At 70.8% G+C, this 57,671-nt stretch carries 43 protein-coding genes (1 of these 43 running past the window's edge); 27 read left to right on the top strand and 16 right to left on the bottom strand.

Annotated features, from left to right (window positions below):
- Positions 1 to 1,677 carry the 3' portion of a proline--tRNA ligase gene (locus tag IE178_RS33285; RefSeq protein WP_193514835.1) on the top strand. The gene continues 24 nt to the left of window position 1, outside the view, so the window shows 1,677 of its 1,701 coding nt (coding positions 25–1,701); its start codon lies off the left edge, out of view; the stop codon is at positions 1,675 to 1,677.
- A 600-nt stretch (positions 1,678 to 2,277) separates the two neighbouring features.
- Here the strand turns inward: IE178_RS33285 and IE178_RS33280 are convergent.
- The 3 genes from IE178_RS33280 to IE178_RS33270 are packed head-to-tail and all read right to left on the bottom strand — an operon-like array spanning position 2,278 to position 4,223.
- A complete protein-coding gene (locus IE178_RS33280) occupies positions 2,278 to 3,183 on the bottom strand; it encodes an aminoglycoside phosphotransferase family protein (protein WP_184764194.1) in 906 nt (301 codons plus the stop codon).
- A 51-nt stretch (positions 3,184 to 3,234) separates the two neighbouring features.
- Complete coding sequence (locus IE178_RS33275; RefSeq protein WP_184764195.1) at positions 3,235 to 3,699, bottom strand: ferritin-like domain-containing protein; 465 nt, start codon at positions 3,697 to 3,699, stop codon at positions 3,235 to 3,237.
- Entirely contained in the window at positions 3,696 to 4,223 is a 528-nt protein-coding gene (locus IE178_RS33270; protein WP_193514834.1) for a hypothetical protein, read from the bottom strand. The genes IE178_RS33275 and IE178_RS33270 overlap by 4 nt, the downstream gene beginning before the upstream one ends.
- A gap of 207 nt (positions 4,224 to 4,430) precedes the next feature.
- Here IE178_RS33270 and rimP point away from each other — a divergent pair, with 207 nt between their 5' ends.
- From rimP to IE178_RS33225, 9 genes are all read left to right on the top strand, one after another.
- A complete protein-coding gene (gene rimP / locus IE178_RS33265) occupies positions 4,431 to 4,952 on the top strand; it encodes a ribosome maturation factor RimP (protein WP_184764197.1) in 522 nt (173 codons plus the stop codon).
- A 2-nt stretch (positions 4,953 to 4,954) separates the two neighbouring features.
- Positions 4,955 to 6,025: a transcription termination factor NusA gene (gene nusA / locus IE178_RS33260; protein WP_193514833.1), complete on the top strand. Its 1,071-nt coding sequence runs from the start codon at positions 4,955 to 4,957 to the stop codon at positions 6,023 to 6,025.
- A gap of 177 nt (positions 6,026 to 6,202) precedes the next feature.
- The gene (locus IE178_RS33255) at positions 6,203 to 6,484 is read left to right on the top strand and encodes a YlxR family protein (protein ID WP_030216796.1); all 282 of its coding nucleotides are present in this window, start codon (positions 6,203 to 6,205) and stop codon (positions 6,482 to 6,484) included.
- 185 nt (positions 6,485 to 6,669) lie between these two features.
- Positions 6,670 to 9,750 (top strand): translation initiation factor IF-2, encoded by a 3,081-nt coding sequence (gene infB / locus IE178_RS33250; protein ID WP_193514832.1) that lies wholly within the window; start codon positions 6,670 to 6,672, stop codon positions 9,748 to 9,750.
- A gap of 193 nt (positions 9,751 to 9,943) precedes the next feature.
- Positions 9,944 to 10,237, top strand: a complete 294-nt coding sequence (locus IE178_RS33245) for a DUF503 domain-containing protein (RefSeq protein WP_073941243.1) — start codon at positions 9,944 to 9,946, stop codon at positions 10,235 to 10,237.
- A gap of 49 nt (positions 10,238 to 10,286) precedes the next feature.
- Positions 10,287 to 10,736, top strand: coding sequence for a 30S ribosome-binding factor RbfA (gene rbfA / locus IE178_RS33240; RefSeq protein WP_184764201.1), 450 nt, complete (start codon positions 10,287 to 10,289; stop codon positions 10,734 to 10,736).
- Positions 10,733 to 11,638 carry a tRNA pseudouridine(55) synthase TruB gene (gene truB / locus IE178_RS33235; protein ID WP_193514831.1) on the top strand — a complete coding sequence of 302 codons (906 nt, stop codon included), beginning with the start codon at positions 10,733 to 10,735 and terminating at the stop codon, positions 11,636 to 11,638. Before rbfA ends, truB begins: the two co-directional genes overlap by 4 nt.
- Before the next feature lie 255 nt (positions 11,639 to 11,893).
- On the top strand, positions 11,894 to 15,466 hold the full coding sequence (locus tag IE178_RS33230) for a trypsin-like peptidase domain-containing protein (protein WP_318280384.1): 3,573 nt from the start codon (positions 11,894 to 11,896) through the stop codon (positions 15,464 to 15,466).
- A 138-nt stretch (positions 15,467 to 15,604) separates the two neighbouring features.
- Entirely contained in the window at positions 15,605 to 16,558 is a 954-nt protein-coding gene (locus IE178_RS33225) for a bifunctional riboflavin kinase/FAD synthetase (protein ID WP_184764203.1), read from the top strand.
- Between the two features lie 474 nt (positions 16,559 to 17,032).
- On the opposite strand, the gene IE178_RS33220 is transcribed toward IE178_RS33225, so the two are convergent.
- The 3 genes from IE178_RS33220 to eccE all read right to left on the bottom strand — a co-directional run bounded on the left by IE178_RS33220 (position 17,033) and on the right by eccE (position 22,933).
- Entirely contained in the window at positions 17,033 to 20,428 is a 3,396-nt protein-coding gene (locus IE178_RS33220) for an SCO5717 family growth-regulating ATPase (protein WP_193514830.1), read from the bottom strand.
- A gap of 382 nt (positions 20,429 to 20,810) precedes the next feature.
- Positions 20,811 to 21,608, bottom strand: a complete 798-nt coding sequence (locus IE178_RS33215) for a hypothetical protein (protein ID WP_193514829.1) — start codon at positions 21,606 to 21,608, stop codon at positions 20,811 to 20,813.
- A complete protein-coding gene (gene eccE, locus IE178_RS33210) occupies positions 21,605 to 22,933 on the bottom strand; it encodes a type VII secretion protein EccE (protein ID WP_318280383.1) in 1,329 nt (442 codons plus the stop codon). The genes IE178_RS33215 and eccE overlap by 4 nt, the downstream gene beginning before the upstream one ends.
- 181 nt (positions 22,934 to 23,114) lie before the next feature.
- Between eccE and eccB the strand changes: the two genes are divergently transcribed.
- Both eccB and mycP (IE178_RS33200) read left to right on the top strand, forming a co-directional pair.
- Positions 23,115 to 24,641, top strand: a complete 1,527-nt coding sequence (gene eccB / locus IE178_RS33205) for a type VII secretion protein EccB (RefSeq protein WP_184764207.1) — start codon at positions 23,115 to 23,117, stop codon at positions 24,639 to 24,641.
- An 81-nt stretch (positions 24,642 to 24,722) separates the two neighbouring features.
- Complete coding sequence (gene mycP, locus IE178_RS33200; protein WP_193514828.1) at positions 24,723 to 25,973, top strand: type VII secretion-associated serine protease mycosin; 1,251 nt, start codon at positions 24,723 to 24,725, stop codon at positions 25,971 to 25,973.
- 58 nt (positions 25,974 to 26,031) lie between these two features.
- On the opposite strand, the gene IE178_RS33195 is transcribed toward mycP (IE178_RS33200), so the two are convergent.
- Entirely contained in the window at positions 26,032 to 26,343 is a 312-nt protein-coding gene (locus tag IE178_RS33195; RefSeq protein ID WP_184764209.1) for a DUF397 domain-containing protein, read from the bottom strand.
- 343 nt (positions 26,344 to 26,686) lie between these two features.
- Here IE178_RS33195 and IE178_RS33190 point away from each other — a divergent pair, with 343 nt between their 5' ends.
- The 6 genes from IE178_RS33190 to IE178_RS33165 all read left to right on the top strand — a co-directional run bounded on the left by IE178_RS33190 (position 26,687) and on the right by IE178_RS33165 (position 33,439).
- Positions 26,687 to 27,019: a WXG100 family type VII secretion target gene (locus tag IE178_RS33190; RefSeq protein ID WP_184764210.1), complete on the top strand. Its 333-nt coding sequence runs from the start codon at positions 26,687 to 26,689 to the stop codon at positions 27,017 to 27,019.
- A 39-nt stretch (positions 27,020 to 27,058) separates the two neighbouring features.
- Complete coding sequence (locus IE178_RS33185; RefSeq protein WP_142192814.1) at positions 27,059 to 27,370, top strand: WXG100 family type VII secretion target; 312 nt, start codon at positions 27,059 to 27,061, stop codon at positions 27,368 to 27,370.
- Positions 27,371 to 27,509: 139 nt separating this feature from the next.
- Positions 27,510 to 28,094 carry an SseB family protein gene (locus IE178_RS33180; RefSeq protein ID WP_193514827.1) on the top strand — a complete coding sequence of 195 codons (585 nt, stop codon included), beginning with the start codon at positions 27,510 to 27,512 and terminating at the stop codon, positions 28,092 to 28,094.
- Complete coding sequence (locus IE178_RS33175) at positions 28,091 to 28,579, top strand: hypothetical protein (RefSeq protein WP_193514826.1); 489 nt, start codon at positions 28,091 to 28,093, stop codon at positions 28,577 to 28,579. The genes IE178_RS33180 and IE178_RS33175 overlap by 4 nt, the downstream gene beginning before the upstream one ends.
- Before the next feature lie 23 nt (positions 28,580 to 28,602).
- Entirely contained in the window at positions 28,603 to 33,132 is a 4,530-nt protein-coding gene (locus IE178_RS33170; RefSeq protein ID WP_193514825.1) for a putative T7SS-secreted protein, read from the top strand.
- The gene (locus IE178_RS33165; RefSeq protein ID WP_193514824.1) at positions 33,122 to 33,439 is read left to right on the top strand and encodes a hypothetical protein; all 318 of its coding nucleotides are present in this window, start codon (positions 33,122 to 33,124) and stop codon (positions 33,437 to 33,439) included. Before IE178_RS33170 ends, IE178_RS33165 begins: the two co-directional genes overlap by 11 nt.
- An 817-nt stretch (positions 33,440 to 34,256) precedes the next feature.
- Here IE178_RS33165 and IE178_RS33160 read toward each other — a convergent pair.
- The 7 genes from IE178_RS33160 to eccCa form a co-directional block, all read right to left on the bottom strand.
- The gene (locus IE178_RS33160) at positions 34,257 to 34,910 is read right to left on the bottom strand and encodes a hypothetical protein (protein WP_193514823.1); all 654 of its coding nucleotides are present in this window, start codon (positions 34,908 to 34,910) and stop codon (positions 34,257 to 34,259) included.
- On the bottom strand, positions 34,910 to 37,165 hold the full coding sequence (locus IE178_RS33155; protein WP_193514822.1) for a hypothetical protein: 2,256 nt from the start codon (positions 37,163 to 37,165) through the stop codon (positions 34,910 to 34,912). Before IE178_RS33155 ends, IE178_RS33160 begins: the two co-directional genes overlap by 1 nt.
- A gap of 9 nt (positions 37,166 to 37,174) precedes the next feature.
- Positions 37,175 to 37,606 (bottom strand): hypothetical protein, encoded by a 432-nt coding sequence (locus IE178_RS33150; protein WP_193514821.1) that lies wholly within the window; start codon positions 37,604 to 37,606, stop codon positions 37,175 to 37,177.
- Between the two features lie 61 nt (positions 37,607 to 37,667).
- Positions 37,668 to 39,059, bottom strand: coding sequence for a type VII secretion-associated serine protease mycosin (gene mycP / locus IE178_RS33145; RefSeq protein WP_193514820.1), 1,392 nt, complete (start codon positions 39,057 to 39,059; stop codon positions 37,668 to 37,670).
- Between the two features lie 33 nt (positions 39,060 to 39,092).
- Entirely contained in the window at positions 39,093 to 40,589 is a 1,497-nt protein-coding gene (locus IE178_RS33140; protein WP_318280382.1) for a WXG100 family type VII secretion target, read from the bottom strand.
- A gap of 56 nt (positions 40,590 to 40,645) precedes the next feature.
- Entirely contained in the window at positions 40,646 to 41,155 is a 510-nt protein-coding gene (locus IE178_RS33135; protein ID WP_184764219.1) for a DUF2563 family protein, read from the bottom strand.
- A gap of 79 nt (positions 41,156 to 41,234) precedes the next feature.
- On the bottom strand, positions 41,235 to 45,200 hold the full coding sequence (gene eccCa, locus IE178_RS33130) for a type VII secretion protein EccCa (RefSeq protein ID WP_193514818.1): 3,966 nt from the start codon (positions 45,198 to 45,200) through the stop codon (positions 41,235 to 41,237).
- 165 nt (positions 45,201 to 45,365) lie between these two features.
- On the opposite strand from eccCa, the gene eccD reads away from it, so the two are divergent.
- The 6 genes from eccD (at position 45,366) to IE178_RS33100 (ending at position 52,528) form a co-directional block, all read left to right on the top strand.
- On the top strand, positions 45,366 to 46,835 hold the full coding sequence (gene eccD / locus IE178_RS33125; protein WP_193514817.1) for a type VII secretion integral membrane protein EccD: 1,470 nt from the start codon (positions 45,366 to 45,368) through the stop codon (positions 46,833 to 46,835).
- A 210-nt stretch (positions 46,836 to 47,045) separates the two neighbouring features.
- Positions 47,046 to 47,333, top strand: a complete 288-nt coding sequence (gene rpsO, locus IE178_RS33120) for a 30S ribosomal protein S15 (protein WP_004924725.1) — start codon at positions 47,046 to 47,048, stop codon at positions 47,331 to 47,333.
- A gap of 359 nt (positions 47,334 to 47,692) precedes the next feature.
- Positions 47,693 to 49,915: a polyribonucleotide nucleotidyltransferase gene (locus tag IE178_RS33115; protein ID WP_184764222.1), complete on the top strand. Its 2,223-nt coding sequence runs from the start codon at positions 47,693 to 47,695 to the stop codon at positions 49,913 to 49,915.
- Positions 49,912 to 51,291, top strand: coding sequence for a M16 family metallopeptidase (locus IE178_RS33110; RefSeq protein WP_193514816.1), 1,380 nt, complete (start codon positions 49,912 to 49,914; stop codon positions 51,289 to 51,291). The genes IE178_RS33115 and IE178_RS33110 overlap by 4 nt, the downstream gene beginning before the upstream one ends.
- Before the next feature lie 25 nt (positions 51,292 to 51,316).
- Positions 51,317 to 52,069, top strand: coding sequence for a 4-hydroxy-tetrahydrodipicolinate reductase (gene dapB, locus IE178_RS33105; RefSeq protein ID WP_184764224.1), 753 nt, complete (start codon positions 51,317 to 51,319; stop codon positions 52,067 to 52,069).
- Between the two features lie 15 nt (positions 52,070 to 52,084).
- Complete coding sequence (locus IE178_RS33100) at positions 52,085 to 52,528, top strand: tetratricopeptide repeat protein (protein ID WP_184764225.1); 444 nt, start codon at positions 52,085 to 52,087, stop codon at positions 52,526 to 52,528.
- 34 nt (positions 52,529 to 52,562) lie between these two features.
- Here the strand turns inward: IE178_RS33100 and IE178_RS33095 are convergent, their stop codons facing one another.
- Together IE178_RS33095 and IE178_RS33090 are read right to left on the bottom strand one after the other, a co-directional pair.
- Positions 52,563 to 53,120 carry an SCO5741 family PH domain-containing membrane protein gene (locus tag IE178_RS33095; protein WP_193514815.1) on the bottom strand — a complete coding sequence of 186 codons (558 nt, stop codon included), beginning with the start codon at positions 53,118 to 53,120 and terminating at the stop codon, positions 52,563 to 52,565.
- A 115-nt stretch (positions 53,121 to 53,235) separates the two neighbouring features.
- Entirely contained in the window at positions 53,236 to 53,475 is a 240-nt protein-coding gene (locus IE178_RS33090) for a hypothetical protein (RefSeq protein WP_184764227.1), read from the bottom strand.
- Positions 53,476 to 53,648: 173 nt separating this feature from the next.
- Here IE178_RS33090 and thyX point away from each other — a divergent pair, with 173 nt between their 5' ends.
- From thyX to IE178_RS33075, 3 genes are all read left to right on the top strand, one after another.
- Positions 53,649 to 54,401 (top strand): FAD-dependent thymidylate synthase, encoded by a 753-nt coding sequence (thyX, locus tag IE178_RS33085; RefSeq protein ID WP_318280381.1) that lies wholly within the window; start codon positions 53,649 to 53,651, stop codon positions 54,399 to 54,401.
- 212 nt (positions 54,402 to 54,613) lie between these two features.
- Positions 54,614 to 55,516: a 4-hydroxy-tetrahydrodipicolinate synthase gene (dapA, locus tag IE178_RS33080; RefSeq protein ID WP_184764228.1), complete on the top strand. Its 903-nt coding sequence runs from the start codon at positions 54,614 to 54,616 to the stop codon at positions 55,514 to 55,516.
- A gap of 151 nt (positions 55,517 to 55,667) precedes the next feature.
- Positions 55,668 to 57,353, top strand: a complete 1,686-nt coding sequence (locus IE178_RS33075; RefSeq protein ID WP_184764229.1) for a ribonuclease J — start codon at positions 55,668 to 55,670, stop codon at positions 57,351 to 57,353.
- Positions 57,354 to 57,671: the final 318 nt, after the last annotated feature.

The following is a 57,671-nucleotide window of genomic DNA, read 5'->3' as shown; positions in this document are numbered from 1 at the left end:
ATGTCCCAGTTGTTGGCGAAGACGCTGCGCGACGACCCGGCGGACGCCGAGGTCCTCAGCCACAAGCTCCTCGTCCGCGCCGGCTACGTGCGGCGCACCGCCGCCGGCATCTGGACCTGGCTGCCCCTCGGCAAGAAGGTCCTCAGCAACGTCGAGCGCATCGTCCGCGAGGAGATGGACGCCATCGGCGCCCAGGAGGTACTGCTCCCCGCGCTGCTGCCGCGTGAGCCCTACGAGGCCACCGGCCGCTGGGACGAGTACGGCCCCGAGCTGTTCCGCCTCCAGGACCGCAAGGGCGGCGACTACCTCCTCGGCCCCACCCATGAGGAGATCTTCACCCTGATGGTGAAGGACCAGGCGTCCTCCTACAAGGACCTGCCGGTCATCCTCTACCAGATCCAGAGCAAGTACCGCGACGAGGCCCGCCCCCGGGCCGGCGTCCTGCGTGGCCGCGAGTTCCTGATGAAGGACTCCTACTCCTTCGACCTGGAGGACGAGGGTCTCGCCCGGTCCTACGCCCTGCACCGCCAGGCCTACCGGAGGATCTTCGAGCGCCTCGGTCTCGACTACCGGATCTGTGCCGCGACCGCCGGCGCGATGGGCGGCTCCAAGTCCGAGGAGTTCCTCGCGCCCGCCGAGGCCGGCGAGGACACCTTCGCGGACTGCCCGAACTGCGACTTCGCCGCGAACACCGAGGCGGTCGCGTACCAGCTGAAGCCGGTCGACGCCTCCGGCGTCCCGGCCGCCGAGGACATCCCCACCCCGGACACCCCGACCATCGAGACCCTCGCCGCCCAGCTCGGCGTCCCGGCCTCGGCCACGCTGAAGAACCTGCTGGTCAAGGTCGACGGCGAGATCGTCGCCGTGGGCGTTCCCGGCGACCGCGAGGTCGACATGGGCAAGGTCGAGGCGCACTTCGCCCCGGCCACGGTCGAGATGGTCACCGAGGCGGACTTCGCCGCCCGCCCCGACCTGGTGCGCGGCTACGTCGGCCCGCAGGGCCTGGACAAGGTGAAGTACGTCGCCGACCCGCGCGTCGCGCCGGGCACCGCCTGGATCACGGGCGCCAACCAGGCCGACACACACGCCAGGAACATCGTCGCCGGGCGCGACTTCGAGGTCGACGAGTACGTGGACGTCGTGGTGGTGCAGGAGGGCGACCCGTGCCCCCGGTGCGGCACCGGTCTCAAGCTCGACCGCGCCATCGAGATCGGCCACATCTTCCAGCTGGGCCGCAAGTACGCCGACGCCCTCAAGCTCGACGTCCTCGGCCAGAACGGCAAGCCGGTCCGCGTCACCATGGGCTCCTACGGCATCGGCGTCTCCCGCGCGGTGGCGGCCCTGGCCGAGCAGACCGCCGACGACAAGGGCCTGTGCTGGCCCCAGGAGGTCGCCCCGGCCGACGTGCACGTGGTCGCCGCCGGCAAGGCCCTCCAGACCGAGCTGGCCCTCGACGTCTCCGAGAAGCTGTCCGCCGCCGGCGTCCGCGTCCTGGTCGACGACCGCCCCGGCGTCTCCCCGGGCGTGAAGTTCACCGACTCGGAACTGATCGGCGTCCCGCGCATCCTGGTCGCCGGCCGCCGCGCGGCCGAGGGCGTCGTGGAGCTCAAGGACCGCCGCACCGGCGAGCGCGAGGAACTGCCGGTCGAGGAAGCGATCGCCCGCCTGACGGCCTGACCTCCCACCCCGGACCCGTGCGGCGCCCCGGCGCCGCACGGGCCCGTCACAGCGGCCGGACCACGCACTGCCCCCGGCCGACGGCACGCCCTGCGGCACCCCGCACTGACCTCGCCGGCGCGCGCACGCTGCCGCACCACCGGAACGACGCCCGCGCGCGCCCGCACTCACGCGCGCGCCCGCTTTCGCGCCCAGCACTCACGCGCGCGCCCGGCACTCACGCGTGCGCCCGCACTCACGCGTGCGCCCGCACTCACGCGTGCGCCCGCACTCACGCGTGCGCCCGCACTCACGCGTGCGCCCGCACTCACGCGTGCGCCCGCACTCACGCGTGCGCCCGCCCGGGTCGCGGGGCGTGGGGCCCGCACGGACGAGGGTGCCGGGGCTGTCTGGTGTCGGTAGGGGGGGCCGGGGCCGGTGGTGGGTGTCCGGGGGAAGGCCCGGGTCGCGTCGCCATCGCCGCGGCACCGGGCGTCGGCGTTCGGGCGCTGCCCGGTTCCGGCGGGGGAGCGGCCGCCGGCAGGGGTCTGTGCGGTGGTTCCGACGGGCTGCGCGGCCACCACCACGGAGGCGGCCACCCGAGTCCGGGCGGCGCGGGCGTCAGAGCCAGCCCGCGAACTCCAGCAGGAGTTCCGCGTCCTGTTCGCGGCCCACACGGCGGGCGCGTACGCCCGACTCCACCGAGCGGAACAGGGTCCAGCCGGTCAGGCGTTCCCGGTCGACCTCCAGGGACTCCGCGAGGCGCTTCACCCGGCGGCGGGTCGTCGCGGCGCCTGAGGTCTGGGCGATGAGGTCCTCCACCCGGTCGCGGACCAGCCGGGCCAGGTCGAAGGCGCACTCGCCGACCACCGGATCCGGCCCCACCGCCAGCCACGGCATCCGCTCCCCGGCGAGCACCTTGCTCTGCCGGAACGTGCCGTGCAGCAGCTTGGGCTCCGGCGGCGCGGCCAACAGCTCCTCGCGCGCGGCCAGCGCCGCCTCCACCAGCGGAGCGACCTCCGGGTCGGCCGCCGCACCCGCTCGCATCGCCCGTGCCTGACGCCCGGTCCGCTCGGCCACCGTCTCGAAGCCGTGCCCCTCCGGCGGATCCACCCAGAGCCGGCGCAGCGTCCCCGCGGCCTCCAGCAACGCCTTCGCCTCCGGCAACGACCGTACCGACACGTCCGGATGCAGCCGCTCCAGCAGCAGCACGCCCTCGGTTCCCGGGGAGGCCGGCTCCAGCAGCTCGACCGTCCCCCGGCCGCCCCAGTGGGCCAGCGCGGCCCGCTCGCTCTCCGGGCGCGCCCGGCGCGGCGCCAGCTTCAGCACGGCGGGCGTGCCGTCGGCCCTACGGACCAGCACGACCAGGCTGCTGCGCCCGCCGGGCACCTGCACCCGCTCCACGGACAACTCGCGCTGTGCGACGGCCTCGTGCGCCACCTCCGGCAGCTCCGCCAGCCAGTCGTCACCCTCGGGCGCCGTCTCACCGAGCGCCCTCACCAGACGCTGCGGCGGTTCGAAAACCATGCGCGAGTCGTTCCCTTCCTGCTGTACGCGGTGCCTGCCGCCCCCGTCACGTCACGCCGTCGGCGCCGGCTTCCCCGGAGCCGTACCGGCCCGCTCGGCGAGCCCAGGGAAGGCTACGCTCTCGCCCTTCCAGCGCACCGACCGCACCGCCGCCTCCCGCATCGCCTCGGCGGCCCCCCGGCGCCGCTCGCCCGCGCTGTGCCGCACCAGGTCGGCGTACACCCCGGCCACCCGGTCCTCCAGCTCCGCCGCCAGCCGGACCGCTGCCGCGTCGTCCGGCACCGGGAACGGCAGGGCGTATCCCGCGGCGGCGGCGACGGGCTCGCCGCCCGCGTCCTCGACCGCGCGCACCAACGCGTCCCTGCGCGCCCGGTGCGCGTCGTACGCCGTCCGTGCCTCGGTGCGCCGGTCCTTGCCGATCCGCCCGCCGACGACCCCGTAGCCGTACACCGCCGCGTGCTCCGCCGCCAAGGCCGCCTGCAGGGCCCGCAACTGCCGGTCCTTCGCCTCGCTCACCGGCCCGCCTCCGTCAGCAGATACACATGCGCCGCGCCGGCCGCCGCCACCGAGGCCAGCAGACGGGCCAGTTCACCGGGCGCGTCCAGCAGCGCCTTCGCACGCCGGTCCGCGATCTCCCGCTCGGCGGCGGCCAGTTCGGCGAGGGCCTCCTTCTCCTTCGCGGGCACGGCGGCCGAGGGGGAGGCCGAGGGCGGGACCGGCCCGGAGGGGGTCGGCGACGCCGACGCCGTGTCCCCGAACGCCTGCGCGTGCCGAACGACCTCCGCGCGCAGCGGTCGCAGCCGCTCCGCCAGCTTCGGATGCGCGGCGACGACCGCGTCGTACCGCTCGGCCAGCGCCCTGCTGTCCCGGGCCGCACGCGCGCGTGCCCAGTCGGCGGCCGAGGGGCGGCTGCCACCGGTGGCGCCGGAGCTCCCGGACCCGGCGGAGCAACCCGCCACCAGCAAGGCCGCCGGAGCGACGGCGAGCAGACTCCTTCTGCGCAGCCCCGAACGGGCGCGCGGAGACGAGGGGAACGGCACGGCAGACGTCCTCGGGGGCTCGTACGAACGGGGCGACGAAGGGAAGGGGCCGCTGGCCCGTGATCACGGTACCCGGGCGCCCGCCCGACAGCGGTCATCGGCACCCTCCGTGACCGGGTGGACGGCAACACCCTCCGCGACCGGATACCCTTTGAGCAGACACGCGCCCCATCCCACAACAGCACACGCGGCCGAGGAGTCACCCGGATGAGCACCACCCAGAGCGAGAGGCTTCGAACACTTCTGGAACCGCTCGTCAGCTCCGAGGGCCTCGATCTCGAGGAGATCGCCGTGGACTCGGTCGGTCGCAAGCGTGTGCTGCGCGTCGTCGTCGACTCCGACACCGGTGCGGATCTGGACCGGATCGCCGATGTGAGCCGCGCGCTCTCGGCGAAGCTCGACGAGACAGACGCGATGGGCAGCGGGGAGTACACCCTCGAGGTGGGGACTCCGGGCGCGGAGCGCCTCCTCACCGAGCACCGCCACTACGTGCGCGCCACCGGCCGCCTGGTGCGGTTCCAGCTGGCCGAGGGCGGCGAACTGGTCGCCAGGATCATCGAGGCGGACGACGAAGGCCTCGACCTCGAGGTACCGGGTGTGAAGGGCCGCAAGGCCACCACGCGCAGACTCGCCTTCGACGACATCACCAGGGCGCGCGTCCAGGTCGAGTTCAACCGCAAGGACGACGCGTCCGACAAGAAGAACGACAAGAAGGAAGAGGAGGCGTAGCCGTGGACATTGACATGAGCGCCCTGCGGGGCTTGGTACGGGAGAAGGAGATCTCCTTCGACCTGCTGGTCGAGGCGATCGAGTCGGCCCTCCTCATCGCCTACCACCGCACCGAGGGAAGCCGTCGCCGCGCGCGCGTGGAGCTCGACCGGGAGACCGGACACGTGACCGTGTGGGCGAAGGAGGACCCCGAGGACCTCGAGGAGGGCCAGGAGCCCCGCGAGTTCGACGACACCCCGTCCGGCTTCGGCCGTATCGCCGCCACCACGGCCAAGCAGGTCATCCTGCAGCGCCTGCGCGACGCCGAGGACGACGCGACGCTCGGCGAGTACGCCGGCCGCGAGGGCGACATCGTCACCGGCGTGGTCCAGCAGGGCCGCGACCCGAAGAACGTACTGGTCGACATCGGCAGGCTGGAGGCCATCCTGCCGGTGCAGGAGCAGGTGCCCGGCGAGACCTACCCGCACGGCATGCGGCTGCGCAGCTACGTCGTCCGGGTGGCGAAGGGCGTGCGCGGTCCGTCCGTCACCCTGTCCCGCACGCACCCCAACCTGGTGAAGAAGCTGTTCGCCCTGGAGGTGCCGGAGATCGCCGACGGCTCCGTGGAGATCACCGCGATCGCCCGTGAGGCCGGTCACCGCACGAAGATCGCCGTGCGGTCCATGCGGTCCGGTCTGAACGCCAAGGGCGCCTGCATCGGCCCCATGGGCGGCCGGGTGCGCAACGTCATGGGCGAGCTGAACGGCGAGAAGATCGACATCGTCGACTGGTCCGACGACCCGGGCGAGATGGTGGCCAACGCGCTGTCGCCGGCGCGGGTCTCCAAGGTGGACATCGTCGACATGGCGGCCCGGTCCGCCCGGGTCACCGTGCCGGACTACCAGCTGTCCCTGGCGATCGGCAAGGAGGGGCAGAACGCCCGTCTCGCCGCCCGTCTGACCGGCTGGCGGATCGACATCCGGCCGGACACGGAACAGACCGGGGATCAGGCCGGGGACCGGACCAGGGATCAGGCACGGGACCGGGCGAGGGATCAGGCCGGGGACCGGGCCAGGGACCGGGCCAGGGACTAGGGCCGGTCTGACGATTCCCGCCTGCTTCGCGGGCGACGACCCGAATGGTCGGACAGGCCCTAGGCCGGGGAATAGATCCAAGCCGCAGGGCGCTGAGATCACGACAGCTTTGCTCGCGGCACGTGTTCGATTCTTGCCCCGTAAGGGTGAGGTCGCTCCGGGGAGGTAGACTGAGGAGTGTCTGGCCGGACACGAGCTGGCGTATGCCCCGAGCGCACATGCGTGGGGTGCCGGGAGCGAGCGGTCAAGAGCGAGCTGCTGCGGATCGTGGTGATCGAGGACGCGTGCGTCCCGGATCCTCGCGGTACGCTGCCCGGCCGGGGTGCGTATGTTCACCCCGTCCCGGTCTGTCTCGACCAGGCAGTGCGCCGCAGGGCGTTCCCGCGGGCGCTCCGCGTCCCGGGACCGCTCGACGTAAAGGCGTTGCGCCACTACGTCGAGCAGGCACAAGGTTGCTGAGCAGCGGCTTACCGCCGACTGGACAGGCAACACGTAAGAACATGCTGTACGGAACCCCCCGTGCGGTCTGGTACCTCGCGAGTCGAAAGCAGGTCGAGATTGCGATGAGCACTCGATGAGTACGCGATGAGTACGCCCATGAACTAGCGACGGTCCGGACGCAACCCGGACCTCAGAGGAGCGAAGTGGCTAAGGTCCGGGTCTACGAACTCGCCAAGGAGTTCGGTGTGGAGAGCAAGGTCGTCATGGCCAAGCTCCAGGAACTCGGTGAATTCGTCCGTTCGGCGTCTTCGACCATCGAAGCGCCCGTAGTACGCAAGCTGACTGACGCCTTCCAGCAGGGCGGGGGCAACGGCAAGTCCGCCGCGAAGCCCGGTGCGCCCCGGAAGGCCGCCCCCAGGCCCGCCGCGCCCTCTCCGGCGCAGGCGGCCCGTCCGGCTGCTCCGAAGCCGCCGGCCGCACCCAAGCCCGCCGCGGCCCAGCCGCCGGCGGCTCCGGCGGCTCCAACGGCTCCGGCGGCTCCAACGGCTCCGTCGGCTCCCTCGCCGGCGGCCTCCGGTCCGCGTCCGACGCCGGGCCCGCGCCCCGCGCCGCGTCCGGCTCCGGCCGCCCCGGAGTTCCAGGCCCCGCCCGCGGCGGCGGCCCCGGCTCCGTCCGGTCCCAAGCCCGCCTCGCGTCCCGGCGCCCCCAAGCCCGGCGGTCGTCCCGCCGGTCCGGGGCAGGGTCAGGGCGGCGGCCAGGGTCGTCCGGCCGGTCAGGGCCAGCGTCCCGGTGGCGGCGCCGCGCGTCCGGGTGCTCGCCCGGCCGGTCCCCGTCCCGGTAACAATCCCTTCACCTCCGGTGGCTCCACCGGTATGGCCCGTCCGCAGGCGCCGCGTCCGCAGGGCGCGCGTCCCGGCGGTCCCGGTGCCCCCGGCGCAGGTCCCCGTCCGCAGGCCCCCGGTGGCCAGGGCGGCGGCGGTCCGCGTCCGCAGGGTCCGGGCGGGCAGCGCCCGACCCCGGGCTCGATGCCGCGTCCGCAGGGCGGTCCCCGTCCCGGCGGCGGCGGCCCCGGCGGCCCGCGTCCGAACCCCGGCATGATGCCGCAGCGTCCCGCTGCCGGCCCGCGTCCCGGCCCCGGCGGCCGTGGTCCGGGTGGCCCGGGTCGTCCCGCCGGCGGTGCCGGTCGTCCCGGTGGCGGCGGCGGTTTCGCCGGCCGTCCGGGCGGCGGTGGCGGTGCCGGTCGTCCCGGTGGTGGCGGCGGCTTCGCCGGCCGTCCCGGCGGCGGTGGCGGCTTCGGTGGCGGCGGTGGCCGTCCCGGCTTCGGTGGCCGTCCCGGCGGTCCCGGTGGCCGCGGTGGCACGCAGGGCGCCTTCGGCCGTCCCGGCGGTCCCGCGCGTCGTGGCCGCAAGTCGAAGCGGCAGAGGCGCCAGGAGTACGAGGCCATGCAGGCCCCGTCGGTCGGCGGTGTGATGCTGCCTCGCGGCAACGGCGAAGCCATTCGCCTGTCGCGCGGTGCCTCGCTCACCGACTTCGCGGAGAAGATCAACGCCAACCCGGCGTCGCTCGTCGCGGTCATGATGAACCTCGGCGAGATGGTCACCGCGACCCAGTCCGTCTCCGACGAGACGCTCCAGCTCCTCGCGGGCGAGATGAACTACACCGTTCAGATCGTCAGCCCGGAGGAGGAGGACCGCGAGCTGCTCGAGTCCTTCGACCTGGAGTTCGGCGAGGACGAGGGCGACGAGGAGGACCTGGTGGTCCGCCCGCCGGTCGTCACCGTCATGGGTCACGTCGACCACGGTAAGACCCGACTGCTCGACGCCATCCGCAAGACGAACGTCATCGCGGGCGAGGCCGGCGGCATCACCCAGCACATCGGTGCCTACCAGGTCACGACCGAGGTCAACGAAGAGGATCGCAAGATCACCTTCATCGACACCCCGGGTCACGAGGCGTTCACCGCCATGCGTGCCCGTGGTGCGAAGTCGACCGACATCGCGATCCTGGTCGTCGCGGCCAACGACGGCGTCATGCCGCAGACGGTCGAGGCGCTCAACCACGCCAAGGCGGCCGACGTCCCGATCGTCGTCGCGGTCAACAAGATCGACGTCGAGGGCGCGGACCCGACCAAGGTGCGCGGTCAGCTGACCGAGTACGGCCTGGTGGCCGAGGAGTACGGCGGCGACACCATGTTCGTCGACATCTCCGCCAAGCAGGGTCTGCACATCGACAGCCTCCTCGAGGCCGTCATCCTCACCGCCGACGCCTCGCTCGACCTGCGGGCCAACCCCACGCAGGACGCGCAGGGCATCTCGATCGAGTCCCGGCTCGACCGCGGCCGCGGTGCCGTGGCGACCGTGCTCGTCCAGCGAGGCACGCTGCGGGTCGGCGACACGATGGTGGTGGGCGACGCCTACGGCCGCGTGCGCGCCATGCTCGACGACAACGGCAACAACGTCGCCGAGGCGGGCCCGTCGACGCCGGTCCAGGTCCTGGGCCTGACCAACGTCCCGGGTGCGGGCGACAACTTCATCGTCGTCGACGAGGACCGTACGGCCCGTCAGATCGCCGAGAAGCGCGCCGCCCGTGAGCGCAACGCCGCGTTCGCCAAGCGCACGCGCCGCGTCTCGCTCGAGGACCTGGACAAGGTGCTCAAGGCCGGCGAGGTCCAGCAGCTGAACCTGATCATCAAGGGTGACGCTTCCGGTTCGGTCGAGGCCCTCGAGTCCTCGCTGCTCCAGCTGGACGTCGGCGAAGAGGTCGACATCCGCGTCCTGCACCGCGGCGTCGGTGCGGTCACGGAGTCCGACATCGACCTGGCGATGGGCTCGGACGCCATCGTGATCGGCTTCAACGTGCGCGCCGCCGGGCGGGCACAGCAGATGGCCGAGCGCGAGGGCGTGGACGTCCGGTACTACTCGGTCATCTACCAGGCGATCGAGGAGATCGAGGCGGCCCTCAAGGGCATGCTCAAGCCGGAGTACGAGGAGGCCGAGCTCGGTACGGCGGAGATCCGCGAGGTCTTCAAGTCGTCCAAGCTGGGCAACATCGCGGGTGTGCTCATCCGCTCCGGCGAGGTCAGGCGGAACACCAAGGCCCGCCTCATCCGCGACGGCAAGGTGGTCGCGGAGAACCTCAACATCGAGGGTCTGCGTCGCTTCAAGGACGACGTCACCGAGATCCGCGAAGGCTTCGAGGGCGGTATCAACCTCGGAAACTTCAACGACATCAAGGTCGACGACGTCATCGCGACGTACGAGATGCGCGAGAAGCCGCGGGTGTAACACCCCACGGTGTGTGCCGGCCGGCGGGACCGCGGTCCCGCCGGCCGGCTCGTGTGTGCGGGGGGCGGCGGCGCCGTCCCCCGGGCGCAATATCCGTCGATCGGTCCGCCCCCTTCGTTGTACGGTTCTGATGTCCCCGCCCACGGATGGCGGGGCCATCGATCCCGGACCGGCGGGTGAACCGGTTGCACACATGTATGTGGGGACACTGTCCTTCGACCTCCTCCTCGGCGACGTACGGTCGCTGAAGGAGAAGCGCTCCGTCGTCCGCCCGATCGTCGCCGAGCTCCAGCGCAAGTACGCGGTGAGCGCGGCCGAGGTGGACCACATGGACCTCCATCGCAGGGCGGTCATCGGCCTGGCCATGGTGTCCGGCGACGCGGGGCACCTGACCGACGTGCTGGACCGGTGCGAGCGGCTGGTCGCCGGGCGCCCCGAGGTGGAGCTGCTGTCCGTCAGGCGGCGCTTCCACGGCGAAGACGACTGACGACCACAGCCCACAGATACGCAGACAGGAAAGAACGGGAGACGGACCAGTGGCCGACAACGCGCGGGCGAAAAGGCTGGCGGACCTCATCCGAGAGGTGGTGGCCCAGAAGCTGCAGCGCGGGATCAAGGACCCGCGGCTCGGCTCGCACGTCACCATCACGGACACCCGGGTGACGGGTGACCTCAGGGAGGCGACCGTCTTCTACACCGTGTACGGGGACGACGAGGAGCGCAAGGCCGCCACCGCCGGACTGGAGAGCGCCAAGGGCATCCTGCGCTCCGAGGTGGGCCGGGCGGCGGGCGTGAAATTCACGCCGACCCTGACCTTCGTCATGGACGCGCTGCCGGACACCGCGCGCACCATCGAGGACCTCCTCGACAAGGCGCGCCAGTCCGACGCGGCGGTGCGCGAGGCGTCCGCGGGCGCCACGTACGCAGGCGAGGCCGACCCGTACCGCAAGCCGGACGACGACGAGACGGACGACACCGCCGAATGACCCAGAAGCACACCACGCCCGACGGCCTTGTCATCGTCGACAAGCCGTCGGGCTTCACTTCGCACGACGTGGTCGCCAAGATGCGCGGCATCGCGCGCACCCGGCGCGTCGGCCACGCCGGCACCCTCGACCCGATGGCGACGGGCGTCCTCGTCCTCGGCGTCGAGAAGGCGACCAAGCTCCTCGGCCACCTCGCGCTGACCGAGAAGGAGTACCTGGGCACCGTCCGGCTCGGGCAGAACACGGTCACGGACGACGCCGAGGGGGAGATCACCTCCTCCACCGACGCCTCCCGGGTCACCCGTGAGGCGATCGACGCCGGCATCGCCGAACTGACCGGCGACATCATGCAGGTGCCGTCCAAGGTGAGCGCCATCAAGATCAACGGGGTGCGTTCCTACAAGCGCGCCCGCGACGGCGAGGACTTCGACATCCCCGCCCGGCCGGTCACCGTCTCCTCGTTCTCCGTGTACGACGTCCGGGAAGCCGTCGCCGAGGACGGCACCGCCGTGCTCGACCTGGTGGTCTCCGTCGTCTGCTCCTCCGGCACGTACATCCGCGCCCTCGCCCGGGACCTGGGCGTCGGCCTGGGCGTGGGCGGGCATCTGACCGCGCTGCGGCGCACCCGCGTCGGCCCGTACAAGCTGGACGCGGCGCGCACCCTCGACCAGCACCAGCAGGAGCTGGCCGTGATGCCGATCGCCGAGGCCGCCGCTGCCGCCTTCCCGCGCTGGGACGTCGACACCCGCCGGGCCCGGCTGCTCATCAACGGGGTACGGCTGGAGATGCCCGAGGAGTACGCGGGTTCCGGAGCCGTCGCCGTCTTCGACCCCGAGGGCCGGTTCCTGGCCCTCGTCGAGGAGCACCGGGGCAAGGCCAAGAGCCTCGCCGTCTTCGGCTGACGGGGGCGGCGGGGCCGCGGGCCCGTCCGTGGAGCGGCGTCACGGGGATGGACATGCCGCCGCTCCACGGTCCCCCTCGGTTCCCCCACCCCTAGGGTGTATCCATCCACCCCGCTCCGTTCACCCGTAAGTGCGGGCGCTCGGAGTGAACCGGGGGAGCGGAAGGGGGCGCGTTCGCCGAGCGATCTGTCCCGCTGATCATCCCGGCCCTACTGTCGCGGACAAGGGCACGGAGGTACGGCGGGAGGCTCGATAATGCCGTCAGGAAACGGATCCCGGGAGTCCCGGGACTTCTCCCCGGGCGACCGCGGGGCGACCGTGCGGGAACAGCCCGCCGACGCCGTGCTGGTCCGTATCCACGACCTCGCCGGCCGCCCGCGCGGCACCGGCTTCGTGGCCGACCACCACGGCACGGTCGTCACCAGTCACGAGGCCGTCGACGGTCTGCCCCGACTCGTGCTGCACGCCGCGGGGGGCCGCCACTGCGAGGTGAGCGCCGACGCGGTGACCCCGCTGCCCGCGCTCGACCTGGCCCTCGTCCGCAGCGAAGGGCTCGGTGTCGCACCGCTGCCGGTCACCGCGCGGGGACACATCGAGACCGGCACCTATGTGCGGATCGCCGCCGGAGGCTGGCGGGAGGCGCGCGTGCTGGGCACGAGCGCCGTGACCTACACCGCCACCGACCGCCCGCACCGCCTCGAAGGAGCCCTTGAGCTGGCGGTCGGCACCGCCGGCCGGGACGCCCTGCGCCTCGGCGGCGGAGCCGCCGGCGGCCCGGTGCTCGACGCCACCACCGGCACCGTGCTCGGCGTCCTGGGCACCGCCCTCCGCTCGGACGACCGCGACGTGGGCTTCGCCGTACCGCTGCTCCCGGGGGCCTGCGACGACGGCACCCTCGCCACCCTGCTCGCCGAGAACGCGGCCACGGTCCCGGCGTACGGCGCCGACCTCAACCCCGCCGGGCTCGTGGACCTCACGGCCACCTCGGTGGGACGAGACGGACCGCCCCGAGCCGGGGACCTCGTCGAACGGGCGGCCGTCCTCGCGGAGTTCGCCGCGTTCGAGCAGGGCGAGACCCCTGTACTGGGCCTCGTCGGGCCGCCCGGCTCCGGCCGCACGACGGAGCTCGCGGCGCTCGCCGCCCGCCGCCACCGTGCCGGCCTGCCCACGCTGTGGCTGCGCGGCGCCGATCTGCGCGCGGACGACGGCTCGGTCGCGGACGCCGCCCGCCGGGCACTGGACCGCGCCGCCGCTGTCGTCGCCGCCTCACTCGCCCCGTTCCCGGCCCCTCCACAAGCCCTCGGCGACCTGGGCCCGGAGCGCCTCGCCCGGCTCGCCCGCACGGCCGGCAGCCCTCTGCTGCTGCTCCTCGACGGACCCGAGGAGATGCCCCCCGGCCCGGCCCGCCGTCGTGCCGAATGGACCGCCGCGACCGCGCGGTGGCTGCGTGCGACGGGAGCGCGGCTGGTGGTGGCCTGCCGCGCGGAGTACTGGGAGGAGGCGGGGTTCCCGGAAGCGTCGCTGCACGCCGGCACATCCCGCCCCGACGGGCTTCCCGCGTGCGTGGCGCTCGGCGACCTCACCGCCGAGGAGGCCCGGGAGGCCCGCGCCCGCCATGGCATCCCCGAAGGTGCCGTGGCCGACGCCGACGCCCGGCACCCGCTGACCCTGCGGCTGCTCTCCGAGGTGCGGACCGCTCTCGCCGGCGCCCCTCCCGTAACCGCCGGCGCTTGCGCCACTGAGGTACCTCGCGCTAAAACGTCCGCCGCTCGGGAAACGAACGCCGACGCCTGCGCCACCTGCGAAACGGTCGCCACCCGCGCAGGCACCGCTCCCGACACCGACGCCGCCCCGGATCTCCCCGTCGACCGCGAGGACGTGTTCTCGGCCCACCTGGACCTGATGTGCCTGCGGGTCGCCGCCCGCCTCGCCGCCGAGAACGGCATCCGCGGCACCGCCGTACGCCGGCTGGCCGCCAAGGTCGCCGGGCAGGTGCACGAAGCCGCCCGGCGCAGCCTCGGGGCCGGGCAGGGCGAGCTGGACCCGGAGACGTTCGACGCGGTGTTCCCGCGGGGGCCCGCACCGGACCGGCTCGGCGGCGGCACCGGCTGGGCCTCGGCCGTCCTGGCCGAAGGCCTCCTCGTCCCGGCCGGGACCGGTTACCGGTTCACGCACGAAGAACTCGCCGACTGGCTCCAGGGCAGCCACCTCGACCTGGACGGTGCCCTGCGCGCCCTCGTCCACGACCACCACACCCCGGGGGCCCTCGACCCCGTACCGCACCACCGCGTCGGCCCCGTCGTCCAGGCACTGCTGCTCCTCGCCCGCCGGCACGGCGCCGGCCGCCTCGCCTCGCGGCTGGCGGACCTGGCGCACGCCCTGGACGCCGATCCCGATGCGTGGTGGGCCGCCCGTCTGCTCACCGAGACCCTCGCGCGCGTGCCGGACGCGACCCCGTACACCGATGTGCTGCGCCTGCTGAGCGACCGCATCGTGGCCTGGCGGGAGCAGCGGCGGGCCGTGCGGCCGGAGCTCGGGCCCGCCTTCTGGACCGCCCTCCGGCTGCCGCCGGAGACGCGGTGCGCGCTGCTGCGCCGCCTGGTCCACGCCGACGGCCCGCCGTGCGAGAGCGGGCCCCGCTTCCTCGACGCCGCCGCCCGCCTGCTCGCCGCCGACCCCGTCGCCGTACTGCCGTATCTGGTCCGCTGGTTCGAGGACGAGCGGCCGTTGCCCGCCACCCCGCACGCGACCGTGGCGACGGCCGCGCAGGCGCTGCTGCACACCCACCGGCACCAGGCCCTGGACGCGCTGACGGAGGCGCTCGCCGACAGCGCGCACCGGCGGGCCGACCAGCTGCTCACCGTGCTCACCGAGGAGGAGCCCGCGGCGATCTGCCGGGCCGCCGACCGGTGGGCGCGGGACGAACGCCCCGCGCGCCGGGCCGCGGCGCTCACCTACGGGCTGCGGGCCGCGCCGTACGTACGCGACGACGCCGACCGCACCCTGCTGAGATACGCGGCCCTCGGCGTACTCGTCCGCAGTGCCGACCGTGAACTGCACGGCGGCGCGCTCGCCCTCCTCGTCCGCGACCCGAACAGCAGGGACCGGCACCTCGCGCGGGCCCTGGAGCACTTCGCGGCGGGTGACCCGCACCTTCCGCCGAGCGCCCTGACCGACGCCCTCGAAACCCACCCGGAGCCCGTGCTCGACGCCTTCCGGACGAGGCTGGCACGGGCGGACGCGGGCGGGACGTTCCGCGCCCTCGCCGACGCCACCACCCCCGCCTTGGCCCGTCCGGTCGCCGCACTCCTGCGGGAGGCCGTGGAGCGGCGGCCGGAGCTGACCGGGCACGTGACCGCGTACACGGACCGGCGACTGGACCGGGGCCCCGCCGCCCGTGCCGTACTGCGGAGCCTGATCGCCGGCCTGCTGGACGGCGGCCCGCAACCGCTGCGGGTGGCCCTCGCCGGTGTCCTCGCCGCCCCCGGGACGCCCGCCTCCCGCCCGCTGCGCCGCGAACTGCTCGACGCCCTGCTCACCCGCGAGACCGACCCCTGCGTGCTGGAGGCGGTGGTGCGGTCCGCCGCCCGCACCACCGGCCCCGAGCCGCGCGTCCTCGTCCACCGCACCGGGCTGCTCCTCGCCCGCACCCCGGGAGGCGCCGCCCGCCTCGACCGCTGTCTGGCCGACCTGGGCCGCCACGTCCCGGGCTTCGCCGCCGCCGTGGCCGGCTGGCTGGCGGACGCCCCGCGCGAGTGGGCCGCGCTCGTCGGCCCCGGCACCCGCCGGACGATCGAGAGCCTCGCGGGCACGACCGTCCCCGTCTGACCCCCGGCCGGCGCGTGCACACCCTGTCACAGCCCCATGCCGATGCGGGCCCCCGGCAGGCGGCATGGCACCCTTAGAGTCGCGCAGGATAAGTCCACGGACTCGGTCTCGACGAGGTTTCGACAAGGAGCAGGCACAGTGCAGCGCTGGCGTGGCTTGGAGGACATCCCCCAGGACTGGGGGCGCAGCGTCGTCACCATCGGTTCCTACGACGGAGTCCACCGCGGGCACCAGCTGATCATCCGGCACGCCGTGGACCGCGCCCGGGCCCTCGGTGTCCCCGCCGTCGTCGTCACCTTCGACCCCCACCCCAGCGAGGTCGTCCGCCCCGGCAGCCACCCGCCGCTGCTCGCCCCGCACCACCGGCGCGCCGAACTCATGGCCGAGCTGGGCGTCGACGCGGTGCTGATCCTCCCCTTCACCACCGAGTTCTCCAAGCTGTCCGCGGCCGACTTCGTGGTGAAGGTCCTGGTCGACAAGCTGCACGCCAAGGCGGTCGTCGAGGGCCCCAACTTCCGCTTCGGCCACCGGGCCGCGGGCAACGTGGAGTTCCTCACCGAGCAGGGCCGGGTCTACGACTTCGACGTCGAGGTCGTCGATCTGTACGTGACCGGAGAGGCCGGCGGTGGCGAGCCGTTCTCCTCGACGCTCACCCGCCGCCTGGTCGCCGAGGGCCAGGTCGAGGGCGCCGCCGAGATCCTGGGCCGCCCGCACCGCGTCGAGGGCGTGGTCGTCCGAGGCGCCCAGCGCGGCCGCGACCTCGGTTTCCCCACGGCCAACGTCGAGACGCTCCCGCACACCGCGATCCCCGCCGACGGCGTCTACGCCGGCTGGCTGCACGCCCAGGGCGAGGCCATGCCGGCCGCGATCTCCGTCGGCACCAACCCGCAGTTCGACGGCACCGAGCGCACGGTCGAGGCGTACGCCATCGACCGCGTCGGCCTCGACCTGTACGGCCTCCATGTCGCCGTCGACTTCCTCGCCTTCGTGCGCGGGCAGGCGAAGTTCGACACGCTCGACGCGCTGCTGGAGCAGATGGCCGAGGACGTCAAGCGCTGCAAGGAACTGGTGGCCGCGGCCGAGAAGCCGTAGCCCGTCAGACCGTCCCGGCGTGCGCGCGGTGAGGCTCCGCGCCGCAGGGCACGGAGGGAGCCGGCCGCGGACCGCGCGGCCCAGGTGGCACGCCACCCGCGCCGTGCCGCTCCCGTCGAGGATCCCCGGATCACGGCCCCGGCACGCCTCGGCCACCCCCGCACGGTCCGCCTCGCCGCCCGCCAACGCTGCCGCCGACCGCCGGACAGCTCGTGCGGATGGCGCAGCGAGAACCGCTCCGTTGGCCGCAGCCCGGCCCGGGACAGAGCCCCGGCGACGGAGGAAGCGCCAACGGCGCGTGCACCCGTTGCGGCCTGCCGAACAAGGAACTGACGCACGCCTTCCACTCATGGGTCGAGACCACCGACGCGGTGCCGGCCAGGGCCTGACCACGGAATGCGGCCGCGCACGCGAAAGCGGCCCCCGGGAGGGGCCGCTTTCGGCGGATGGGTGCGATCGCCCAGGTGTGAGGCCTTACTGCTGCCCGGGGTGCCCGGGCTGTCCGGGCTGTGGCTGACCGGGTTGCGGAGGATAGGGCTGGCCCGGGATGTGCGGGTAGGCCTGCCCGGGCTGGGCCGGGGGCTGTCCCGGCTGGGCGTAGGGCTGCCCGGACTGCGGCTGCTGGGGGTACGGCCCCGGCTGACCCGGGACGGGCTGACCCGGGAAGGGCTGCCCGGGGACGGGCTGGCCCGGAAGCGGTGGGGCGGCGACCGGCGGGGGGTTGCCGTCGGAGGTCCACAGACCGTGCGACTGCTGGTGACGGACGAAGTCCTCGGCGACCAACGCCGCGAGATTGAAGTACGCCTCCCGCACCTTCGGCCGCATCATGTCGAGGTCGACCTCCGCACCGGCGGCCAGATGCTCGTCGAACGGCACGACGAGCACACCCCGGCACCGTGTCTCGAAGTGCGACACGATGTCCTCGACCTTGATCATCTTGCCGGTCTCGCGCACCCCCGAGATGACGGTGAGGGACCGCGAGACGAGGTCGGCGTACCCGTGCGCGGACAGCCAGTCCAGCGTCGTACTGGCACTGCTCGCACCGTCCACGGACGGCGTGGAGATGATGATGAGCTGGTCGGCGAGGTCCAGCACCCCGCGCATCGCGCTGTAGAGCAGACCCGTACCGGAGTCGGTCAGGATGATCGGGTACTGCTTGCCGAGCACGTCGATCGCGCGCCGGTAGTCCTCGTCGTTGAACGTCGTGGACACGGCGGGGTCCACGTCGTTGGCGATGATCTCCAGACCGGAGGACGCCTGCGAGGTGAACCGCCGGATGTCCATGTACGAGTTGAGGTACGGGATCGCCTGGACGAGGTCACGGATGGTCGCCCCGGTCTCGCGCCGCACACGGCGGCCGAGCGTACCGGCGTCCGGGTTGGCGTCGATCGCGAGGATCTTGTCCTGCCGCTCGGTCGCGAGGGTGGAACCGAGCGCGGTGGTCGTGGTCGTCTTGCCGACGCCGCCCTTGAGGCTGATGACGGCGATGCGGTAGCAGGACAGCACCGGCGTACGGATCAGCTCCAGCTTCCGCTGCCGCTCGGCCTCCTCCTTCTTCCCGCCCAGCTTGAAACGCGATCCGCCGACCGTGGGACGGCTGCTCTTCGCCTTCTGCTTCTTGCTGTTCAGCAGCCGGTCCGACGACAGCTCCACGGCCGCCGTGTAACCGAGGGGGGCCGCACCGGGGTTGGTCGGCTGCCGCTGATCGTGCTGAATGGGCTGCGGCCAGGCGGCCCCGGTCCGCGGATCAACGGGCTGCTGCGGCACCTGCCCGGCGTGCGGGGGCTGTGCCTGCGGCGGCACGCCGGGGTGCTGCGGCGGTACACCGGGGTACTGCTGCTGGTGCGGTACGCCGGGCTGCTGCTGCTGCTGCGGCTGCTGAGGGAAGCCGTAGCCACCGGGCTGGGCCGGGGGAGTCGGCGCGGGGGCGGGCCCGGCCGGCGGGAACCCGTATCCGGCGGGCGGGGCGGGCGGCGTGTGAGGCTGTGGCGCGGGAGGCTGCTGGACCGGCGCACCGGGAACCCCGGCGGGCGGGAACCCGTATCCGGCCTGCGGGGCCGGCTGTTGTGCGGGAGGCTGCGGGGCAGCGGGGCCCGGGGTGTTCGGCGGCGGGAAGCCGTACCCGGCCTGCGGGTTGGGCTGTTGTGCGGGCGGGGTCTCGGGCTGTTGTGCGGGAGGCTGCTGGGCCGGCGCACCGGGAGCCCCGGCCGGCGGGAACCCGTATCCGGCCTGCGGGTTGGGCTGTTGTGCGGGAGGCTGCGGGGCAGCGGGGCCCGGGGTGTTCGGCGGCGGGAATCCGTATCCGGCCTGCGGGTTGGGCTGTTGTGCGGGCGGGGCCGGGGCGGCCTGCGGGTTCCACGCGGCGGGCGCGGGCTGCGGCGCCTGCGGCTGGAACGGCGGCTGCTGAGCGGCAGGGAAGGCCGGCTGGTCCTGGGCAGCCGTGGGCTGAGACTGCGGCTGTCCGGGCGCGCCCGCGTCCGTCGCCTGGGCGGGAACCGGCGGGGCCTGCGGCGGCTGTACGGGCCACTGACTCGCGGGCGCCGGGGCGGCGGGATACGCCGACGGCGCCGGGGGCACCTGCGGCGCCTGGGGCGCGGGCGTCCAGGCGGGCGGGGCGTCGGACGCGGCGCGGACCGCATCCCGGGGCGCGCTGTCCTCGCCGACCTCGACGGGAGCGTCGTCGGTGGGCACGGCGTCCGTCACCGGCTTGGCGTCCTCGGGCTCGACAGCCGCCGGTACGTCCTCCGAGGGCGCCGCGTCCTCGGGCTCGGCTTCCGGCTCCGCGGGAGCGGCGTCATCCTCCTCCGCGTCGCTCACCGAGGACTCGGCGTCCTCGTCCGCGTCGTCGACACCGGTCGCGACGCCCTCGGACTTCTCCGCCGCGTCGGACTCCTCCGCCTCCTCCGCTTCCTCGGACGTCTCGAAGGGCTCGTCGGACGCACCGGAGGCCCGCTCCGCGCCGTCGGAGACATCCGCAGCGCTCTCGTCGTCGTCCGTGCCGGCCGTGTCGTCGGCCGACTCGAACCGCGCCTCCGCCTCCGCCTCGGCATCCGCCGCGGTCTCGGCCTCGGTGTCGGTCTCGCGCTCCGCGAACTCCCGCTTCAGCGCGGCGGCGGAGAAGCGCATCGTGGCACCGCTCTCCAGGTCGCCGTTGTCGGCCTGTTCCTCCTGATTCCTCCCGGCCGTCGGGGCGGACCACGGCGACTGGAACCCCCCGACCGGGATGTTCGGTACAGCCGCGGGGGAAGCCGCACCGGACTCCGAGCGCTTCTCCTCCCCTTCCGGTTCCGGCCGCTGCGGCTCGAACCCGCTCCCCACCGGAAGCCTGGGCACGGCCACCGGTCCCCCGGAAGGCGGGGCGGGCGGCGCGAACGGCGCGGGCGGTGTGAACGGGGCGCCCGGTGCGGGCGCGGGCGGCGCGAAGGGCGCCCCCGGAGGCGGCGCCGGAAGGGAGGACGGCCCCGAGGCCCCCACCGCATGCGGCGGCGGCGTCAGCCCGGGCAGCGGCGGAACGGGCCCGTTGGAAGAAGGAACCGAGGGAGCCGCAGGGGCCGAAGAAGGCGAAGAAGGCGACGAACCGGAAGAGAACGAAGCGGAGGAACCCGAAGAACCCGAAGGACCAGCAGAACCAGAAGAACCAGAAGAACCAGAAGAACCAGCAGAACTCGCGGAATCAGAGGAACCGGAGGAACCGGAGGAAGAAGGCGAAGCCCCCGACTCCGAACTCCCCGAAGCGTTCTGCGTGTACCAGGCCGGCGGCGCGTAGTCGATGGTGAACTCGCCCGTCGTCTCGATGGCGGACTCCGCGTCGGGCTGGTCATCGCCGGGTGTCGCCCAGCCCCCGCGCGTCCCGTCCCGGTCGCTGCTCACAGTTCCTCCTGGTGTGGTCGTGCACCCTCATGCCGTGCTGGGACGACCATGCTTGTCGTCCGAAGTGCTTCGCGGTCCGAAGCCGTTCGAGGTCGTGCGAGGTCGTCCGATGCCACCGGTCTCCCCCGCTCTCACCCGGGACGCCGCCGCCCGGGTCACGGGTTCCGGCGTCACGCCCACTCCCAGCCTAATCACCACACGCCCCACATCGGCAGGCCCGTCCGTCCACCGTCCTCGGCCCTCCGGGCCGGCGACGGAACACAACCGATGGTCAGTCACCCGGCATCAACGTACAAACCGGGCAAGGATGGCAGTCGTACGGACATGAGGTGAACGCCGGGTGGGTAACCCCACCCGCGCCCGTCGTCCCGCCGGCAGCCGCTCAGTCCATCCGCCGTGGCGTGCCCAGCAGCCCGGTCTCGGCGTCCGTGGGCCGGGTCGTCACGTACTCCCGGTCGCCGTCGGCGCACCAGAGCGTCACACCGTCGGCCAGGGTGGGCAGTGACTCCACCTCCGCCCGCGAGAGCCCCATGACGCGGCCCAGCTCCGCGGCCTCGTCCGGCGAGACCCGCTGGATGCCCGCCAGCCGCGCCCGCCGAAGGAGCCCGGGAGCGACCGGACTCAGGTACGGCAGCAGCGTCAGCACCGACTGCCAGGGACCCGACACGACCCGCCCCCGGGGCGGTCGCATGCCGCAGTCCCGCACCACCAGCACGGGTGTCCCCGCGGACGCGCCCTGCGGCGGCACCCGTCCCACGTCATACACCGCCAGCCCGTTCTGCCCGCCCCCCATGGCGTGCACCATCTGCAGCCAGGCCTGCGGGCGTCCCGTCTCCACCGCGACGCGCGCTCCCGTCGCCGCCGCCCGCAGTGCGAGCACCTGCGCCGTCCACAGCCCGCCGATCAGCACGACGTCGTACGGCGTGGGCCGGTTGACCCCGAGCACCGCGGGCCGGCCTTCGCCATCCACACCCGCGATGACCCCGTCGTCACCGATCGGCAGCGCGAGTTCGTCCACCTGGTCCACAGGCAGCACGTGCCGTCCGTGCCGGGGGCCGATCAGTCCGAAACCGCCGAGCAGCCGGCCGGCCGGTCCCCGCCGGTCCGCGGACGGGCCTCCCCCGTCGGCCGGTCCCCGCGCCGACGGGCCGCCGACCGTCCCTGTCGTGGGCGTCGTCACCGCGCACCTCCCAGGGGCAGCGTGGCCAGCATGGCGGGGAGCTGCTCCCTGTCCAGGCGGGCCAGGCCCGCGCCGGCCTGCCGCGCGGCGTCCTCCAACGCTCGTCGCGCCTCCACCAGTTCGTCGTCGCCGCGGCCGGTCACCCGCAGATGCCCGCACAGCGACACCTCCCGGCCCTCGCCGGGGGCGAGCGTGAGGCTGAAGGTGGTGGCGAGCGCGGGAACCGCGGTGACGCGCGCGACGAACTGGGGCAGCGACGGCCCGCCGGCACCGCCTGCCGCGGGCCAGCGGCGAATCCAGTACGTCGTGTGCCTGCGGTTGTCGCAACGCCAGCTGCGGCCGGACTCCTCGGTCCGTCGCTCCCTCGTCCCGGTCCGTCCGGCCTCCGCCGTCACCAGCGGATTCGCGCCCGCCGACGTGGCGAGAGCCGCGATCAGTTCCTCCTCGTCCAGGACGTTCGCACGGAAACCGGCACCCGTCAGCCGGCTGGCGAGGTGGTGCGCGGCGCGCGCGACGCACTTCCGCGCCCCGACCAGCCCACCGCCCCGAGCCGCCACGGCCTCCGGACACAGCTCCGGGTCGAGCTTCAGCGCGATCCAGGTGATGCGCACCGCCGGCGCCTCGACCTGCTCCTGCAGCGGCGCGTAGTTGGCCACCGCCACGGACTGCCGCGGCAGATGCAGGGCGGGAGCGGGCTGCGTGTGCAGCACGACCTGCGCCGACTCCAGCCGTATCCCGTCCACCTCCAGCGCGTCCCGCACCAGACCCAGCGGCAGCGGCTGCCGGCTCCGCTCCGCGCGGAGCGCGGTGGCGTCGGCCTCCACGTGCACGACCGCGGTGACGAAGGTGCCGTCCCCGACGATCCCCACGGGCCGACGGTCACGCGTTCCGTGGGAGTACGTCCGCAGCGCCGGGTCGCACTCGAACACCGGCACGAGACCCGGCTCGGTGTCCGGCGGCACCTCCAGGGCCGCGGCCCGCTTCTGCCGCGCCCGCAATGCCCGCGCGGTGCCGAGCCATTCCGGCAGTGAACGCCCGCGACGGCGGACCAGGGCGAGCGCCACGAGCACGACGGCGACGAGCCCGCCCGGCACCAGGCCCACCGGACCGGCCGCCCACCCTACGAGCACGGCCGCGGCGGCGATCTCCAACAGTACAAGTCGTTGCAACCGGAACGAACCACCGTGTCCCGGACGTACTCCGACCTGGAGCGAACGCCCCGCGGACCGTCCGCCCGCCGAGGCGCGTACGGCCCCTTCCGGCCCGCCCGTCGACGGCGTACCCGCCCCCGCCGGGCCCCGCGCCCGCGTCCCCGAACCCCTCACTCCATCCCCCGCTCTGGTCACAACATTCCGAGCAACGACGCCACTACGGCTCAGGAAGAGCCCGCGTACCCTACCTGCATCACGCACGCCGACGATCACCAGGCATAGTAGGGGGCCGGTCCGACAACGGGCGGCCGGGGACAGGGGACCCGGGGCGGTATCGGGGGAGCGGCAGTCACTCATGGCATCACGGCGGGACGAACTCAACGCCTACACGTTCGCGAAGCGGCGTATGCTGGCCGCCTTCCTGCAGCCCTCGCCGTCGGGATCCGAGGAGGGAGCTCCCCGGCCACTGCGGGCCGTCGTGCCGAGCCTGGTGGCCGGCGTGCTGGTGCTGGGTGTCTTCGGGGCGTGGGGCATGTTCAAGCCCACCGCTCCTCCCGGATGGGACAAACCCGGAACGCGGGTGATCGTGGGCAAGCAGTCGACGACCCGTTACGTCGTCCTCGAGACGGACGGCGTCACCCGCCTGCACCCGGTGCTCAACCTCGCCTCCGCCCGCCTGCTGATGAAGGACGCGGGGTACCAGGTCGTCCAGGTCAGCGACAAGATCCTCGACTCGGGCAAGCTGCAGCGCGGACCGATCCTGGGCATCCCCTACGCACCCGACCGTCTGCCCTCCGCCGACGAGGCAGGCAAGGCCAAGCGCTGGGCCGTGTGCGCGCAGCCCGGCGGCAAGGACGGGAACGGGAGCGTCCAGGAGGCGGCGTTCGTCCTCGCCGGCGCCGACGAGAAGAGGACGGACGGATCCGGCCGGCTCACCGGCGGCGAGGCCTTGTACGTGACGACCCGCACCGGTGAGCGTCATCTCGTCGACGTCGACGGAACCGCGTACGCCGTCACCGGCGCGGAGTCCGATCCGTTGACCGTCGCGCTCGTCGGCTCCCGCGAACCCCAACTCGTCACCGAGGAATGGCTCGCCACCCTCCACGAGGGTGACCCGATCCGATTCCCGCGGCTCCCGTCCGGAGTGGGGGACCCGGCGGGCGTGCCGGGACAGCTGTCGGCGGACGAGAACAGGGTCGGCATGGTCCTCCGGACGGAGACCGGCGAAGGGACCCAGTACTACGTCGTCCTCCCCGGGAAGGTGCAGCCGGTCACCGAGTTCACCGCCTGGCTCCTGATCTCCTCGCCGCAGACGGCCGAACTGAACATGAACGGCAAGGCACGCACCGTGGGCCTGCAGGACTTCACCGCCGACAGCGAACCCTTCGGGGGCCGGCCCGCCGACTGGCCGGACCGGCGGGTCCGCCAGGTGAACTCCCCCGACGGCGGGCGCGACACCGTGTGCAGCGTGCTGCGCGGCGTGGGCGAGGACAACTCCACGGTCCTCAGCACCTGGGCCGGAAGCGACTACCCCGTGGAAACCACGGCCGACGGCACGAGCACCTACGTCACTCCGGGAACGGGCCAGCTCTACACGCAGATCCAGGGCACGGCGTCCCAGGCCGGCTCGCTCTTCCTCGTGACGGACACGGGGCTGCGGTACGCCGTTCAGGCGAACGGCGACAGCGACAGCGACACCTCGGACATCGGCGCCGACGGCACCGGCGAGGGGCGGGACGGCACTCCCGAGCCCAGCGAGGCCCAGGCCAAGCTCGGCTACCAGAACGTCCGGCCGACGAGGATTCCGCTGGCCTGGTCCGAGTTCCTGGCGAAGGGGCCACGCCTCGACACCAACAGCGCCCGGCAGCCCCAGGGTTCGTGACCCCGGCGGGCCGGACCGACGCAAGGCCCCGCTCGCACGCACGGACCATCGACGACGGACAAGAAGGGGAAGACCGCACCGGTGTCGCCGACCAAGGCCGCTCTGCCGGCCGCCGTACTCGCCGTACTCCTGACCGCGCCCGGCGCCCGGCCGCCCGCGCCCGCCCACGATGCGCCGGAACGCCCCCGGGAGCGCGTCCGGCTCGACGGCAGCGGCGCGTGCACCTACCCCAGCGAGAAGCAGTTCAAGGCCCGCCCCTGGGCACTGCAGCGCGTCCTGCTCGACGAACTCTGGCAGGGCACCGACAAAGGCAGGGACGTGCGGGTGGCGGTCATCGACACGGGCGTCGACGACGAGAACCCCCAACTCGCGGGGGCCGTCGACAAGGCCGCCGGACTGGACCTGCTCACCGGGGGATCGGGCGGCGACCCCACCAACGACGAGGTGGGACACGGAACGAAGGTCGCGGGCATCATCGCGGCCCGGCCCCGCGGAGGGACAGGGTTCGTCGGACTGGCCCCGAACGCCACCGTCATCCCCATCCGCCAGAACGACGCCGACAGCAGCGGCGACTCCGACAGCATGGCCCGGGCCATCGACCACGCCGTCGCCCGGGGCGCCGACGTCATCAACATCTCCCAGGACACCACCAAGCCCCTGTCCGCCACCTCCGCCCTGGCCGGGGCGGTCCGCGAGGCGATCGCCCGGAACGTCGTCGTGGTCGCCTCCGCGGGCAACGACGGGCTCAACGGCAAGGCCAGGAACACCTATCCGGCCGCCTTCGACGGCGTACTGGCCGTGGCCTCCTCCGACCGGAACAACGAACGCGCCGCCTTCTCCCAGGCCGGGAGCTTCGTCGGAGTGGCCGCGCCCGGCGTCGACATCGTCTCCACGGTCCCCGGCGGCGGCCAGTGCACGGACAGCGGCACCAGCTTCTCGGCCCCCTTCGTCGCGGGGGTGGCCGCCCTGCTCAAGGAGAAGCACCCCGACTGGACCACGGCCCAGATCGTCACGCAGATCGAGCAGACGGCGGAACGCTCCGTCAACGGCCACGACGACTTCGTCGGCTGGGGCGTCGTCGATCCGGTCCGCGCCGTCCAGGACTCCGACATCGCCGAACCCCCCTCGTCACCGGTTCCCGACCCCGGCGTGACCCGGGCGCAGGCACCCGACGTGGCCCCGTTCTCGCTGGCGGAGACCCCGGCGGAACGCGACGAGCGCCTCGCCACCTACGCACTGGGGATCACCGCGGTCCTGATCACCGTCATCGCCGGTACGGCCGTCGCGCTGCGCGATCTGCGCCGCCGCCGGGGACAGGGCCGGGGCGCCTGACGTCCCTACCGGCCGGCGCCGGGGGCACACGGGGGCGCGGGGAGCCGAGCGTCGGGGATCACCCGGATTCCGTCGCGCTGCCCCCGGACGGCTCCAGGTCGAACTCCCCGTCCCGCGCGCCCAGGACGAAAGCACGCCATTCGGCCTCGGTGTAGCGCAGCACCGTCCCCGGATCGAGCGACGACCGCATGGCCACCGCACCGCCCGGCAGGTAGGCGATCTCCACCCGCTCCTCGTGCGTCTCGGTGCCCGGAGCGCAGTGCCATTCGACGCCGGAGATGTCCAGGGCGTACAGCTCGTCCCGCTCGCGCTCCTTGCGCGCCTTGAGCTCCTCGCGTGTCTCGGATTCCTGGTCCGGCAGATCAGCCATGGCGGAACGTTGTCCTTTCGTCACGTACGAACGATCCACGGTCACAGTACTGGGCGCCCCCACGCGAAGTGCCCGCTCCGTGACCGGATCACACGGTTCCGGCGGACACTATCCGCCCCGAACTGGCCTGTCTTCGCTTTGCAGTTGGAACCCCCAGGTCAAGTGACTAAAGTGGCTCCGGGTACCACGACTGTGGTACAGCACGGGGGCGGCGCGAAGCTGCGGCCACGCGTCGCGCGGGGCGCAGCGGATCTTGCCCGCCAGGACAGCCTGGATATCCGTCCACGGCGGCCCGTCACGGTGGTGACCAGCCACCGGTGCATCACGAGGAGGGCAAGAGACCATGAGCGTCAATTACAGCGACTCGGACCTGACGGACCTCGCTGACAAGATCCGTGACTTCCACACGGACGTGAGCAGCAGGGTGACGTCCCTCAACAGCGTCGTCGACATGATCCAGGCGGGCTGGCAGGGCGCCGCGGGCAAGGAGTTCGACACCGTCCAGCGCGGTGTCAACCAGCACCTGAAGAAGATCCAGGACGACCTCGTCGACCTCGAAGAGGTCATGCGAATGAGCGTCAGGGGCTTCACCGACCACGAGCAGGAGCGCGTGACGGAGATCCGCAGGGTGGACAACTCCTACCAGGTCACCAGCCGCATCACCGACCTCGCCTGACCCGCGTCAGCGTCGCCCGCCACCCAGGAGAAGAACACCGTGAGCGTCAACTACGACCGCACCGCAGTCAACTACGACACCGTCACCCAGGCCGCCCAGGACGTACGCAAGACGGCCAAGGAGCTGGCCGAACAGCTCGAGATCCTCATGCGCAAGGTCAAGGCCGTCGCCGAGACCTGGGAGGGCGAGGCGAAGACCGCCTACGCCGAGATCCAGCGCAGCAGCAGTTCCGAGATGGACCAGATGTGCCAGAAGCTGGCCCGCATCGCCCAACTCCTGGACGAGTCGGTCATCGGCTACCAGGACACCGACCACGGCAACGCGGCCCGCTTCCGCATGCTGATGGGCTGAGACACGCCACAGTCCGCCCGGACCGAAGAAGGGGAGGCGGTCCGACCCCGGGCCGCCTCCCCGCCGTACGCGGCGCAGCAAGTGCGCGCCCACAAAGCCGCGTTGCGCATCGCGAAGAGCATGTGTGATCTTTGGGCACATGCGTACGAACGGGGGCGGCGCCGAGAGACCAGCGACCAGTGACGCCGATACGGCATCGGCGGGCCGTGCCGGCACGACGCCACCGGCGGAGCCACGGCAGCCGGACGGCACCGTCGGCATCGCGCCGGACGACACGGCCGGCCTGGCGGAGGTCGTACGGCGGGCGAAGGCCGGTGAGGCGTCACCGCAGGACGTCTTCGACGCGTTCCTAAGTGCCCGCGTCTACTGCGAACGCCCGGCGGAAGCGGGCTTCCTGACGCTCACCGCACCGACACGCCCCGCCGCCGGCACGTCCAGCGGCTCCCGCATCCTCGACCTGGCGACCGCCCCCGACCCCTCCGCCGACGTCACGCCGCCCGACCGGCTGGTGCCGGTGTTCACGTCACTGGAGCAGTTCGAGCTGTTCACGGGCGGCGGAGCCTGGTTCTCGACGACGGGTGCCGACATCCTCGACCTGATGCCACCCGGCCTTGACGTGTGGCTGGACCCCGCCGCGGAGCACGCGGTACGGCTCTCCACGGCCGCCACGAGGACCGAGCCCGTGCTGCACATCTCGTACCGGCCACGGGGGAGCGCCGCATGAGCGACGGGCAGAGCTGGCTCATCCCGCGGGGCGCGGACGGCGGCGAGTTCAAGTGGGAGGTCACGTTCCTCCAGTCGATCGCGCGGCCCCTCGAAGAGTCCACGGACGCGGCCCGCAAGATCTCCAAGGAGCGCGCGGAGGCGAGATTCGACCTCGCCTCCCTGGCCGGGGAGGACAAGACCGGGGCGAGCGAAGTGACCGGCGCCGTCAACGACTTCCTCGACAAGTGGTGCCACGGCCTGGGCTGCATCGCCGACGACGCCGATGTGATCGTCTCCGCGCTGAGCGCCACCATCAACGACTTCCTGATCGCCGAGACCAAGGCCCGGTACAAGGTCATGATGCTAGAGCGGCAGGAACAGTACAAAAAGGACCACCCCGTCTCCACCTTCCTGGAGGAGCACGGCATCACCGAGAAGCGCACCGAGTTCCGTGGCCGTCTGGAGCCCGTCGACCGTGACGGCCAGGACCAGGGCCAGGGGTAACGGCAGGAGCGGGGGAACCCAGCATGACCGACAAGCGGTTCGTCTTCCGCCGGATATGGATCGGCCCGGAAGACACCGTCCAGGACTGGATCCCGGGCAAGCCCTCCGAACTCGACCAGCTGACGAAGAAACTCGCCGCCGCCGCGGCGAACTTCGGCGAGGGCGCGGAACAACTGCGCAAGCTCAACACCGACCCCTGGCAGGGCGAGGCCGCGGAGGAGTTCCGCAAGACGGTCAAGAAGCTGCCCAGGGAACTCGACGGCGCCATGGACGCGTTCGTCGAAGCGGGCGTCGCGGTGCTGGCCTACCGGGACGTCCTCGACGGTGCCCAGCGGCTCACCCAGCAGATCCTCGACCACGACGCACCCGTGGCCCGCGACCTCTCCCGCCAGTACACCAAGGCCGTGGACGACTACAACACGGCCGTCAAGGCGGGCGCGACCACCCTGCCCACCCGGCCCCCCGAGGCCGACCCGGGCAGGACCGCCATGGCCGAATTGGTCGCCCTGATCAACGGTGCGCAGGAGGAGGTGGCGGAAGCCGCGGGCGCCGCCAGGCGGACCCTTCACAAGGCCGCCGAGAAGGCCCCGAAGCGTCCGAGCGGCTGGCAGCGGGTCACCGACGGAGCGAAGGAGGGCTGGAACGACCTCGTCGCATTCGGCCTGGCGGTCAACCCGGGCCGGCTGCTGACGGAACCGAAGGCCTACCTCCACGACGGGGCGATGGTCCTCGACAGCGGCATCGGCGCGGTCAGGGACCCGGTCGGCTTCTCCAAGGACGTCCACCAGGGCATCTCCAACACCTGGGAGCAGTTCGAGAAGGACCCGCTGCGCATGCTGGGCTACATGGCCCCCAGCGTGGCCGGGGGCGCCGGCCTGCGCGGTGTGAGCGGCCTGGCCCGCCGCCTCGACGGCACCAACGGCGTGGGCATGCCCACCGGTCTGGGCACCGCCGGATCCCACCTCGACGCCGGCGAACGCGGCGCCCACAGCGACAACAGCCCGCCCGCCCACCACGACCCCACCGACCCCGTCAACCTGGCCACCGGCAAGATGTACCTGCCGCAGACCGACGTGGCCCTGCCCGGTGCCCTGCCCCTGGTCTTCACTCGGCGCGCCGAATCCGGCTACCGCGCCGGCCGCTGGTTCGGCCCGTCCTGGTCCTCCACCGTGGACCAGCGCCTGGAGATCGAACCCGGACGCATCGTCCTCGTCGACGAGCACGGACTGCTCCTCGCCTACCCGCACCCCGGGCCGGAGGAGACCACCCTCCCCACGGAGGGCCCCCGCTGGCCCCTGCGCACCACACAGGACGGCTACACGGTCACCGACCCCTTCACGGGCACGGTCCGCCACTTCACCACCCGCGCGGACGACCACGCCCTGCTCGAGCGGATCGAGGACCGCAACGGCAACCGCGTCACTGTCGAGTACGACCCCGCCGGCGCCCCGGCCGCGCTCTCCCACAGCGCGGGCCACCACATCCGCATCACCACCCGGGACCACCGGATCACGGCCCTGCACCTGACCGGCGCGGCCCCCGACGGAACCGACCAGGAACTGATCCGCTACGGCTACTCGCCGGAGGGCGACCTCACCGAGGTCACCAACTCCTCCGGCCGCCCCCTGCGCTTCACCTACGACCCGGCCGGCCGCATCATCTCCTGGACCGACACCAACGACCTCGGGTACACGTACGCATACGACGACCGTGACCGCTGTGTCGCCGAAGGCGGCACCGAAGGCCACATGAGCCTGCGCCTCCACTACGGCGAACGCGACCCCGACACCGGACTGCGCACCACCACGGCCACCACCGGGTCGGGCCACGTCCGCCGATACCTCGTCGATGACCGGTGCCAGGTGGTCGCCGAGACCGACCCCCTCGGCGCGGTCACCCACTTCGAACGGGACCACCGCAACCGCCTGCTCTCCCGCACCGACCCCCTGGGCCACACGACGCACTTCACCTACGACGAGGCGGGCAACCTCACCTCGGTGATCCGCCCGGACGGCCGCGCGTCACGGGCGGAGTACAACGACCTCCACCTCCCCGTGACCGTCCGGCGCACGGACGGCACAACCACCCACCAGGCGTACGACGATCGCGGCAACCGGACCTCCGTCACCACGGCCACGGGCCACACCACCCGCTTCACCCACGACGAACGGGGCCACCTGACAGCCGTCACCGACCCCCTCGGCCACACCACGACCGTCGTCTGCGACGACGCCGGCCTCCCCGTCCGCATCACCGACCCGCTCGGCGCCACGACGTCGTACGATCGCGACACCTTCGGCCGGCCCGTCACCATCACCGACCCCACTGGTGCCGTGACCCGCCTGGAGTGGACGGTGGAGGGCCGCCTGGCCCGCCGCACGACCGCCGACGGCACCACCGAGTCGTGGACCTACGACGGCGAGGGCAACTGCACGACCCACACCGACCGGCTCGGCGGCACGACCCGCTTCGAGTACACCCACTTCGACCTGTTGACGGCCCGCACGGGACCGGACGGCGTGCGCTACGAGTTCGAGCACGACACGGAACTCAACCTGACGAAGGTCACCAACCCGCAGGGCCTCACCTGGAGCTACGCCTACGACCCGGCCGGCCGACTGACCGCGGAAAGCGACTTCGACGACCGCACCCTCACGTACACCTACGACGCAGCGGGACGCCTGACGTCCCGCTGCGACGCCCTGGCCCAGACCCTGTCCTACGAACGCAACGCCCTGGGCCAGGTGACCCGCAAGCACACCGCCGACGGCACCACGACGTACACCTACGACATCACCGACCAACTGGCGCAGGCCACCGGCCCGGACGGCACGACCCTGACGATCCAGCGGGACGCCCACGGCCGTACCCGCACCGAGACGGTCGACAACCGCACCCTGACCTACGCGTACGACGACCTGGGCCGCCGCACGGGCCGCACCACCCCGACCGGCGCGACCACGACGTGGACCTATGACGCGGCGGGCCGCCGCACCGGCATGACGGCCTCGGGCCGCGCGATCGACTTCACCTACGACCCGGCAGGCCGCGAACTGAGCCGCCGCATAGGCGAAACGGTCACCCTGGAGCACACCTTCGACCCCCTGGGCCGCCTCACATCCCAGTCGGTGACCGGCACCGACGGCCGCTCCCTCCAGCACCGCGCCTACACCTACCGCGCCGACGGAGCCCTGGTCCGCATCGATGACCAACTCACCGGCGAGCGCCGCTTCGACCTGGACGCAGCGGGCCGCGTGACGGCGGTGCACGCCGCGAACTGGACGGAACGCTATGCCTACGACGAGGCCGGCAACCAGACACAGGCCTCCTGGCCGGCATCGCACCCCGGCCAGGAAGCCACCGGCGACCGCGCCTACACCGGCACCCGCATCACCCGGGCCGGCCGCGTCCGCTACGACCACGACGCCCTGGGCCGCATCGTTCAGCGCCGGAAGACCCGTCTCTCCCGCAAGCCGGACACCTGGCACTACGAGTGGGACGCCGAAGACCGCCTCACCTCGGTGACCACCCCCGACGGCACCCGCTGGCGCTACACCTACGACCCGCTGGGCCGCCGCACGGCCAAGCTCCGCCTGGCGGAGGACGGCGAGACGATCGCGGAGGAGGTGCGCTTCACCTGGGACGGCACCACCCTCTGCGAACAGACCACGACCTCCCCGACCCTGCCCTACCCGGTCACCCTGACCTGGGACCACCAGGGCTTTCACCCCGTCGCCCAGACCGAACGCCTCACCGCCGCCGACGCCCCCCAGCAGGAGATCGACTCCCGTTTCTTCGCCATCGTCACCGACCTCGTCGGCACCCCCACCGAGCTGATCGACGACGAGGGCAACACCGCCTGGCGCACCCGCAGCACCCTCTGGGGCACAACAACCTGGCCGGCCGACAGCACGACCTACACCCCTCTCCGCTTCCCCGGCCAGTACTACGACCCCGAAACGGGCCTCCACTACAACTACTTCCGCCACTACGACCCCGAAACGGCGCGGTACCTGACGCCGGATCCACTGGGCCTGGCACCGGCACCGAATCCGAGCGCTTACATCCCGAATCCGCATATTCGGTTCGACCCCCTGGGTCTTGCACCTGCAGGATGCCCCAATGAGGAGCATCTGTTCCGAGGAACGACTCAGGGCTTCAACGCCAGTGAGGGCACACAAAACTCAGGATTCACTCCCACCTCCACTGACCCGGGTGTGGCCACAGCTTTCGCCAGACACTCGGAACAATTCGGAGAGGCTGTGGTTCAGGTGATCCCGCGGAGCGCGCTGGAAGGCGTCCGGTTGGAGACGGGGTACATCCGAGCCGAGGCCGAGGTCGCCGTCAGACTGCATGCTTCTGAGCTGGCCCGGCGGGCAAGCGTCCAACTCCCGGTGGACGTTGCGCACGACATCCTCAAGGGGATGGGCATACATGTACCGCGAGTGAATACATACGAGGGAATCAGTGATGCCCTTGAGTGGGACATACCCAAGCTCACACCTGAGCAGATAGCAAATTTCGTTGCGGAGGCATACAAACATGGGAACTGAGTCCATGTCAGGGAAATTGCAGATTTATTCAGTCGAAGAAAGGCTGGGTGACTCCACCGTCTGTGTCGTCCGTTGCGTAGGCGGTGTAGTTCGCCCCGGCCGTCAATTCACGACGGCTTTCCCTTCGGACGCTGCCGAAGCTGACCAACGCGTCACGCTGGAAGAGATCTATCGTTACGGCGCGAGGGTGGATTTCATCGATCCACCTCACAATGCGAAAGTCGTCTTCTCTGGGCCGGGGGTGACGGTTCTTGCGCGGGGAGTCACGCTGGTTTCCGAAGAGAGTAAAAATCCCTCAGGCCTGTAAGCGTCACAATTACACTGCGTGGTGAGCCGCCCCAGGCTCACAAAGGGTTACCTTGACCCTTCGATCCCTTCAGGCTAAGGATGAATTCGGGAGCGAGTGAAAAACTCTGCCATAGTTATGTCGACTGGACACTCCTGACAGTTAGTCTGCAATTGTGGAGGAAGCTGATTGTTGGTTACGGAGGGTACTTCGGTCCTCTCTGGCAGCGCGTGATTGGATGTCACATGTCAGATCGAAGCAACTATGCGATGTGAACTCTGAGAAGATTCGGTGAGCTTGAGTGGTTCGGGCTTTCTGCGGGGTCGAACCCCGTTCACGGCTACCTTCAGGTGCCGCACATGAAATGGCGATACAAGGCTCCTGGTGAGCGTACGGCGCGGCTCATCGGGGGCGTAGTGAGGGATGCCCATACTCAAGTCGAGTGGACGCTCGACAGGACAAGGAGAAACTGGGTACTTTTCCCCAGTAGGGTCATTATTGAAGCTCAGGGGCTCGCAGGCCCTGCTTTCGCAGATATGGTCAAGCGCATCAACAGCCAGGATCAGGATTTCTGTAGGCGGGCGCTTTCGGATTTCGATCTCACCATTGCTTGCCTCCAAGAGGTAGCTATTCCGGAAACTCGTCCCAGGAATTCTCCGCCGGCAGGAGTAAATGATATTACTCCGAGATCGACCGCCCGGTTCTCGGACACGGACAGTACCTGAACAGGGCCCTTCTTTGCCCTCGCTGGGCTTAGGTCGCCCTGCCCCTCGAAGTGGCGGATTCAATCAGCAAGCGTGACATCGGTAGTTCCAACCTCAGTATCGGTCGGACAGGCCTACTGCTTCGATGTGCGGAAATTGACGGGTACTGCAGGCTTGTTCTCACACTGCAGGCTTTTTACCACTGCCCGCGTGGATCGCAACAAGTAGGTGACATGGGCGTCAGCGGTCGTGCCCTCGGTCAGGGTGTCGGTCAATACACCTGCGAGTGGTGTCCGGGTCGCCTGATGCGGCGGAGTGCCCGGCATCTTACACTTGACGTAGATACCGTAGTGAGTTATCTCCCGCTCCTTCACCTGATGAAGTTTCACGTCGGCATTCACGAGTTCGGTGGTTCCTTCGCTGCCCTTCGTGTCGAAATCAAAGGGGGTTGAGGAAGGGCCGAACTCTATCCTCAATACCGCGTTCTTCCCTGAAGTGAACTTCCTCATGGTGCAGAGCTCAGAAGACCAATGGGTGCCCTCAGGGTCCCAGGACTCCATCTGCTCGAGGTATTCTTCGCGACTCTCCTTCAGGCTCATTGCAGATCTTTCGATGGTCTCGCCGGCGTCTCCGGTCGCGTGGTCATTTACCCACTTGATCCCAGAGGAGCCGAGTACTTCCTCGCAGCCGTCAGGAGCCGAATGCGGTTCGCCCGCTCCGGTCGAACACGATGTTACTGGAAAAGCAAGGGAAGCCAGAATCAAAGGGATGGCGGCGATTCGCTTCATCAGTAACCTCGAATATCCTTGGTATCGCTGCGGTCACGGCCGTCGTTGTAGAATCTTTCCGCCTCTGCGGAGAGGTCCCAGATGTCATCTTCGGACAAGTCTTGTGTCTCTGCGTAATTAAGCAGTGGGATCATGGCGTTATGCTGGCCAGTGGATTTCGCCTTTTCGATGCCTTCGAGGGCCTCATCCTTATTGTCGAACTCATTCTCTTTCAGCCAGTCGAGTGTCTGGTTCGACATATACGTCTCTGCTGCTCCGCCAGCCACCTCGAAAGCAAGGGGAACGGCGATGGCTGCAGCGGCACGCGTGGGGATGATGAGCTCAGAGGCCACTCCTACGGCAGTGCCGATAACGGCGCCTGCGGCGAAGGTGCGCCAGGCTCCCTGCTTTTCAAGTTCTCGGTTCGCAGCCTCCTTCTGATCTGCGAACTCCTGACCGATGCTTTCGAAACGGGCTTGGTCGAGCGTTCCATGCATCATGATGCTGTGCATCGCGACGCGCTTCACATCGCCGTGGTCGTCACCCTGAGCGGCCATGACGCTGGTTCCATAGGCTTGCTGCGCCGAAGAAAGCGTGTTGTATGCCTCTTCGTCCCCGGCCAGTGCTCGTAGAAAGTTCGTTGTTTGCGTGGGGCCAAAGTCGACGAGATGGTTCTTCTCGTGACCGAAGCGATCATCGCGGCCGTTTCTATCACTGCTGCCACCGAAATCAGCGGCCGAGTAGTTGAGACTGTCGATGTGGCCTGCCGCCATCCTCGACAGGCTTTCCATCATCCCGGGCTGTTTGTCGATCACATCGGCAGAGTTGTAGTTGCTCACGATCTTCGACATCAGTTCGGTCCTGGCTTCTCGGGACTCGATCTGTTGCTCGGTCTTCAACGGGGGGATGCTGGGATCTGCCGCATCGTAGGCGTAGCCGAGAGTGGCTGATTCAAGGGCATGACCAAGGTTGGCGTACCCTTGCGGCTTGCCATCCCCGTCCACTGGCCATGTGCGGGCGTCTTTCCCCTGGCCCACGAAGTAGTCCCAGTTGCTGAGCTTCTCATCGTCCAGCTTCGTCGAACGGTTGAAGAAGTCCAGTGAAGCGTCCGGATTGTGGCCGAGGGCCTCCATGAAGCCGGCCATGGGGTCCGATCCCGTGTCCTTCCCATCCCAGTTCAATTTGGGAGTCATGGCCAGCCCTGAGCTCCAGGCCTGCCCTGGTGGGATCCGTCCGTCCCCGGTCATGCGTCGCTCTGCGACGACGACAGCGTCTCCGAAGCCTTGGAGGAACTTCTTGTCGTAGCTGCCGTCGCGCATGAGGTTGCTCATCACCTGGAAGCCGTACGCCGATGTCCCTCTGGTCTGGATGATGTCATCGCCGGCCTTGATCATCTCCGACTTCCAGCGAGTCATCTCTGCACTGTCGGAGTGCGTCGCGGCGGCCAGCGTCAGGCTCCAGTTCTCCTGGAGCTCCTTGATCTTCTTGGCGTGGTCCATTCCCAGCCGGGAACCGTCGCTCGGGTCCCCCATGTCCGCCCAGTACTCAAGGTTGCCCTTGACTCCCACCGCAAGGGCGAAGCGCTCGGCAAAGTACTGGTCGCCCCTGTTGTCCTTGAAGTATTTGTTCAGGCGGGCGATCTCCTCGGGTGAGGCGTCGTCCCCCTTGGCGACGATCTTGGCAGCCGCCCTGGCGTCCTGAGCATCCTGCACTTTGCCCGCCTGCTTGAGCGAGTCGTAGTCCGTGCCGGAGAAGTTGTGCTTGTCCTTGCCCACCAAGGCCCGCAAGGCCCGAGACGCGATCTCGTCCGCATCGTTGGCCTTGTCCAGGGCTGCCTTGATGTCACTCCTGGCCTTCTCGAAGTCCGCTGCAGAGGGGTCCGGCCCGGAAAAGTCCTTGCTGCGGCGGCCCGGGTGAACCAGGTAGCCGACGGCGCCGTCCGGGGCGATGTGAAGTCCCTTGCCGTGCGCAGCGTCGACGACGTCCTGGAGAGCCTTCTTCGCGGCCTTGAACTCAGCCAGTGCGTCGCGGAGGACGTTCCGGATGCTCTGAGCTTCCTTCGCCGCGTCTCCGAACTCCTTGGCGGTCTTCTTCACGAAAGGCAACGTGATGCCGGCGTTCTCGCCCGCCCAGTCGGCTTGGCCTGCCTTCTTCAACAGGCCCTTGGCGGCCTGCTCTTCCAGCTTTTCCAGCTTCTTGACCGTCTCGGTCCAGTCGTCGACGGCGTTCTTGAGGCTGCCCAGGCGGGCGTTGAGAAGCTTGTCGAAGTCCAGCACGGCGCAGCCTTACTTGAAGTGCTTGTTGATTTGCTCGACGGACAGGTTGGTGACCAGAGTCTCCTCGTGCTTGGCATGCGTCACGACGGTGTCCTCCAGGTGGTTGTGGATGTGAGCGCAGGCGCTGAGGAGGGCTTCTGCCTGAGAGCGCCAGGTGTCCCATGCGGTCCACATGGCCGAGCCGGTCCTGAAGCCGTCCTCGTCCAGACTGGTCGCGGCGGTATGGGTGTTGGCCCCGGCGTGGAACGCGCCCGCCTCCAAGCCGTGATACAGCTCCTGTGCCTCGTTCCCGACTGCCTTCAGGTCCGGAGACGTCACTGCGTAGTCCCTGCCGCCGGCACCACCACCTCCGGAAGCGGCGAGTTGGTTCAGCCGCATGCTGCTCTGCTGCCGCGCGACTGCGTCGCTACGGGCCTGGCCCCACATCTCGTCGAATGACACGTCGGTTCCTTCACGCTGTCGCTGACGACTGATCTTCCTGTGTGTGCAGCCCTCAGGGACGTCAGCCCTGACCGGGGCCGCTCCCGGGCGGGGGAGTCATGTGTCCTGGTGGTGACCCGTAGGCCGGGGGCTGCTGCGGGGTCCCGTAGGGCGGGTACGGCGGAGGGAGGAGCGGGGCCGCCGGCACCGGGGTCGAGCGCCGGCGGCGGGCACGGAGTGCAGGTATGGCGACGGCCGCCGCGAGAAGCGCCGAAGCTGCCACGCCCAGAGCGACCCACGAGGGACCGACGCCGTCGCTGTCGGCCGAGGCGGCAGTCGCGGGCTTTGACTTGTCGGTCACGGAGTCGTGGCCCCCCGCGCCTGCGGATGGGGACGTCTCGGCCGACGGAGGCTCCGAGGCGGCTGCGGCCAGGTCGGGGAGGGGGAACTCGTTCGCAGGGCCTGGGTCCCCCGGGTTCTTCAGCGCGATGCGGGGACGGACGATGCCGTAGCCGATGAAGTCGGTGCGTTGCGCGCCGCTGTTGGCCTTCCCTGCGGTGTTCAGCATGACCCGGAGTACCTGGTGGTTGGTCCAGTCGGGATGTTGGGCCCAGATGAGTGCAGCCGAGGCCGAGGCCAGCGCTGTCGAGGCACTGGTGCCGCTTCCTGTGCAGACCTGAGTACCTTCGAGGCAGGCGTTGATGATGTCTTCACCGGGGGCAGTGAGGTCAACCTGCGGACCGCTCTGAGAGGTCTCCAGCGCCTTGCCGTTCTTGTCCGCCGCCGCGACTCCTACGACGCCCGGTGTGGAAGCTGGGTACTCCGCAAGGTTCGACTCGTCGCCGCTGTTGCCGACGGCGGCGAAGATCAGCTTGCCCTTCGCGATGGCGTAGCGGACCGCAGAGGCGAGTTCCGGCGTGCCGACGTTCTTCCTGCCTGGTGCGTTGGAACTGCCCATGGAGATGTTGATGATCTGGGCGTCGGTGTCCGCCGCGTAGCGGATCGCCCTCGTCAGAACGCGTGAGTACTCGGCCTTGTTGTCGACTTGGCCGTAGTTCTCCGTGGCGTAGCGCATACGAATGGGGAGGATCTTGGCGGCTGGCGCAAGGCCGTAGGAGCCTTGCTGGGGTCCTCGTGCGCCTGTGGCTGCGATCAGTGCCGCCATGGACGTTCCGTGCTCGTCGATGTCGGTGTGCTCGTCACCACGCTGCTCGGAATAGTCCTTGCCGTCGAGGACCTGACCCTTCAGGTCGGCAAGGGAGTCGTCGACGCCGGAGTCGATGACTGCGACGGTGACGCCCTCTCCCTTGCTGATCTTCCACATCTCCTCGGCATGCATGGCGTCGAGGTGCCATTGCATGTCACGTACCGACTCGGCGTGGGCGGGTGTGGCGGCAATGCCGACGAGCAGCAGGCCGAGAGCAGCCGATGCCACCGAGAGAGGCCGCCGCGTTCGCTTGCTCCTGCTGCGCATGTGCCTTCCTATGTGCTGACGTGATCGGGGCTCTCAGTCGACGACCGGCGGAACCGCTCGGGAATCCCTGCGAACCCAGGTCTCTTCCTCTTCAGCGAGGTAGTCCGGTCGTTGACTCTGGTCCTGCCGAGTATCCCGGCGAGGGACCTGCTGATGGGGTGCGATGGTGCTGCCGCCGGTGCGACCGGACGCCGAGCCGTGCGCCGGCTCGCTGGCGCCCGGTGGGCGTACCAGGCCGGCGCCGCCGGGCGTGAACGGCCGCGACCCGGTGCGCGCCGGCTGAGCCGGCCGGTTGCCGAACACACCGCCGGCTTCGGACGCGAGGCGTCGCGTTCCGCCCGTACTGCTCTGCCCGGAGGGCGGGCCTGCGGCCACCGGAGTGCCAGGAGGGAGAACACGCCCCATCGGCCCGTGCGCCTGCGGTGCACGTCGTTCGCCGCCGATCACCGTTCCCTGAGGAATGCCGGTTGACAGCCTGCCCCCACCGGGCGGCACCGGACGTCCCCCGATGATCCCAGTCTCTCCAGGCACACGGAGGCGGCCTCCGCCTGGAGTTCCCTGGCCCGGCAGCAGAGGGGGCCGAGTGACCGACGGCAATTGCTGAGGTCCGAGTGAGCCTTGAGGACTCAACCGGCCCAGCGGGCCAGGAGGGACGACAGCCGGTTGCTGCATGGCATCGGGACGCGAGCCGATGCCGGTCGGCGGTGTCGGCGCATTGGTGGGAGAAGGAGATCGAGTGTCCGGCAGAGCGGTCACGCTGTCGATCTCCATCGTGGCAGGGCGTGACGGCTCCCTGCCAGGTGTCGGAGAGCCCTCGGAGGGAGCCACGTATGAGCCCGTCGGTATTGAGGCGGGCGCCCCGGTACGCTCCTCGAATCCACTCGTCCCGGAGGAAAATGCGGTCGCCGCCGAGGAACCCCCGGGCACGGCAACAGCGTGCTGGTCCGACTGCCGCCACTCCCTCTCGCCAAGGTGATCGGCCGGCGGCGCAAACGTAGGCGGCGGCACGCTGTTCACCTGATAAGCCGAGTACTCATACGTCTGCGCCAGCTTCCGCAGCTGCTGCACGGCCTCCGCGCGCGCCGCTTCCATCCGCTGCTGCGCCGCCGCCGCGTCGGACTGGGCCGTCTGTGCCAGCTTGCGGGCCTCGGGATCGTTGCGGGCACCGGGGTCCTGGGCCGCTGCCAGCGTCTTCCTCGCGTCGGCGAGGTCCGCCTCGGCCCGGGTGGTCTCGGAGGTGTCGGGCAGCGCCGCCTTGGCCTCGGCGACCGCCTGCGCCACCGTCGCCATCCAGCGCGACGCCACCTCGGCGTACTCGCCCAGACGCAGCGTCGCGGCCGCGCTCTGCCCACCCCAGTCACGGAAGGCGTCGCCGCCCTCACCCTGCCACTCCAACCCCTTGACGTACGTCATGAGGTCGTCGCCGATCTTGGTGATCGTCGACGAGGCCTTGGACAGTTTGGCCGCGAGCTGGGACGCCCCCTCAGGGCTCGCCGAGTCGAGCAGCGCCGCCAGTTGCTCGTGGGTCATGGACTCGAAGTCCGTACGGGCCGGTCGCGGCGTTCCGCGGCGCGCCTGCTCTCCCATCAGTAGGTCGCCCCCTTGTCGGATGCGGATCCGGGTGTGTCGGCGTTCTGGTTCGGCCGCTCCGCATACGGATCCCGCCCCACGACGTAATACTTCTCCGCCTCGGCGTTGACCGCCTTCATCCGCGCCTTGATGTCGGCGTCCAGGTTCTCGTAACCCACCCGGGACGCGTGCACCGCCAGGCCCATGCCCTCGATCTGCGCGCCGAGCGCCTTGGAGAGGTTCTCCAGTTCGTCGTGGACGACGGCGTACGAGTCGTAGAGGAACTGTGCTTCCTTGAAATCCGCGGAACCCAACTGGGCGCGTGAGAGGCGGTCCTGGCCGACCCTGGTCGGGGCCGCCTCGGACTCGTCCAGTTCGCGCAGCAGTTCGTCGACGCGCTTCTTGAAGCTCTTCATGGCGCTGTGCTGGATGTCCAGTGCCATCTGAGGGTTCACCCCGGACAGCGTGTCGAAGGCCTTCCCCGTGTCCGGGACGCCGCCCGTACCGCCGCCCCCGTTCGAACTCACCCCGGTCGCCTCCCCGTTCTCCCCGTTCCACCGCCTCGACCCGCGTCACAGGACGTGGGTCGGAGCTCAGTCGATCACCCTAATGCCGTTGCGGAAGCAAGCCCACCTGAATCAGTGGCGTACCGCGCTTGCGCGAGACGAACACGCCACGTCCCGGCGGCATGGGCCGGGCGCGCACATGGCCGAGGATGTCGCCCTCGCTCGGGTCCCCCGAGAGGACCACGCCCTGGGCGCCCAGTTCCTTCATCCGCTGCATGAACGGCTCGAACATCGCGCGGGACGCGCCGGCCGAGCTGCGTGCGATGACGAACTTGACGCCCACGTCACGCGCGAAGGGCAGGTGCTCCACCAGCTGGGACAGCGGGTTGCCGGAGTTGGTCGCGACCAGCTCGTGGTCGTCGACGACGATGAACAGCTGCGGGCCGCTCCACCAGCTGCGATCCCGCAGCTGCTGCGGTGTGATGTCCGGCTTGGGCGCCCGCTTCTCCATGAACTGGCGTACGGCGTCCATGTGCACCTGCATGGCCGACGCCATGGGGGCGTACTCCAGCAGGTGGGTGTCCGGCACCGCCTCCAGCATGGTGCGCCGGTAGTCGCCGACGACGATCCGTGCCTCGGCCGGGGTGTAGCGCTCCGCGATCTGTCGGGTGATCAGACGCAGCAGGTTGGTCTTGCCGGACTCGCTCTCCCCGAAGACGAGGAAGAAGGGGTCGGTCTCGAAGTCGATGAACACCGGCTCCAGGTTGGCCTCGTCGATGCCGATCGCGATGCCGTGCTGCGGGAACTCGAACCCCTTGGGCAGCTGATCGGCGGGCAGCTTGCGGGGGAGCAGGCGCACGGTGGGGGCCGGAGGGCCCTGCCAGCTGTCCTTGACCGCCCGGACCAGCTGGGCCGTGGCGTCGGCCAGGTCCTCCGGGATGGGGGACGAGTCGATCCGCGGCATCGCCGTCATGAAGTGCAATTTGGCGGGAACCTGACCACGGCCCGGCACCCCGGTCGGCACGTTCAGGGCCACCTTGCGGTCGAACTCGGAGTCCATGGCGTCACCGAGGCGCAGCTCCAGCCGACCGAGGATCTGGTCCTTGAGCACCGCACGCACCTCCATGTAGCGCGAGGCGGAGAGGACCACGTGAACGCCGTACCCCAGGCCCCGGGCGGCGATGTCGTTGACGACGCCCTCGAGGCCCTCGTAGTCGTTGCGGAAGCCGCCCCAGCCGTCGATGACGAGGAAGACGTCTCCCCACGGCTCGCCGGGCAGATCGCCCGCCGCGCGACGCCGGCGGTAGGTGGCGACGGAGTCGATGCCGTTGACGCGGAAGAAGTGCTCGCGGCGGTTGAGGACGCCGGCGACCTCGGCGACCGTACGCCGCACGCGCTCCGGGTCGAGGCGCGACGCGACACCGCCCACGTGCGGCAGGTCGGCGACCGCGGCGAGACCGCCGCCGCCGAAGTCCAGGGCGTAGAACTGCACTTCGTGCGGTGTGTGGGTCAGAGCGAACGCGGCGATCAGGGTGCGCAGCAGGGTCGACTTCCCCGACTGGGGGCCGCCGACCACCATCATGTGGCCCGCCGCTCCGGAGAAGTCCTGGTAGAGGATCTCCCGTTTCTGCTCGAACGGCTTGTCGATCAGGCCGAGGGGAACGGCCAGGCCGCCCGGCCGGCCGTACTCCGCCGGGTGCAGGCCGCGCTCGGCGGAGACGGTCAGGGCCGGCAGCAGTTCGTTCAGCGCCGGTGCCCGGTCCAGCGGCGGCAGCCACACCTGGTGCGCGGGCGCGCCCTGCCCCTCCAGCCGCTGCACGACGACGTCCAGCACGGTGTCCGCCAGGGCGTCGTCCTCCTCCTGCCGCCGGCCGGGAGCGGGCACCCGGTCCGGGTCCGGGGCCGCGTACACCACAGGTACGGGTGTGGCGGTGAACAGCGCCGGCCGCCGCTCGACGGGCAGCGCGCTCCTGCCGGGCTCGGGAGCGCCCGCGCGGTACGGCCCCGAGACGTACGCGGCCTTGAACCGCACCATCTCGTCCGTGCCGAACTTCAGGTACCCCGAACCGGGCACGGACGGCAGGTGGTACGCGTCCGGCACGCCGAGCGCCGCACGCGACTCGGCGGCCGAGAAGGTCCGCAGACCGATGCGGTACGACAGATAGGTGTCCAGACCGCGCAGCCGGCCCTCCTCAAGGCGCTGCGAGGCGAGCAGCAGATGCACGCCGAGCGACCGGCCGATGCGCCCGATCTGGATGAACATGTCGATGAAGTCCGGCTTGGCGGTGAGGAGCTCACTGAACTCGTCGATCACGAGCACGAGCGAGGCCAGCGGTTCCAGCGGAGCTCCGGCGGCGCGCGCCTTCTCGTAGTCGTGGATGTTGGCGTAGTTGCCCGCGGCGCGCAGCAGTTCCTGGCGGCGCTGCAGTTCGCCGCGGATCGCGTCGCCCATGCGGTCGACGAGGGTGAGGTCGTCGGCGAGGTTGGTGATCACGGCGGCGACGTGCGGCATCCGGGACATGCCGGCGAACGTCGCGCCGCCCTTGAAGTCCGCCAGGACGAAGTTCAGCGTCTCGGAGGAATGGGTGACCGCCAGGCCCAGCACCAGGGTGCGCAGCAGTTCGGACTTGCCGGAGCCGGTCGCGCCCACACACAGGCCGTGCGGGCCCATGCCGTCCTGCGCGGCCTCCTTGAGGTCCAGCATCACGGGCCGGCCGTCCTCGCCGACACCGATCGGCACCCTGAGGCGCTCCGGAGTCGACCGCGGCCTCCAGGTCCGTCCGACGTCCACCGTCGCCGCGTCTCCCAGGCCGAGCAGCTCGGTGAAGTCCAGGTTGGCGAGCAGGGGTTCGTCGTCGTCCCCGCCACCGAGGCGCAACGGTGCGAGCTGCCGCGCGAGCGCTTCCGCGGCGGGCAGCGACAGCCCGTCCGGCTCCCCCTCGTAGGCGACACCGGCACCGGAGTCGAGCCACAGCCGCTGTGGACGTACGACGATCGACAGGTCCCCGCGGGGCTGGTCCAGCTCGCCGGGGACGACCTCGACGACCGTCACCCCCTGCAGGCCCTCCGCGGCCGCGAAGGCGGAGGCCGGGGGGACCATGCCGCCGTCGAGGACGATCAGGACGTGCGGCTGGTCGAGGAGCGGCTGCCCGTCCCGGCTGAAGCGCGGACGGCCCTCGAGCCGGTCCGCCAGCAGCTGTTCCAGCTCACCGAGGTCGTCCCCGAAGAGGCGGCGCGTACCCGCCCCGTCGAGGGAACCCGGCAGCTGGCAGTGCGGGAGCCACTTCGTCCAGTCCCAGCGGCCCACGGCGCCCGGAGCGGTCACCACGGCGAGCACCAGGTCCTCGGGGGAGTGCAGCGTGGCGGCCTGGGCGACCAGGGCCCGGGCGGCGGCCTGCGCGCTGTCCGGGTCACCGGAGACCGTCAGGTGGTAGAAGGCGCGCAGCGACACGGCGACCGGCAGGCCCTCCAGCTGGGCGTGCACGGACAGGAAGCGCTGCATGGCGCCGGCGCACAACGGCTCGAGCTCGTCGACCGGAGCGGTGTGCGGGGCGGCCAGCGGCGTGGCCAGCTGCTGCGGTCCCAGACCGACCCGCACCTGCCCGAAGTCGGCGTCGCCGAGACGGCGTTCCCACACCCGGCTGCCCTCGGCGACCACCGCCCACAGCTGGTCCGGTGCGGGATGCAGGTACCACTGCGCGTCGCGCTGACGGCGCGCCGTCGTGCGGATCCTGCGCCGGGTCTGCGCCAGATACCGCAGGTAGTCCCGGCGCACATCGGCCATTTGCCCCTGCGTACCCCGGCGATGGCGGACGATCTGGGCGACGACCATCGCGGCCGTCGACACCAGCATGACCACGCCCATGATCCGCATGAACGGGTGGGCGTTGGGGGAGGCGAAGTAGAAGACCACCGACGAGCCCATGCCGAGTGTCGGCAACACCTGCATCAGCATGCCCTCCTGCTGCCCGCGCGGCAGTTCCGGAGGTGGCTCCAATTGCAGTTCGTCCGACGGTACTTCGGGCGGCAGGGTGCGTGGTGGGCGCTTGATGACGATCTGGCTCACCGAGGCCTCAATCCCCCCGTACGAGCGATCGGTTGGCACACCGCACCCCCGTGGTGACGGTCGTCCCTCGCACTGCGGTGATCCTACGTGGCGTCACCGACACGGGGTGTCGGTAGGGTTGCGCTCCGGCAGCGTGCGCATCCGCGAAGCAGGGGGGCAGTGAAGGTGAGTACGACCACGGCGACGGGGTTCTGCCGAGTGACGGTGGTCGCGCCCGACAGCCGTATCGACGTGGCGCTCCCGGTGGACATCCCCGTGGCCGACGTCTACCCGGAGATCCTGCGTCTGACGGGCCAGACCCAGCCGGTCGGCACACCGACGGGGTACCACCTGGTGCGGCGTGACGGCAGGGTACTGGAAGGCTCCCGCACGCTCGCCGAGGAGCGGGTCCTCGACGGGGAGGTCCTGAGCCTGCGGCCGTTCGCCCACTCGCTGCCGCCCGCCGTCCATGACGACGTGCCGGACGCGGTCGCCTCCGCGGTCGTGCGCGACCGGCACCTGTGGAGCGACGACCTGCTGCGTGCCGCGGGACTCACCGGCGGCGCCCTGCTTCTGCTGCTGCTCGCGTTCGCCCTGTGGTCCGCCGACCCCGTGCGGCACGACATGCACGCCCTGCCGGGCGTCGTCGCTGGAGGTCTCGGCCTCCTGGTGACCGCGTTCGCCGGTGTCCGCGCGCGTGTGTACGGCGACCGGGCCGCGTCCGTCGCCCTGGGCCTGGGCGCCCTGCCCCTGCTTCTCGTCGCCGGGTCCGGGATCGTGGCCGCCCCGGCCGGACACGGGCCGGGCAGGCTGCAGTTCATGCTGGGCTGTGCCGCCGTGCTGGTGGCCTCGGTGACCCTGCTCGCCCTCGCCCCCGGATCGGACGCTCCCTTCGTCGCCGCCGCCTTCGTCGCGGCGGTGGGCACCCTGGCCGGGTTCGTCACCGTCGCCGCCGAGGCCTCCGCGAGCGCCGCCGCCGCCGTGTGCGCGCCCTGCGCGATCGGGCTGGTCGCCTTCCTGCCCGGGCTGTCCGCGCGTTTCGCGCGGCTGCCCATCGGCTACGCGGCCCCGCGTTCCGCCCTCCAGGACGACTTCGACGCGGACCCGTCCCGCACGCCGGACGCCGAAGCCCTCGACGCGGAACGCATCGCCGCCCAGGCGCGGCGCGGCCACGAACTGCTCCTGGGACTGGTGGGCGGCACGTCGGCCGTCGTCGTCGTGTCCGCAGCGGTCCTGGGCTTCTCGGACAACGTCTGGGGCCAGTCGCTGGCGCTCGCCGCCGGGCTGTCCATGCTGATCCGCGCCCGTCTGTTCCGCTACACGTCCCAGGTGACCTGTGCCCTCGTCGCCGGCATCGGCGCCATCGCCCTCCTGCTGCTGGGACTGGTGCTGAACCCGCCGGCCGAGGCACTGACCGAGTTCGTCCTGCACGGCGACAGGGGAGCACTCGACCTGCGTACGATCTGGCTGTCGGCGGCCGTCGCGGCCGGGGCCGCGCTGATCACCGCCATCGGCCTCGTCGTCCCCCGCAAGGGACTCACCCCCTTCTGGGGCCGCTTCCTCGACCTCACCGAGTCGGCCGTCCTGCTCACCCTGGTGCCGCTGTGCCTGGCCGCGCTGGGAGTCCTCAGCACCGTCCGCTCCCTGACCGGCTGAGACGGTCGGCGCCCGGCGGGGCGGGGGCCGGACCGAGGGCAGTCGATGCCCTGGTACCCTGACTGACGGCCGTTTGTGTACGCACCCCCGGAGCGAGTCCTCGCCCTGGAGGCCGCGCCCAGCGGATCCCCGCCTTCCGAGTCATGGAAGACCCCCCGAGACGCAGACCGGGGGCACTCGGTGGCCACTCACAGACTATGAGGAGTACGCGTGTCGCTCGACGCCGCAGTGAAGAAGCAGATCATCTCCGAGTTCGGTACCAAGGAGGGTGACACCGGCTCCCCCGAGGTCCAGGTCGCTCTGCTGTCCCGTCGGATCTCCGACCTGACGGAGCACCTCAAGACCCACAAGCACGACCACCACTCCCGTCGTGGTCTGCTGATCCTGGTCGGTCAGCGCCGCCGGCTGCTGCAGTACCTGGCCAAGAAGGACATCCAGCGCTTCCGTGCGCTGGTCGACCGCCTCGGCATCCGCCGCGGTGCGGCGGGCGCCAAGTAAGACGCCGTGGAGGGAGCGGTTCCCTGGGACAAGGGGACCGCTCCTTTTGCTGTACGTGCGGAGTGTCACCGCGTCTTTGTAGTGTGGTAGCACAACGCAAGAGGTACGACTCAGCGTGATGACCCGTGCCGCATCGGGTATGCGACCCATGGGCGTCACCAAGGACGTCACCCGACGTCCGACGCACGAGGAGAAGCGCACCTCGCCGCCGCCGGTCCTCGGTAGTGGCCCCCGGGAGAGTGAACCCCGGGTGCTTCGATCGAAGACCGGCCCGCACCAGTGGAGCGCTTCTCCGCCACCGTCCCCCCGCCACACGGGCGTGGAGGGACGAAAGACGACAAGTAACGGAGAAAACGCTAGTGGAGAACGAGACCCACTACGCCGAGGCCGTCATCGACAACGGCTCCTTCGGCACCCGCACCATCCGCTTCGAGACGGGCCGCCTGGCCAAGCAGGCCGCCGGCTCCGCCGTGGCGTACCTGGACGACGACACCATGGTGCTGTCGGCCACCACCGCCTCCAAGAACCCCAAGGACCAGCTCGACTTCTTCCCCCTCACGGTGGACGTCGAGGAGCGGATGTACGCGGCCGGCAAGATCCCCGGCTCCTTCTTCCGCCGTGAGGGCCGGCCCTCCGAGGACGCGATCCTCACCTGCCGCCTCATCGACCGTCCGCTGCGCCCGTCCTTCAAGAAGGGCCTGCGCAACGAGATCCAGGTCGTCGCCACGATCATGGCGCTCAACCCCGACCACCTGTACGACGTCGTGGCGATCAACGCCGCCTCCGCGTCCACGCAGCTGGCCGGTCTGCCCTTCTCCGGCCCGATCGGCGGCGTCCGCGTCGCGCTGATCCGCGGCCAGTGGGTCGCCTTCCCGACGCACACCGAGCTCGAGGACGCCGTCTTCGACATGGTCGTCGCGGGCCGCACCCTCGAGGACGGCGACGTCGCGATCATGATGGTCGAGGCCGAGGCCACCGAGAAGACCATCAAGCTGGTCGAGGGCGGCGCCGAGGCGCCGACCGAGGAGGTCGTCGCCGCCGGTCTGGACGCCGCGAAGCCCTTCATCAAGGTGCTCTGCAAGGCCCAGGCCGACCTCGCCGCGAAGGCCGCCAAGCCGACCGCCGAGTTCCCGATCTTCCTGGACTACCAGGACGACGTCCTCGAGGCCCTCACCGCCGCCGTCAAGCCGGAGCTCGCCTCCGCGCTGACCATCGCCGGCAAGCAGGAGCGCGAGGCCGAGCTGGACCGCGTCAAGGCGCTCGCCGCCGAGAAGCTCCTGCCGGAGTTCGAGGGCCGCGAGAAGGAGATCTCCGCCGCGTACCGCTCGCTGACCAAGACCCTGGTCCGTGAGCGCGTCATCAAGGAGAAGAAGCGCATCGACGGCCGCGGTGTCACCGACATCCGCACCCTGGCCGCCGAGGTCGAGGCCATCCCGCGCGTGCACGGTTCCGCGGTGTTCGAGCGTGGCGAGACCCAGATCCTGGGTGTCACCACCCTCAACATGCTCCGCATGGAGCAGCAGCTGGACACCCTCTCCCCGGTGACCCGCAAGCGCTACATGCACAACTACAACTTCCCGCCGTACTCCACCGGCGAGACCGGCCGCGTCGGCTCCCCGAAGCGCCGCGAGATCGGCCACGGCGCCCTCGCCGAGCGCGCCCTCGTGCCGGTCCTGCCGACGCGCGAGGAGTTCCCGTACGCGATCCGCCAGGTCTCCGAGGCGCTGAGCTCCAACGGCTCGACCTCCATGGGCTCGGTCTGCGCCTCCACCATGTCGCTGCTGAACGCCGGTGTGCCGCTGAAGGCACCGGTCGCCGGTATCGCCATGGGTCTGATCTCCCAGGAGATCGAGGGCGAGACGCACTACGTCACCCTCACCGACATCCTCGGTGCGGAGGACGCCTTCGGCGACATGGACTTCAAGGTCGCCGGCACCAAGGAGTTCGTGACGGCGCTCCAGCTCGACACCAAGCTGGACGGCATCCCGGCCTCCGTCCTGGCCGCCGCCCTGAAGCAGGCCCGTGACGCCCGCCTCCACATCCTCGACGTGATGATGGAAGCGATCGACACGCCGGACGAGATGTCCCCGAACGCGCCGCGGATCATCACCGTGAAGATCCCGGTCGACAAGATCGGCGAGGTCATCGGCCCCAAGGGCAAGATGATCAACCAGATCCAGGAGGACACCGGCGCCGAGATCACCATCGAGGACGACGGCACGATCTACATCGGTGCCGCCGACGGCCCTGCCGCCGAGGCCGCCCGCACCACGATCAACGGCATCGCCAACCCGACGATGCCCGAGGTCGGCGAGCGCTACCTGGGTACGGTCGTGAAGACGACCACCTTCGGTGCGTTCGTCTCCCTGCTGCCCGGCAAGGACGGTCTGCTGCACATCTCGCAGATCCGCAAGCTGGCCGGCGGCAAGCGCGTGGAGAACGTCGAGGACGTCCTCGGCGTGGGCCACAAGGTCCAGGTCGAGATCGCCGAGATCGACTCCCGCGGCAAGCTCTCCCTCATCCCCGTGATCGAGGGCGAGGAAGGCTCCGACGACGAGAAGAAGGACGACGCCGAGAAGTGACGTCCCATGGCTCCAAGGCGACGGCCCGCACCTCTTCGGAGGCGCGGGCCGTCGCCCGTACCCAAACCCTCATCAAGGGCGTGAACGGCATCGGCACGGTCCGCAAGACCACCCTCCCCGGCGGTCTGCGCATCGTCACCGAGACCCTGCCCTCGGTCCGCTCGGCGACCTTCGGCATCTGGGCCCACGTCGGCTCCCGCGACGAGACCCCGGCACTGAACGGCGCCACCCACTACCTCGAGCACCTGCTCTTCAAGGGCACCGCCAGCCGGTCCGCCCTGGACATCTCCTCCGCCATCGACGCGGTCGGCGGCGAGATGAACGCGTTCACGGCCAAGGAGTACACGTGCTACTACGCGCGCGTGCTCGACACCGACCTGCCGCTCGCCATCGACGTGGTGTGCGACATGCTCACCGGCTCGGTGATCCGCGAGGAGGACGTCGACGTAGAACGCGGCGCCATCCTCGAAGAGATCGCGATGACCGAGGACGACCCGGGCGACTGCGTGCACGACCTGTTCGCGCACACCATGTTCGGCGACAAACCCCTCGGCCGCCCGGTCCTCGGCACGGTCGACACGGTCAACGCCCTCACCGCCGACCGCATCCGCCGCTTCTACAAGAAGCACTACGACCCCACCCACCTGGTGGTCGCCTGCGCCGGCAACGTCGACCACAACAAGGTCGTGCGCCAGGTCCGTGCCGCCTTCGAGAAGGCCGGGGCGTTCAAGAACCCCGATGCGGAGCCGGTCGCCCCGCGTGACGGCCGACGCTCCCTGCGCACCGCCGGCCGCGTCGAGGTCGTCGGCCGCAAGACGGAGCAGGCGCACATCGTCCTCGGCATGCCCGGCCTGGCCCGCACCGACGAGCGGCGCTGGGCGCTCGGCGTGCTCAACACCGCCCTCGGCGGCGGCATGTCCTCCCGCCTCTTCCAGGAGGTCCGGGAGAAGCGCGGACTGGCCTACAGCGTGTACTCGTACACCTCGGGCTTCGCCGACTGCGGCCTGTTCGGCGTGTACGCCGGCTGCCGGCCCTCCCAGGTGCACGACGTGCTCAAGATCTGCCGCGACGAACTGGACCAGGCCGCCGAGCACGGACTGCCCGACGACGAGATCGAGCGCGCCATCGGCCAGCTGCAGGGCTCCACCGTTCTCGGCCTGGAGGACACCGGCGCGCTGATGAACCGTATCGGCAAGAGCGAACTGTGCTGGGGCGAGCAGATGTCCGTCGACGACATGCTGGCCCGGATAGCCTCGGTCACCCCGGACGACGTCCGTTCGGTCGCCCGCGACATCCTGGGACGGCGGCCCTCCCTGTCGGTCATCGGCCCGCTCAAGGACAAGCAGGCGTCCCGGCTGCACGACGCCGTCGCCTGACCCACCCGGTAAGGAAGCAACGAACATGAGCAAGCTGCGCGTGGCGGTCCTCGGTGCCAAGGGCCGGATCGGTTCCGAAGCGGTACGGGCGGTCGAGGCCGCCGACGACATGGAGCTGGTGGCCGCCCTGGGCCGGGGCGACAAGCTGGAGACGCTCGCCGAGAAGGGCGCCCAGGTCGCCGTGGAGCTGACCACTCCCGCCTCGGTCATGGGCAACCTCGACTTCTGCGTACGCCACGGCATCCACGCCGTCGTCGGCACCACCGGCTGGACCGACGACCGCCTCGCCCAGCTGAAGGGCTGGCTCGACCAGTCCCCGGAGACGGGTGTGCTCATCGCACCGAACTTCTCCATCGGCGCCGTGCTCACCATGAAGTTCGCGCAGATCGCCGCCCCCTACTTCGAGTCCGTCGAGGTCGTCGAGCTGCACCACCCGAACAAGGTGGACGCCCCCAGCGGCACCGCCACCCGCACCGCCCAGCTCATCGCCGAGGCCCGCCGCCGGGCCGGCAGTGCCCCCGCCCCGGACGCCACGACCACGGCCCTCGACGGCGCCCGCGGCGCCGACGTCGACGGTGTCCCGGTGCACGCGGTCCGGCTGCGCGGCCTGCTCGCCCACCAGGAGGTCCTGCTCGGCGCGGAGGGCGAGACCCTCACCGTCCGCCACGACTCCCTGCACCACAGCAGCTTCATGCCGGGCATCCTGCTCGGCGCCCGCCGCGTGGTGACCACTCCCGGCCTGACCTTCGGCCTGGAACACTTCCTCGACCTGAACTGAGCCCGAGCCGACCCCATGCGCGCGAAGATCTCCTACGCCCTCACGGCCGCCGTCCTGGTCGTCTACTTCGTCCTGGTCGGCAGCCGTGGCGTGCTGCTCATCGAGACCGGCACGCCCCTCACCGTCACCTTCGGCGTCGCGGTGCTGATCCTGCCGGTCATCGGGGTGTGGTTCCTGTGGAAGAACACGGAGTTCGTCCGCGACGCCAACCGGCTCGCCGCCGCACTCGACGCCGAGGGCGGACTGCCCGTCGACGAGCTGAAGCGCCTGCCCAGCGGCCGGGTCGACCGCGACTCGGCCGACGAGGTCTTCGCCCGGCGCAAGGCCGAGACGGAGGACGCCCCCGACGACTGGCGCAACTGGTTCCGGCTCGCCGTCGCCTACCACGACGCCCGCGACACCCCGCGTGCCCGCAAGGCGATGCAGCGGGCGATCAGCCTGCACAAGACCGCCCCCTGACGCTTCCCCTCACGTCGGCGCAGGCCTTCGGAGCTCAGTGGCGCCGGTACTCGGCGGCCCAGGCCTCCACGGAGTCGGCCGCCCGGTCGAAGGCCAGCTGGTCCCGGCCCAGGAAGTCCGCGTTGTGCGAGGTCAGCAGCGGCGGCGCGGGCTGTGCCGAACGCCCCTGCCGGGTCAGGACCAGCGCCTGACCCTGCACCGTCCGCGGCAGCCCCAGCCAGCGCACCGGCTGCTGCACCGTGCGCACGACGCCGACCTGCTCCCAGGGCGTCGTCCGCGTGGTGAGGAAGACCACCTGGCGCAGCCCCCGCGCGCTCACCCACACACCCATGCGCAGCAGCCGCAGCGCCCCGGCGACGGCGACCAACGCGATGGCGAACACCGTCCCGGCGGACGACAGCGCTTGCGTCGCCGCGATGATCACCGCGGCGAACAGCACGAACGAGGCGAGCAGCAGCAGGAGCGCCGCCGCCCCCACGCGCCACGGACCGGGACGGTACGGACGCCGCCAGCGGTCCCGGTCGTCATGCGGCAGGGCGACATCGTCCGCCGTGTCGAAAGCGCGGTCGGCCGTCAGGAAGGGCAGGGGCACGGCTGGTCCTCACTCGATCCATGCATGGGCTGTGCCCGGTGAGGCTACCGATCTGTGTCCCCGGTCACCACCATCGGGGGCCCCGGATGGTGCCGGTACCGACGACCGGGGTGGCTCAGCGTCCTTCGGACGCCTGTGACTGCTGTGTCCCCGCGCCCGACGGGCCGGTGGACAGCGCCGGCATACCGACGACCAGGGAACCCACCAGCCCGGCGACGAGAGTGAGCCCCAGCAGCCAGCGCCCGGCCATGTGGCTGACGGACGCCCGCTCGCGGGGCGGCGGGGTGACATTGCTGCGGAACCTGTCGGCCTCGGCGAGAAAGGCGAACGGCACGGGTTCACGCCGACGGAACATCAGTGGTGTTTCCCCCTTCGGGATCGAACGGATCACTGTCACCGACACAGACGAACGGACGCCCGAAAAGGTGCCCACATCCGCAAATTTCGTCACGGCAGGGCACTGCCCTCACCGCGGGGGGCGCCCCGTAGAGTGGGCGCCGCCCTGCAGTTGCGATGGGAAGGACCCTCTTGACCTCCGCCGACGATCCCAAGCCGTCACCGCACCCCGACGTCACCTTGCGGAGTGACGTCACCGTCGAGCTGGTGAAGTCCAGCGCCTCGGACTCGGACGTCCTGTTCGCCGCCCGCGTCTCGACCCTGGGCGAGCAGTCCATCGGGGAGCTGCAGAAGGACCCCGAGCGCTCCAAGGGCCTGATCAACTACCTGATGCGGGACCGGCACGGCAGCCCTTTCGAGCACAACTCCATGACGTTCCTGGTCAGCGCGCCCATCTTCGTGTTCCGGGAGTTCATGCGGCACAGGGTCGGCTGGTCGTACAACGAGGAGTCGGGGCGCTACCGCGAGCTGCAGCCGGTCTTCTACGTCCCCGACGAGTCCCGCAAGCTGGTCCAGGAAGGACGCCCGGGCAAGTACGTCTTCGTCGAGGGCACTCCCGCACAGCACTCGACCGTCCGGAACGTGCTGGGTGACTCCTACCAGCAGGCCTACGCGGCCTACCAGAAGCTGCTGGCCGAGGGCGTCGCCCGCGAGGTCGCCCGCGCGGCGCTCCCCGTCGGCCTGTACTCCTCGATGTACGCCACCTGCAACGCCCGCTCGCTGATGCACTTCCTCGGCCTGCGCACCCAGCACGAGCAGGCGAAGGTCCCGTCCTTCCCGCAGCGCGAGATCGAGATGGTCGGCGAGAAGATGGAGGCCGAGTGGGCCCGGCTCATGCCGCTCACGTACGCCGCCTTCAACGCCAACGGACGCGTGGCCCCGTAAGCAGCCTCCGTTCTCGCCGCCGAGCACACATGTACGGATCAGCCGGGCGAAGTGTCCGTATTGCGGCATTTCGCGAAGTTCATCTAGCCTGATCAAACGGGCCCGGTACTGCCTGAACCCCCGAGCAGGCAGTACCGGGCTCGCCCGTTGCCCCAGCCTGTCGCCTCCCCCGAGGGAAGACCCCGACCTGAGCAACGAGTAGCGTGTAGCCCATGGCTCCGACCTCCACTCCGCAGACCCCCTTCGGGCGGGTCCTCACCGCCATGGTCACGCCCTTCACGGCGGACGGCGCACTCGACCTCGACGGCGCACAGCGGCTCGCCACCCACCTGGTGGACGCAGGCAACGACGGCCTGGTCATCAATGGCACCACCGGTGAGTCCCCGACCACCAGCGACGCGGAGAAATCGGATCTCGTACGAGCGATCCTGGAGGCGGTCGGCGACCGTGCCCATGTAGTGGCCGGAGTCGGCACCAACGACACCCGTCACAGCATCGAGCTGGCCCGCGCCGCGGAGCGCGCCGGAGCACACGGCCTCCTGGTCGTCACCCCGTACTACAACAAGCCCCCGCAGGAGGGCCTCTACCGGCACTTCACGGCCGTCGCCGACGCCGCCGAGCTGCCGGTCATGCTCTACGACATCCCCGGCCGCAGCGGCGTCCCGATCAGCACGGAGACGATCGTCCGTCTCGCCGAGCACCCGCGCATCGTCGCCAACAAGGACGCCAAGGGCGACCTCGGCCGCGCCGGCTGGGCCATCGCCCGCTCCGGCCTCGCCTGGTACTCCGGCGACGACATGCTCAACCTGCCGCTGCTCTCCATCGGAGCGGTCGGCTTCGTCTCGGTCGTCGGCCACCTCGTCACTCCCGAACTGCGCGCCCTGATCGAGGCGTACACCTCGGGAGACGTCCAGAAGGCCACGGAGATCCACCAGAAGCTGCTCCCCGTCTACACCGGCATGTTCCGCACCCAGGGCGTGATGACCGCCAAGGCGGCGCTCGCCCTCAAGGGTCTCCCCTCCGGCCCTCTGCGCGCCCCCATGGCCGAGTGCACGCCGGAAGAGATCGAGCAGCTCAAGATCGATCTTGCTGCCGGCGGGGTACAGCTTCAGTAACCAGACTTCGCGCGACAGCTCGCGCAGATGAACTTCACAACTGAATAAGCGGGCCACCGGTGCCCGCGCCCCACAACGACAACTGCTTGCACGAACGTCATGCGCGCCACGTGCCCCACCGGTACGTGGCGCGCGTGGTGAGGAGAGTCTTTTGAGTCATCCGCACCCTGAACTCGGCCCGCCCCCGCCGCTCCCCGACGGCGGCCTGCGCGTCACCCCGCTCGGCGGTCTCGGCGAGATCGGCCGGAACATGACGGTCTTCGAGTACGGAGGCCGTCTGCTGATCGTCGACTGCGGAGTGCTCTTCCCCGAGGAGGAGCAGCCCGGAATCGACCTGATCCTGCCGGACTTCTCGTCCATCCGAGACCGCCTCGACGACATCGAGGGCATCGTCCTCACCCACGGCCACGAGGACCACATCGGCGGCGTCCCCTTCCTGCTGCGCGAGAAGCCGGACATCCCGCTGATCGGTTCGAAGCTCACCCTCGCGCTCATCGAGGCGAAGCTGCAGGAGCACCGCATCCGCCCGTACACCCTTCAGGTGGCGGAAGGACAGCGCGAGCGCATCGGCCCCTTCGACTGCGAGTTCGTCGCGGTCAACCACTCGATCCCCGACGCCCTCGCCGTGGCCATCCGCACCCCCGCCGGCATGGTCGTCCACACCGGCGACTTCAAGATGGACCAGCTGCCGCTGGACAACCGCCTCACAGATCTGCACGCGTTCGTCAGGCTCAGCGAGGAAGGCATCGACCTTCTCCTCTCCGACTCGACGAACGCCGAGGTCCCGGGCTTCGTCCCGCCCGAGCGCGACATCTCGGGCGTCCTGCGCCAGGTCTTCGCCGGCGCCCGCAAGCGGATCATCGTGGCCAGCTTCGCCAGCCACGTCCACCGCATCCAGCAGATCCTGGACGCGGCGCACGAGTACGGCCGCCGGGTCGCCTTCGTCGGCCGCTCCATGGTCCGCAACATGGGCATCGCCCGCGACCTCGGCTATCTGAAGGTCCCGCCGGGGCTGGTCGTGGACGTCAAGACCCTGGACGACCTGCCGGACAGCGAAGTGGTCCTGGTCTGCACGGGCTCCCAGGGCGAACCGATGGCGGCCCTGTCCCGCATGGCCAATCGCGACCACCAGATCCGCATCGTCGACGGCGACACCGTGATCCTGGCGTCGTCGCTCATCCCCGGTAACGAGAACGCGGTGTACCGCGTGATCAACGGCCTGACCCGCTGGGGCGCCGACGTCGTCCACAAGGGCAACGCCAAGGTGCACGTCTCCGGTCACGCCTCCGCGGGCGAGCTGCTGTACTTCTACAACATCTGCCGCCCGAAGAACCTGATGCCGGTCCACGGCGAATGGCGCCACCTGCGGGCCAACGCCGAACTGGGCGCCCTCACCGGCGTCCCGCACGACCGGATCGTCATCGCCGAGGACGGCGTGGTCGTCGACCTCATCGAGGGCAAGGCCAAGATCTCCGGCAAGGTCCAGGCGGGATACGTCTACGTCGACGGCCTCTCCGTCGGCGATGTCGGCGAGCCCGCCCTGAAGGACCGCAAGATCCTCGGCGACGAGGGCATCATCTCGGTCTTCGTGGTCATCGACTCGTCCACCGGCAAGATCACGGGCGGCCCGCACGTCCAGGCCCGAGGCTCCGGCATCGAGGACTCCGCCTTCGGCGACGTGATCCCGAAGATCACGGAGACCCTGGAGCGTTCGGCTCAGGACGGTGTCGTCGAACCGCACCAGATGCAGCAGCTCATCCGCCGCACGCTGGGCAAGTGGGTCTCCGACACCTACCGGCGCCGGCCGATGATCCTGCCCGTGGTCGTGGAGGTCTGACGGTCCGTCGGGACCCACGTACGAGCGAACAGGGAGCGGGGCGCCTCGATTTGCATCGAGGCGCCCCGCTCCAGTACGTTTACAGCTCCCCCCGATCGGGCACCCGACCACCTCGTGCGTCGGAACCAGTCCCCGGAAGGGACGGGAAATCCGACTCAGAATCTCTGATAAAGTCGGAGCCGCCGGAAAGGGAAACGCGAAAGCGGGAACCTGGAAAGCATCGAGGAAATCGGATCGGAAAGATCTGATAGAGTCGGAAACGCAAGACCGAAGGGAAGCGCCCGGAGGAAAGCCCGAGAGGGTGAGTACAAAGGAAGC

It is taken from the genome of Streptomyces griseoloalbus (genome assembly GCA_014650015.1).
Lineage (GTDB): Bacteria > Actinomycetota > Actinomycetes > Streptomycetales > Streptomycetaceae > Streptomyces > Streptomyces griseoloalbus.
The sequence above is the reverse complement of the archived record's forward strand: the minus strand, read 5'-3'. Positions and strand labels throughout refer to the sequence as shown.

Bases quoted from the DNA above. Each gene is read 5' to 3' on its own strand.
- IE178_RS33280 (WP_184764194.1), bottom strand. From the start codon at position 3,183: ATGGTTTTCGAACCGCCGCAGCGTCTGGTGAGGGCGCTCGGTGAGACG.
- rimP (WP_184764197.1), top strand. From the start codon at position 4,431: ATGAGCACCACCCAGAGCGAGAGGCTTCGAACACTTCTGGAACCGCTC.
- IE178_RS33245 (WP_073941243.1), top strand. From the start codon at position 9,944: ATGTATGTGGGGACACTGTCCTTCGACCTCCTCCTCGGCGACGTACGG.
- truB (WP_193514831.1), top strand. From the start codon at position 10,733: ATGACCCAGAAGCACACCACGCCCGACGGCCTTGTCATCGTCGACAAG.
- IE178_RS33230 (WP_318280384.1), top strand. From the start codon at position 11,894: ATGCCGTCAGGAAACGGATCCCGGGAGTCCCGGGACTTCTCCCCGGGC.
- eccB (WP_184764207.1), top strand. From the start codon at position 23,115: ATGGCATCACGGCGGGACGAACTCAACGCCTACACGTTCGCGAAGCGG.
- IE178_RS33195 (WP_184764209.1), bottom strand. From the start codon at position 26,343: ATGGCTGATCTGCCGGACCAGGAATCCGAGACACGCGAGGAGCTCAAG.
- IE178_RS33190 (WP_184764210.1), top strand. From the start codon at position 26,687: ATGAGCGTCAATTACAGCGACTCGGACCTGACGGACCTCGCTGACAAG.
- IE178_RS33180 (WP_193514827.1), top strand. From the start codon at position 27,510: ATGCGTACGAACGGGGGCGGCGCCGAGAGACCAGCGACCAGTGACGCC.
- IE178_RS33175 (WP_193514826.1), top strand. From the start codon at position 28,091: ATGAGCGACGGGCAGAGCTGGCTCATCCCGCGGGGCGCGGACGGCGGC.
- IE178_RS33170 (WP_193514825.1), top strand. From the start codon at position 28,603: ATGACCGACAAGCGGTTCGTCTTCCGCCGGATATGGATCGGCCCGGAA.
- IE178_RS33165 (WP_193514824.1), top strand. From the start codon at position 33,122: ATGGGAACTGAGTCCATGTCAGGGAAATTGCAGATTTATTCAGTCGAA.
- IE178_RS33160 (WP_193514823.1), bottom strand. From the start codon at position 34,910: ATGAAGCGAATCGCCGCCATCCCTTTGATTCTGGCTTCCCTTGCTTTT.
- mycP (WP_193514820.1), bottom strand. From the start codon at position 39,059: ATGCGCAGCAGGAGCAAGCGAACGCGGCGGCCTCTCTCGGTGGCATCG.
- IE178_RS33140 (WP_318280382.1), bottom strand. From the start codon at position 40,589: ATGACCCACGAGCAACTGGCGGCGCTGCTCGACTCGGCGAGCCCTGAG.
- dapB (WP_184764224.1), top strand. From the start codon at position 51,317: ATGAGCAAGCTGCGCGTGGCGGTCCTCGGTGCCAAGGGCCGGATCGGT.
- IE178_RS33100 (WP_184764225.1), top strand. From the start codon at position 52,085: ATGCGCGCGAAGATCTCCTACGCCCTCACGGCCGCCGTCCTGGTCGTC.
- IE178_RS33090 (WP_184764227.1), bottom strand. From the start codon at position 53,475: ATGTTCCGTCGGCGTGAACCCGTGCCGTTCGCCTTTCTCGCCGAGGCC.
- dapA (WP_184764228.1), top strand. From the start codon at position 54,614: ATGGCTCCGACCTCCACTCCGCAGACCCCCTTCGGGCGGGTCCTCACC.